The organism is Brevundimonas sp. UBA7838, from assembly GCF_002500885.1.
GTDB lineage: Bacteria > Pseudomonadota > Alphaproteobacteria > Caulobacterales > Caulobacteraceae > Brevundimonas > Brevundimonas vesicularis_C.
Map to the genome: position 1 here is coordinate 445 of NZ_DLTK01000053.1, position 55,680 is coordinate 56,124.

General features: G+C 67.3%; 56 protein-coding genes (1 of these 56 only partly in view). 33 read left to right on the forward strand and 23 right to left on the reverse strand.

Features of this window, described 5'->3' with window-relative positions; translation table 11 throughout:
- The first annotated feature begins 275 nt into the window (after positions 1–275).
- The 8 genes from B3T77_RS03645 to B3T77_RS03680 all read left to right on the forward strand — a co-directional run bounded on the left by B3T77_RS03645 (position 276) and on the right by B3T77_RS03680 (position 9,301).
- Complete coding sequence (locus tag B3T77_RS03645; RefSeq protein WP_292077315.1) at positions 276–1,814, forward strand: Do family serine endopeptidase; 1,539 nt, start codon at positions 276–278, stop codon at positions 1,812–1,814.
- Positions 1,815–1,898: 84 nt separating this feature from the next.
- Entirely contained in the window at positions 1,899–2,570 is a 672-nt protein-coding gene (locus B3T77_RS03650) for a response regulator transcription factor (protein ID WP_017504381.1), read from the forward strand.
- A gap of 128 nt (positions 2,571–2,698) precedes the next feature.
- Positions 2,699–4,126: a sensor histidine kinase gene (locus B3T77_RS03655; protein ID WP_292077317.1), complete on the forward strand. Its 1,428-nt coding sequence runs from the start codon at positions 2,699–2,701 to the stop codon at positions 4,124–4,126.
- Between the two features lie 4 nt (positions 4,127–4,130).
- The gene (locus B3T77_RS03660; protein ID WP_292077319.1) at positions 4,131–7,067 is read left to right on the forward strand and encodes a bifunctional [glutamine synthetase] adenylyltransferase/[glutamine synthetase]-adenylyl-L-tyrosine phosphorylase; all 2,937 of its coding nucleotides are present in this window, start codon (positions 4,131–4,133) and stop codon (positions 7,065–7,067) included.
- Between the two features lie 47 nt (positions 7,068–7,114).
- Complete coding sequence (locus B3T77_RS03665) at positions 7,115–7,756, forward strand: EF-hand domain-containing protein (protein WP_292077320.1); 642 nt, start codon at positions 7,115–7,117, stop codon at positions 7,754–7,756.
- 65 nt (positions 7,757–7,821) lie between these two features.
- A complete protein-coding gene (locus B3T77_RS03670; RefSeq protein WP_292077323.1) occupies positions 7,822–8,394 on the forward strand; it encodes an RNA polymerase sigma factor in 573 nt (190 codons plus the stop codon).
- Positions 8,391–8,792: a hypothetical protein gene (locus B3T77_RS03675; RefSeq protein WP_292077326.1), complete on the forward strand. Its 402-nt coding sequence runs from the start codon at positions 8,391–8,393 to the stop codon at positions 8,790–8,792. Before B3T77_RS03670 ends, B3T77_RS03675 begins: the two co-directional genes overlap by 4 nt.
- Positions 8,789–9,301, forward strand: a complete 513-nt coding sequence (locus B3T77_RS03680) for a periplasmic heavy metal sensor (protein WP_292077329.1) — start codon at positions 8,789–8,791, stop codon at positions 9,299–9,301. Before B3T77_RS03675 ends, B3T77_RS03680 begins: the two co-directional genes overlap by 4 nt.
- A 14-nt stretch (positions 9,302–9,315) precedes the next feature.
- Here the strand turns inward: B3T77_RS03680 and B3T77_RS03685 are convergent, their stop codons facing one another.
- Positions 9,316–9,996: a bifunctional 4-hydroxy-2-oxoglutarate aldolase/2-dehydro-3-deoxy-phosphogluconate aldolase gene (locus B3T77_RS03685; RefSeq protein ID WP_292077333.1), complete on the reverse strand. Its 681-nt coding sequence runs from the start codon at positions 9,994–9,996 to the stop codon at positions 9,316–9,318.
- A gap of 148 nt (positions 9,997–10,144) precedes the next feature.
- On the opposite strand from B3T77_RS03685, the gene B3T77_RS03690 reads away from it, so the two are divergent.
- Positions 10,145–10,501, forward strand: coding sequence for a hypothetical protein (locus B3T77_RS03690; protein ID WP_039244188.1), 357 nt, complete (start codon positions 10,145–10,147; stop codon positions 10,499–10,501).
- Positions 10,502–10,602: 101 nt separating this feature from the next.
- Here B3T77_RS03690 and B3T77_RS03695 read toward each other — a convergent pair whose 3' ends face one another.
- Entirely contained in the window at positions 10,603–11,469 is an 867-nt protein-coding gene (locus B3T77_RS03695; protein WP_292077337.1) for an alpha/beta hydrolase, read from the reverse strand.
- Here B3T77_RS03695 and B3T77_RS03700 point away from each other — a divergent pair.
- Positions 11,456–11,713, forward strand: a complete 258-nt coding sequence (locus B3T77_RS03700) for an Lrp/AsnC ligand binding domain-containing protein (protein ID WP_039244189.1) — start codon at positions 11,456–11,458, stop codon at positions 11,711–11,713. The two genes, B3T77_RS03695 and B3T77_RS03700, sit on opposite strands and share 14 nt — an antisense overlap.
- On the opposite strand, the gene B3T77_RS03705 is transcribed toward B3T77_RS03700, so the two are convergent.
- The gene (locus B3T77_RS03705) at positions 11,710–12,213 is read right to left on the reverse strand and encodes a GNAT family acetyltransferase (protein WP_292077340.1); all 504 of its coding nucleotides are present in this window, start codon (positions 12,211–12,213) and stop codon (positions 11,710–11,712) included. The genes B3T77_RS03700 and B3T77_RS03705 overlap by 4 nt on opposite strands.
- A 114-nt stretch (positions 12,214–12,327) precedes the next feature.
- On the opposite strand from B3T77_RS03705, the gene hmgA reads away from it, so the two are divergent.
- A complete protein-coding gene (gene hmgA, locus B3T77_RS03710; RefSeq protein ID WP_292077342.1) occupies positions 12,328–13,623 on the forward strand; it encodes a homogentisate 1,2-dioxygenase in 1,296 nt (431 codons plus the stop codon).
- The gene (locus B3T77_RS03715; protein WP_292077345.1) at positions 13,620–13,982 is read left to right on the forward strand and encodes a hypothetical protein; all 363 of its coding nucleotides are present in this window, start codon (positions 13,620–13,622) and stop codon (positions 13,980–13,982) included. Before hmgA ends, B3T77_RS03715 begins: the two co-directional genes overlap by 4 nt.
- Before the next feature lie 80 nt (positions 13,983–14,062).
- On the opposite strand, the gene B3T77_RS03720 is transcribed toward B3T77_RS03715, so the two are convergent.
- From B3T77_RS03720 to B3T77_RS03780, 13 genes are all read right to left on the reverse strand, one after another.
- Positions 14,063–14,368: a hypothetical protein gene (locus B3T77_RS03720; protein WP_055752822.1), complete on the reverse strand. Its 306-nt coding sequence runs from the start codon at positions 14,366–14,368 to the stop codon at positions 14,063–14,065.
- Positions 14,369–14,458: 90 nt separating this feature from the next.
- Complete coding sequence (gene glk / locus B3T77_RS03725) at positions 14,459–15,430, reverse strand: glucokinase (protein ID WP_292077347.1); 972 nt, start codon at positions 15,428–15,430, stop codon at positions 14,459–14,461.
- Between the two features lie 30 nt (positions 15,431–15,460).
- Complete coding sequence (gene edd, locus B3T77_RS03730; protein WP_292077349.1) at positions 15,461–17,350, reverse strand: phosphogluconate dehydratase; 1,890 nt, start codon at positions 17,348–17,350, stop codon at positions 15,461–15,463.
- Position 17,351: 1 nt separating this feature from the next.
- Positions 17,352–18,068: a 6-phosphogluconolactonase gene (gene pgl, locus B3T77_RS03735; protein ID WP_292077351.1), complete on the reverse strand. Its 717-nt coding sequence runs from the start codon at positions 18,066–18,068 to the stop codon at positions 17,352–17,354.
- Positions 18,061–19,533 carry a glucose-6-phosphate dehydrogenase gene (zwf, locus tag B3T77_RS03740; protein WP_292077355.1) on the reverse strand — a complete coding sequence of 491 codons (1,473 nt, stop codon included), beginning with the start codon at positions 19,531–19,533 and terminating at the stop codon, positions 18,061–18,063. The genes pgl and zwf overlap by 8 nt, the downstream gene beginning before the upstream one ends.
- Positions 19,534–19,581: 48 nt before the next feature.
- Positions 19,582–20,205 carry a bifunctional phosphoribosyl-AMP cyclohydrolase/phosphoribosyl-ATP diphosphatase HisIE gene (gene hisIE / locus B3T77_RS03745; protein ID WP_292077357.1) on the reverse strand — a complete coding sequence of 208 codons (624 nt, stop codon included), beginning with the start codon at positions 20,203–20,205 and terminating at the stop codon, positions 19,582–19,584.
- The gene (hisF, locus tag B3T77_RS03750; protein WP_292077360.1) at positions 20,202–20,969 is read right to left on the reverse strand and encodes an imidazole glycerol phosphate synthase subunit HisF; all 768 of its coding nucleotides are present in this window, start codon (positions 20,967–20,969) and stop codon (positions 20,202–20,204) included. The genes hisIE and hisF overlap by 4 nt, the downstream gene beginning before the upstream one ends.
- Positions 20,966–21,703, reverse strand: a complete 738-nt coding sequence (gene hisA, locus B3T77_RS03755) for a 1-(5-phosphoribosyl)-5-[(5-phosphoribosylamino)methylideneamino]imidazole-4-carboxamide isomerase (protein WP_292077363.1) — start codon at positions 21,701–21,703, stop codon at positions 20,966–20,968. The genes hisF and hisA overlap by 4 nt, the downstream gene beginning before the upstream one ends.
- Positions 21,697–22,299 (reverse strand): imidazole glycerol phosphate synthase subunit HisH, encoded by a 603-nt coding sequence (gene hisH, locus B3T77_RS03760; protein ID WP_292077366.1) that lies wholly within the window; start codon positions 22,297–22,299, stop codon positions 21,697–21,699. The genes hisA and hisH overlap by 7 nt, the downstream gene beginning before the upstream one ends.
- Positions 22,296–23,732, reverse strand: coding sequence for an imidazoleglycerol-phosphate dehydratase HisB (gene hisB, locus B3T77_RS03765; RefSeq protein ID WP_066552529.1), 1,437 nt, complete (start codon positions 23,730–23,732; stop codon positions 22,296–22,298). Before hisB ends, hisH begins: the two co-directional genes overlap by 4 nt.
- Positions 23,729–25,036, reverse strand: a complete 1,308-nt coding sequence (gene hisD / locus B3T77_RS03770; protein ID WP_292077369.1) for a histidinol dehydrogenase — start codon at positions 25,034–25,036, stop codon at positions 23,729–23,731. Before hisD ends, hisB begins: the two co-directional genes overlap by 4 nt.
- Positions 25,036–25,917 (reverse strand): ATP phosphoribosyltransferase, encoded by an 882-nt coding sequence (gene hisG, locus B3T77_RS03775; RefSeq protein ID WP_055752833.1) that lies wholly within the window; start codon positions 25,915–25,917, stop codon positions 25,036–25,038. The genes hisD and hisG overlap by 1 nt, the downstream gene beginning before the upstream one ends.
- Before the next feature lie 10 nt (positions 25,918–25,927).
- Positions 25,928–26,218: a YerC/YecD family TrpR-related protein gene (locus B3T77_RS03780; RefSeq protein WP_153923732.1), complete on the reverse strand. Its 291-nt coding sequence runs from the start codon at positions 26,216–26,218 to the stop codon at positions 25,928–25,930.
- A 151-nt stretch (positions 26,219–26,369) separates the two neighbouring features.
- Between B3T77_RS03780 and B3T77_RS03785 the strand changes: the two genes are divergently transcribed.
- The 12 genes from B3T77_RS03785 to B3T77_RS03840 all read left to right on the forward strand — a co-directional run bounded on the left by B3T77_RS03785 (position 26,370) and on the right by B3T77_RS03840 (position 39,486).
- Positions 26,370–27,578, forward strand: a complete 1,209-nt coding sequence (locus B3T77_RS03785) for an NAD(P)/FAD-dependent oxidoreductase (protein WP_292077376.1) — start codon at positions 26,370–26,372, stop codon at positions 27,576–27,578.
- 79 nt (positions 27,579–27,657) lie between these two features.
- Positions 27,658–29,079 (forward strand): circularly permuted type 2 ATP-grasp protein, encoded by a 1,422-nt coding sequence (locus tag B3T77_RS03790; protein WP_292077378.1) that lies wholly within the window; start codon positions 27,658–27,660, stop codon positions 29,077–29,079.
- Entirely contained in the window at positions 29,079–30,017 is a 939-nt protein-coding gene (locus B3T77_RS03795; RefSeq protein WP_039244207.1) for an alpha-E domain-containing protein, read from the forward strand. Before B3T77_RS03790 ends, B3T77_RS03795 begins: the two co-directional genes overlap by 1 nt.
- A 2-nt stretch (positions 30,018–30,019) precedes the next feature.
- Entirely contained in the window at positions 30,020–30,862 is an 843-nt protein-coding gene (locus tag B3T77_RS03800; protein WP_292077383.1) for a transglutaminase family protein, read from the forward strand.
- Positions 30,863–30,923: 61 nt separating this feature from the next.
- On the forward strand, positions 30,924–31,709 hold the full coding sequence (locus B3T77_RS03805; protein ID WP_292077386.1) for a peptidase: 786 nt from the start codon (positions 30,924–30,926) through the stop codon (positions 31,707–31,709).
- A gap of 95 nt (positions 31,710–31,804) precedes the next feature.
- Positions 31,805–34,165 (forward strand): TonB-dependent receptor, encoded by a 2,361-nt coding sequence (locus B3T77_RS03810; protein ID WP_292077388.1) that lies wholly within the window; start codon positions 31,805–31,807, stop codon positions 34,163–34,165.
- 75 nt (positions 34,166–34,240) lie between these two features.
- Complete coding sequence (locus B3T77_RS03815; RefSeq protein ID WP_292077392.1) at positions 34,241–34,927, forward strand: Fe2+-dependent dioxygenase; 687 nt, start codon at positions 34,241–34,243, stop codon at positions 34,925–34,927.
- A gap of 67 nt (positions 34,928–34,994) precedes the next feature.
- Complete coding sequence (locus B3T77_RS03820) at positions 34,995–35,672, forward strand: PepSY-associated TM helix domain-containing protein (protein ID WP_292077395.1); 678 nt, start codon at positions 34,995–34,997, stop codon at positions 35,670–35,672.
- An 11-nt stretch (positions 35,673–35,683) separates the two neighbouring features.
- A complete protein-coding gene (locus B3T77_RS03825) occupies positions 35,684–36,196 on the forward strand; it encodes a DUF2271 domain-containing protein (protein ID WP_292077397.1) in 513 nt (170 codons plus the stop codon).
- Between the two features lie 11 nt (positions 36,197–36,207).
- Positions 36,208–37,008, forward strand: a complete 801-nt coding sequence (locus tag B3T77_RS03830; protein ID WP_292077400.1) for a DUF4198 domain-containing protein — start codon at positions 36,208–36,210, stop codon at positions 37,006–37,008.
- A gap of 10 nt (positions 37,009–37,018) precedes the next feature.
- Entirely contained in the window at positions 37,019–38,125 is a 1,107-nt protein-coding gene (locus tag B3T77_RS03835; protein ID WP_292077403.1) for an FAD:protein FMN transferase, read from the forward strand.
- Positions 38,122–39,486 carry a sulfite reductase subunit alpha gene (locus B3T77_RS03840; RefSeq protein WP_292077405.1) on the forward strand — a complete coding sequence of 455 codons (1,365 nt, stop codon included), beginning with the start codon at positions 38,122–38,124 and terminating at the stop codon, positions 39,484–39,486. The genes B3T77_RS03835 and B3T77_RS03840 overlap by 4 nt, the downstream gene beginning before the upstream one ends.
- Before the next feature lie 21 nt (positions 39,487–39,507).
- Here B3T77_RS03840 and B3T77_RS03845 read toward each other — a convergent pair whose 3' ends face one another.
- On the reverse strand, positions 39,508–40,905 hold the full coding sequence (locus tag B3T77_RS03845; RefSeq protein ID WP_292077408.1) for a UDP-N-acetylmuramate--L-alanine ligase: 1,398 nt from the start codon (positions 40,903–40,905) through the stop codon (positions 39,508–39,510).
- A gap of 69 nt (positions 40,906–40,974) precedes the next feature.
- Here B3T77_RS03845 and B3T77_RS03850 point away from each other — a divergent pair, with 69 nt between their 5' ends.
- From B3T77_RS03850 to ligD, 6 genes are all read left to right on the forward strand, one after another.
- Positions 40,975–41,811, forward strand: coding sequence for an LD-carboxypeptidase (locus tag B3T77_RS03850; RefSeq protein WP_292077412.1), 837 nt, complete (start codon positions 40,975–40,977; stop codon positions 41,809–41,811).
- 265 nt (positions 41,812–42,076) lie between these two features.
- A complete protein-coding gene (gene dnaG / locus B3T77_RS03855) occupies positions 42,077–43,936 on the forward strand; it encodes a DNA primase (RefSeq protein WP_292077414.1) in 1,860 nt (619 codons plus the stop codon).
- A gap of 74 nt (positions 43,937–44,010) precedes the next feature.
- The gene (gene rpoD / locus B3T77_RS03860; RefSeq protein WP_055752847.1) at positions 44,011–45,957 is read left to right on the forward strand and encodes an RNA polymerase sigma factor RpoD; all 1,947 of its coding nucleotides are present in this window, start codon (positions 44,011–44,013) and stop codon (positions 45,955–45,957) included.
- Positions 45,958–46,007: 50 nt separating this feature from the next.
- On the forward strand, positions 46,008–46,187 hold the full coding sequence (locus B3T77_RS03865) for a DUF2256 domain-containing protein (protein WP_084375248.1): 180 nt from the start codon (positions 46,008–46,010) through the stop codon (positions 46,185–46,187).
- 56 nt (positions 46,188–46,243) lie between these two features.
- Positions 46,244–46,987: an extensin family protein gene (locus B3T77_RS03870; RefSeq protein WP_292077417.1), complete on the forward strand. Its 744-nt coding sequence runs from the start codon at positions 46,244–46,246 to the stop codon at positions 46,985–46,987.
- A gap of 34 nt (positions 46,988–47,021) precedes the next feature.
- Positions 47,022–49,595, forward strand: a complete 2,574-nt coding sequence (gene ligD / locus B3T77_RS03875; RefSeq protein WP_292077418.1) for a DNA ligase D — start codon at positions 47,022–47,024, stop codon at positions 49,593–49,595.
- Here ligD and B3T77_RS03880 read toward each other — a convergent pair.
- The 5 genes from B3T77_RS03880 to B3T77_RS03900 all read right to left on the reverse strand — a co-directional run bounded on the left by B3T77_RS03880 (position 49,592) and on the right by B3T77_RS03900 (position 52,285).
- The gene (locus tag B3T77_RS03880) at positions 49,592–50,458 is read right to left on the reverse strand and encodes a Ku protein (RefSeq protein WP_292077420.1); all 867 of its coding nucleotides are present in this window, start codon (positions 50,456–50,458) and stop codon (positions 49,592–49,594) included. The two genes, ligD and B3T77_RS03880, sit on opposite strands and share 4 nt — an antisense overlap.
- A gap of 67 nt (positions 50,459–50,525) precedes the next feature.
- Positions 50,526–50,879 carry a DUF1428 domain-containing protein gene (locus B3T77_RS03885; RefSeq protein ID WP_017506381.1) on the reverse strand — a complete coding sequence of 118 codons (354 nt, stop codon included), beginning with the start codon at positions 50,877–50,879 and terminating at the stop codon, positions 50,526–50,528.
- A gap of 22 nt (positions 50,880–50,901) precedes the next feature.
- On the reverse strand, positions 50,902–51,384 hold the full coding sequence (locus B3T77_RS03890) for a VOC family protein (protein WP_292077421.1): 483 nt from the start codon (positions 51,382–51,384) through the stop codon (positions 50,902–50,904).
- Positions 51,381–51,842, reverse strand: a complete 462-nt coding sequence (locus B3T77_RS03895) for an SRPBCC family protein (RefSeq protein ID WP_292077423.1) — start codon at positions 51,840–51,842, stop codon at positions 51,381–51,383. The genes B3T77_RS03890 and B3T77_RS03895 overlap by 4 nt, the downstream gene beginning before the upstream one ends.
- Positions 51,842–52,285: a VOC family protein gene (locus B3T77_RS03900; protein ID WP_066552496.1), complete on the reverse strand. Its 444-nt coding sequence runs from the start codon at positions 52,283–52,285 to the stop codon at positions 51,842–51,844. Before B3T77_RS03900 ends, B3T77_RS03895 begins: the two co-directional genes overlap by 1 nt.
- 58 nt (positions 52,286–52,343) lie before the next feature.
- Between B3T77_RS03900 and B3T77_RS03905 the strand changes: the two genes are divergently transcribed.
- Complete coding sequence (locus B3T77_RS03905) at positions 52,344–53,027, forward strand: winged helix-turn-helix transcriptional regulator (RefSeq protein WP_292077426.1); 684 nt, start codon at positions 52,344–52,346, stop codon at positions 53,025–53,027.
- A 4-nt stretch (positions 53,028–53,031) separates the two neighbouring features.
- On the opposite strand, the gene B3T77_RS03910 is transcribed toward B3T77_RS03905, so the two are convergent.
- Positions 53,032–53,241 (reverse strand): flagellar basal body rod C-terminal domain-containing protein, encoded by a 210-nt coding sequence (locus tag B3T77_RS03910; protein ID WP_045811901.1) that lies wholly within the window; start codon positions 53,239–53,241, stop codon positions 53,032–53,034.
- 206 nt (positions 53,242–53,447) lie between these two features.
- Between B3T77_RS03910 and B3T77_RS03915 the strand changes: the two genes are divergently transcribed.
- Together B3T77_RS03915 and B3T77_RS03920 are read left to right on the forward strand one after the other, a co-directional pair.
- Positions 53,448–55,346 carry a DEAD/DEAH box helicase gene (locus B3T77_RS03915; protein WP_292077430.1) on the forward strand — a complete coding sequence of 633 codons (1,899 nt, stop codon included), beginning with the start codon at positions 53,448–53,450 and terminating at the stop codon, positions 55,344–55,346.
- Between the two features lie 47 nt (positions 55,347–55,393).
- A protein-coding gene (locus tag B3T77_RS03920) for an Mpo1-like protein (RefSeq protein ID WP_026108600.1) crosses the window boundary here: on the forward strand, positions 55,394–55,680 show its 5' portion. Its footprint extends 37 nt past the window's final position; the window shows 287 of its 324 coding nt (coding positions 1–287); the start codon lies at positions 55,394–55,396; the stop codon falls past the right edge of the window.

A 55,680-nucleotide genomic window follows, 5' to 3' on the forward strand; every position in this document is an offset into this window, starting at 1 on the left:
TCGCCCTGTTGCTGCTGGCCGCCGCCGTTCTGGCCCTGCGCGCACGCCGTCGTCCGGTTGAGGCCGTCCCCCTCACGCCAGAAGAAGAACGCCGGCTGGACGAAGTTCTACGAAATGAGAAGCTTCGCCGCGATCCTGACGCAACCTCGCCTCACGACGGGCGCTAGTCGAGATCAACGATCGGCGGTCGGGATTGGCGCAAAGCCGGTTCGGCCTATATCAATCGCGAAACCGGCGCCCGTCTGGCGCTGGACAAGAGGATCGCAAGGACCACGATGCTGAAGCGCAAGGAGTTCATTCTCGGGGCCGCGGCCGGCCTGACCCTGGCGGCGGCGGCGACCGCCGGCGGCGTCATCAACTGGCCCGGCGCGCACGCGGAACCGCAGGCGGTGAACCGGATCACCCCGGTCCCGGCCAACGGCGACGCCTTCACGCCCCCGCCGGGCGCGCCCAGCAGCTTCGCCACCATCTTCGACCAGGTCTCGCCCGCCGTCGTTCAGATCGACGTGACGGTCAAGGTGGACCAGCCCCAGGGCGGCGCCTTCCAGATCCCCGGCCTGCCGTTCCAGTTCGTGCCGCCCCAAGGCCATGGCGGTCAGGGGAATGATGAGCCGCAGACGACCCAGGGCGCCGGTTCGGGCTTCTTCATCTCGCAGGACGGCTTCATCGTCACCAACAACCATGTCGTCGCCGACGCGACCGAGATCAAGGTCAAGATGTCGGACGGTCGCGAGCTGCCGGCCCGCCTGATCGGCCGCGATCCCGGCACCGACCTGGCGGTGATCAAGGTCGAGGGCAACGACTTCAAATACGTCAGCTTCGAAGAGACGGCTGAGCCGCGCGTGGGCGACTGGGTCATCGCCATCGGCAACCCCTTCGGCCTGGGCGGCACCGCCACGGCGGGCATCGTCTCGGCCAAAGCCCGCGACATCGATCCGTCGGGCTACAACGACTACATCCAGATCGACGCCGCCATCAACCGGGGCAACTCGGGCGGCCCGACCTTCGATATTCATGGCCGCGTCATCGGCGTGAACTCGGCCATCTATTCGCCCACGGGCGGCTCGGTCGGTATCGGCTTCGCCATTCCGGCGGACACCGCCAAGACGATCACCGAACGCCTGATGCGCGGTCAGTCGATCGAGCGCGGCTATGTGGGCCTGGGTCTTCGCACCCTCAGCCCCGACGGTTGGGAAGCCTTGGGCCAGCCCAAGGATTTCAAGGGCGCTCTGATCGAAAGCGTGACCGAGGACGGCCCGGCCTCGCGCGCCGGCGTCCAGGTCGGAGACCTTCTGGTCGGCGTGAACGGCCAGGCGGTGGCGAACAGCCAGGAAGCCACCCGTCGGGTCGGCGCGGCCAAGCCGGGCGACACCATTCGCCTGGAAGTGATTCGTGACGGTCGTCGCCAGACCCTGAACGTGCGCTCAGGCACCCGTCCTTCGGAAGAGGAGCTCGCTGCGTCGGAAGAGGGCGGAAGCGCCAATCCGGGGCAGAGCCAGCCTGGTCAGGGCGACACGATCGAAGGACTCGCCGTCACCGCGATCACGCCGGCCGCGCGTTCGCGCTTCAGCCTGCCGGCCAGCGTCAACGGCGTCGTGATCACCAACGTCGAACAGGGTTCGGCTGCGGCGCGCCTCGGCTTCCAGCCGGGCTTCGTCATCACCCGCGCCAATGATCGCAACATCACGTCCGCCGCCGATCTGCGCGCAGCGGTGGCGGCGGCCAAACAGGCGGGTCGTCCCAGCATCCTGCTGTTCGTGCGCACGCCGCAGGGCACCAGCCCGGTGCCGTTGAAGTTCGCCGCCGGCGAATGATCGGCATTCTGACCAAGCCTTAACTCGTCAATCGCCGCCGATGCGCTACCATCGGCGGCGATTTTGATTCCGGGAGGGGTTTCGATGCGGATTCTGGTGGTCGAGGATGACGCCGAGGCGGCGACCGCCATGGTGCGGGGCCTGTCCGAAGCCGGACATGAGGTCACCCACGCCGTGGATGGCGCCTTTGGCCTGCTGGAATCGCAAAAAGGCGGCTACGACGTCTACGTGGTGGACCGGATGATGCCGCGCCTGGACGGCGTCGGCATGGTCGAGACGGTGCGCAAGGGCGGCGATCAGACCCCGGTCCTGTTCCTTTCGGCCCTAGGCGAGGTCGAGGATCGGGTCACGGGGCTGAAGGCCGGCGCCGACGACTATCTGGTCAAGCCCTACGCCTTCGCCGAACTGATCGCGCGGGTCGAGGCGTTGGCGCGTCGTCGCGAGACCGGCGGGGTGCAGACCGTGCTCAAGGTCGGCGATCTGGAAATGAACCTGATCGGCCGCACGGTGCATCGCGGCACGACCGAGATCGATCTTCAGCCACGCGAGTTCCAACTGCTGGAGTTCCTGATGCGCCACGCCGGCCAGTCGGTGACCCGCACCATGCTGCTGGAGAAGGTCTGGGAATACCATTTCGACCCTCAGACCAACGTCATCGACGTCCACATCAGCCGCCTGCGCTCCAAGATCGACAAGGGCTTCGACCGCGCCATGCTGCAGACCGTGCGCGGGGCCGGGTATCGGTTGGAGGCCTAATGTGAATCGTGAGTGGTGAATGGTGACGAGCGAGTGTCTGGCGCGAGGCTTGGGCTCTCATGCCCCTTTTCGTCTGCACCCTCTCTAGCCAGTCACGACTCACCAATCACAAATCACCCCTAAACCCCATGCGTCTTCCCTCCCTCCTTCGCCGCACACCCTTCCGGCTGACGCTGCTGTTCCTGGCGCTGTTCGTGGCGGCGGCGGGGGCGATCCTGGCCTATGTCTATTTCGCCTCGGCGTCGGAGGCTCAAGGCCGGGCCAAGGCGGATGTGGAGATCGAGCTGGGCGCCCTGACGGCGATCCACCGTACGCGCGGCATCGACGCCCTGAACCAGGCCTTGGTCGAACGCTCCATCCGCGGCGGGCCGTATCTGTATCTGCTGACCGACAAGGCCGGAAAGACGATCACCGGCAACATCACCGAATCCCCGATCGACATCGACCTCAGCCTGCCGGCCGGCGCCAGCGACTGGGAGACCTTCCGCCTGACCGACACGGACGCCCAGGGTAAGGTCCAGCGGCGTCGCTCCATCGGGGTGATCACCACCCTGGCCGGCGGCGAACATTTGTTCGTCGGTCAGGACATCGGCGACATCGAGGCCTATCTGGCGCGGCTGACCCAAGCCCTGTGGGGCGCCATGGCTCTGGTCATGCTGCTGGGCCTGGCGGGCGGTCTCTACATCAGCCGGCGGGTCGAAAACGCCATGGCCGGGCTGAACCGCGTGGTGCAGTCGGTGCAGGACGGCGATCTCAAGGTCCGTGCGCCCGTGCGCCACACCGGCGACGAACTGGACGAACTGGGCCAGGGGCTGAACACCATGCTGGATCGGCTGGAGGCGTCCATGGCCTCGATCCGCCACGCCGGTGACGCCATCGCCCACGACCTGCGCTCGCCCCTGACACGGATGCGGGCCAAGCTGGAGGTGGCCCTGATCGACGCCGAAGCCGGCAAGATCGACGGGGTGGACGCCCTGGGCATCGCCCTGGACGAGGCGGACCATCTGCTGAAGACGTTCAACACCGTCCTGGCCATCGCGCGGTTGCAAGCGGGCGGGGCGCCGGATCCAAAGGTGATGGACGCCGCCGATCTGGCCGCCGACATGGCCGAGCTTTACGAGCCGGCGGCCGAGGACAAGGACATCGACTTTTCTTCTGAAGTCGAGCGCGGCCTGATGATCGAAGGCAACCAGCCCTTCCTGGCCCAGGCCCTGGCCAATCTGATCGACAACGCCATCAAATACACCCCCGCCGGCGGGGCGGTTAAGCTGCGCGCGCGCCGGCGCTCGTCGGGAGAGATCGAATATTCCGTCACCGACACCGGGCCGGGCGTGCCGGAAGAGGACCGCGAGCGGGTGGTCCAGCGGTTCGTGCGCCTTGACAACAGCCGCACCGAACCCGGATCGGGCCTGGGGCTTTCGTTGGTCACCGCCGTCGCCGAGGCGCATGGGGGTCGGGTGGTGCTGGACGAGGGTCCAGGCGCCTATGGCGACTTCGGACCTGGGTTGCGGGTGGCGCTGGTGCTGCCGCCGGCCTCGACCGGGATGAGCGGATGATGTGATGGCCCATCCAGAAACCTCGATCCCGCTGGCCTACAGCCTCACGCCCGCCGGTCCGGTCACAAACATCGCCGCCGCCGACCGCCTGCACGAAACCCTGATCCAAGCCGCCGACGCCGACGGCTGGCGCGATGCTCTGGACGCCGCCTGGCCCGCCCTGGCGCCCGTCGCCGGCGCTTCGCCCTATCTCGCCGGTCTGATGCGGCGTCGCCCCGCCCATCTGCGAAGCCTGCTGGAAGCCGACCCGGTCGAGGCGCTGGAGCGGATCATTAGCGACACGGACGCGCTGGACGCCGAGCCGGACGCAGTGCGCGCCCCGCTGCGCGTGCTGAAGGCCGACCTGCACCTGCTGACCGCCTTGGCCGATCTGGGCGGGGTGTGGGATCTGGAGCAGGTCACCGACGCCCTGTCCCGGTTCGCTGATGCCTCATGCCGCGCCGCGCTGCGCGCGGTCGCCGCCGAACAGAGGGCGCGCGGCCGGTTGATCTCGCCGCCCGGCGATCCGCGCGGACCCATTCCCGGCCTGTTCGGCCTGGCCATGGGCAAACATGGCGCCAACGAACTGAACTATTCGTCCGACATCGACATCTCCCTCTTCTTCGAGCCGCGCCTGATGGGCCTGGCCCTGCGCGAGGGCGAGGAGATGCAGGACTTCGCCAATCGCGTCGGCAAGGGGATCGCCACCCTGCTGACCGAGCGGACGGGCGACGGCTATGTTTTCCGCGTCGATCTGCGGCTGCGGCCCGACCCGTCCTCGACCCCGCCGGTCGTCGCAGGGCCGATGGCCTTGGCCTACTATGAAAGTGTCGGCCAGAACTGGGAGCGGGCGGCATTCATCAAGGCGCGGCCGGTCCTGGGCGACATGCGCGCGGCAGGCCGGTTCCTGAAGGCCATGATCCCTTTCATCTGGCGGCGCAGCCTGGACTACGCGGCCGTGCTCGACATCCAGTCGATCAAGAAACAGATCCATGTCCACAAGACGGGCGAGGGACTGCATGCCGCCGGGGCCAATCTGAAGCTGGGTCGCGGCGGAATCCGCGAGATCGAATTCTACGCCCAGACCCAGCAGCTGATCCTGGGCGGCCGCGATCCGGCTTTGCGCAAACAGCGCACGCTGGAGGCGTTGAAGGCCCTGGCCGACGCGCGCCATGTGCCCCAGGCGGTCTGCGAGGAACTGTCGGCCGCCTATGTCGAGCTGCGCGGTCTGGAGCACCGCGTGCAGATGCTCGACGACGAGCAGACCCATCGCCTACCCGAGGACGGCGAGCGCCGCGCCGCCGTCGCCGCGCTGGCTGGGGCGGGGGCCGGTTCGAACGACCTGGCCGCCTTCGACGCCCGGGTCGAGGCCCTCCTGGCGCGGGTCAACGCCCGCTATGGCGAACTGTTCGAGGGCGGCGAAGATCTGGACTCCAGCTACGGCAGCCTGGTCTTCACCGGGGTCGAGAACGATCCCGAGACGCTGGAAACCCTGCGTCGCATGGGCTTTTCCGAGGCGCCGTCGGTCGCCGACACAATCCGCAGCTGGCACCACGGCCGGATCCCGGCGACACGCACGGCGCGGGGCCGCGAACTGTTCACCCGCCTGGCGCCGCGCCTGCTGGAGGCCCTGGCCCGATCCGGTGCGCCGGACGAGGCGTTCCGGCGTTTCGCCGTCTTCTTCTCCGGCCTAGCGGCGGGCGTGCAGGTCCAGGCCCTGTTCCTGAACCAGCCCAAACTGTTCGAGATGGTGCTGGGCGTCATGGCCTTCGCACCGCGTCTCGCCCGGACCCTCGGCCGGCAACCGGCGGCGCTGGACGGCGTGCTGGACGCCCGCTTCCTGGTCGATCTGTCCGAAGAGACCGGCCTAACCGAACAGATGCTGCGCGAGGCTGGCGAGACCGAGGATTTCGAGGGGGCCATGAACGCCGTGCGCCGCCTGCATCGCGAGCAGATGTTCCGCATCGGCATCCACGCCCTGACCGGTCGGGCGGGGGCAGAGGCGGCGGGCCGCGCCTACGCCGCCCCGGCCGACGCCGCCATGCGCACCCTGTCGCCCGCCGCCCTGGCCGAGACCGAACGGCTGGGCGGCGCCTTCCCCGGCGCGGTGGCGGTGGTCGCCTTGGGCAAGGCCGGTTCGCGCGAGATGACGGCCGGATCGGATCTCGATCTGATGACCCTGTACGAGGCACCGCCCGAGGCGACCTCCGAGATCAAGGGCTGGACCGCCGACGTCTTCTACGCCCGCTTCACCCAGCGGCTGATTGCGGCCCTGTCGGCGCATACGGCGGAAGGCGGCCTCTATGAGGTGGACATGCGCCTGCGCCCCACCGGCTCCAAGGGGCCGGTTTCGGTGCGGCTGAAGGCGTTCGACGCCTATTACGCCAAGGAGGCGGAGACCTGGGAGTTCATGGTTCTGACCCGCGCCCGCGTGGTCTGGGCCAGCGATCCCAAGTTCGGCGCCCAGGTTTCGGCCGCCATCGAGGCCGCCCTGCGGCGCCCGCGTCCCGGCGTCGATATCGCCGCCGATGTCCGAAAGATGCGCAGCCTTATGGATCGCGAGCGTCGCCCGCACGGCTTCTGGGATCTGAAGCTGTCGCCGGGGGGGCAGGTGGACGCCGAGTTCGCCGCCCAGTTCCGCCAGCTTCAGGCCGCCGCCATCGGCGAGCCCTTGACCCTCTCGACGCTTGAGGCCCTGCACGACGACCCGGTCCTGGCCGAGGCCTGGCGCGTGCAGCAGCGCCTGGCCCATCTTCTGGCCGCCGCCTTCGAGGGGCGGGTCGATCCGGAGGGCGAACCCGGCGTCTTCCAGCTGCGCCTGGCCGAGGCCGCCGGCGCGCCGGACTTCGACACGCTGAAGACCGAGCTGACGGACCTGCGCGCGCGGGCCCGAAAGGCCTTCGAGCGGGCGGTTCCAGCAGGCCGCGACGGAGAATCCGCGACGCTGCGTTCAATCTCCTGACAGGGCAATGTCAAAGGGCGCCAGACGCGCCCGTGGAGATGATCGAGATGAGAAAGACCTTTCTGACCGGCCTGGGCGTCATCGCTCTGGCCGCCGCCGCCGGCGCCGCGAACGCCCAGGTTCCGCCGGCTCCCGTCGTCGGCGCGCCTGCGCCGCATCATGCGCGTGCGGATCCGAACCGCCAGATCACCCGCGCCGAGTTCGTCGATGCGCGCATCGCGCGTCTCACCGCGCTGGACACCAACCGTGACGGCGTGGTCAGCCCCGAGGAACGCGCCGCCGCCATGCAGGCCCGTCGCGCCGAACGGGCGGGCGACCGCTTCGCCAAGCTGGATGCGAACAGCGACGGCTCCATCAGCCGGACCGAGTTCGACGCCGGCCATGCCGCACGCCCGGATCGCGGTCCGCGCGCTGAACGCGCCGGTCATCGTGAGGGCCGTCGCGGCGGCGCGCATCGCGCCATATGCGGGCAAGGACGCGAACGCGGGCCGGTGGTGATCGCCGAAGCCTCCGCCAAGCTGGGCGAGCGGTTCGACAAGATGGACGCTGACCGCGACGGCGTGATCTCCGCCGACGAGCTCCGGGCGGCCATGTCCGCGCAGCGTGAGCAACGGCAGGAACGCCGCGCGGCCCGCCAGGCGCAGCGTCCGGTACAACAACCCGCTTCCCCCGTCCCGGCTTCGGAGTAAGACGGTGTCGGGGTCGGCCGTCGTGAACGCACCGGTCCCTTTCGTCAGTAGCGGAAGAGGCAGGTTTGGTCGCGATCGTCGACCCCGACGAGGATCTGGTGCGACGCGTTGGGCAGGGCGACCCGGCGGCGGCGCAGACGCTCGTCTCGCGCAAGCTGCCGCGCATCCTGTCGCTGGCCCAGCGCATGTTGGGCGATGCGGTCGAGGCCGAAGACGTGGCCCAGGAGACGATGCTGAAGGCCTGGCGTCAGGCGCCCAAATGGATGCCCGGCAAGGCCCGGTTCGACACCTGGCTGCACCGGGTCGCGCTGAACCTCTGTTACGATCGGCTGAGGCGTCGGCGCGAAATCCCGACCGACACGCCGCCGGATCGTCCCGACGAAGGCCCGGCGCCGGATCGCGGTCTGCTGGCGGCCAAGACGGGCGCACGGGTCACGGCGGCCCTGAAACGGCTGCCGGACCGACAGCGCGAGGCCATCGTCCTGTGCCATTATCAGGAGCTGTCGAATATCGATGCGGCGGCCCTGATGGAGATCAGCGTCGAGGCGCTGGAGAGTTTGTTGTCGCGCGGTCGTCGCGCATTGCGTCTGGCCCTTTCGGACATCGGTCCGGGGGCGATTAAAGGAGACGGACGATGAAGGCGGAACGGTTGCACGAACTGGCGGACGCCTATGGCGCCGACCTGCGTCGGTGGCCCGCGTCCGAGCGCGCCTTCGCCGAAAGCCTGATCGCCGCCGATCCGTCGCTGAAGGCGGTGCTGGACGAGGCGGCCGCGCTGGACGCTCTGCTCGACGCCGCGCCCAGACCTGTCCCGTCCGCCGCCCTGACCGCGCGCATCCTTGCGGCGGCGCCCCGGGCGAAAAGCCGTCTGGGCAAGGCGATCTGGTACCTCGGCGCCGGTTGGGCCGCTGCGGCCTGTGCGGGCGTGGTCGCCGGCGTGGGCCTGACGACGCATCTGACCGCCGACGCGCGCGCCGATGCGGTGCTTTACCAATCCTCGCTGACGGGCGTGGATGACACGGAATTGCTGGGATGACGTCCAAGAGCCTGAAGATCGCCCTGGCCGTCTCGGTGGCCCTGAACTTGTTCGCCGCGGCGGGCGGGGTCACCTATGTCGTCAATCGCGACCGGATCGAACGCCGGATCGAGGATCAACGCCGTCCGGGCCGCGAGGGACCGTTGGCCGAGGTTCTCGCCGATCTGGATCCGGCTGTGCGCCAGCGCGTGCGCACCGCGCTGCGAGAATCGGCCCTGGCGGCGCGTCCTGATTTCGAGGCGGCCCGCGCCGCCCGGCGCGAGGCCATCGACATCGCCGGTCAGCCGACCCTGGACGCGACCCGGGTCGAAAGCCTGCTGGAACAGTCCAGAGCCGCCGAGATGCGGGGCCGCACGCGCCTGGAAAGCGGCGCGGTCGCCGTGCTGGCGACGCTAACGCCCGAGGAGCGCAAGGCTTTGGCCCCGATTCTTCAGCGTAAGGGCAATGCTCGTCGCGCCGCGGCCCACGGGCCGGATCACCGTCAGCCGGACGACCGCGCGCCCCGCTGACGGCGCTTGGGCGCTCAGCCCTTCCTGGACGCGCGGAAAGCGGCGACGGCGTTCACCGCCGAGCGCACCGACGCCTCGATGGCGGCCCAGTTGCCCGACTTCACGGCGTCATCGGTCACCAGCTTGGAGCCCATGCCCGCCGCGACGATGCCCGCGCCGAACCATTTGGCGATCGACGCCTCGTCCGGATCGACGCCGCCGGTGGGCATGATCTTGACCCAGGGCATCGGGCCCTTCACCGCCTTGACGAAGTCCGGGCCGCCGACCGACGAGCCGGGGAACAGTTTGACGATGTCGCAGCCCAGTTCGTGCGCCTCGCCGATGTCGGTGACGGACCCGCAGCCGGGGAAATAGGCGACCATGCGACGGTTGCAGACCTTGGCCACGTCGGGGATCAGGCAGGGGCTGACCACGAACCGCGCGCCCCGGTTCAGATAAAGCGAGGCCGTGCCTGCATCGACGACCGAACCGATGCCCAGGACGACGTTGGGGTCGGTCTTGATCAGTTCGCGATTGATCTCGCCGAACAGGTCGCAGGCGAAGTCGCCGCGATTGGTGAACTCGACCACCGGCGCCCCGCCGCGCGCGCAAGCGCGTATGACGTTCAGGCTGACCTCGGCATCGGGGTGATAGAAGACCGGGCACACGCCCTGGGTCTGAAGCGCCTGAAGCACGCTGACGCGATCATGGGCCATGGACGGGTTCCTCTGCGATAGGTTCGCGTCCGACCTCCGCTGTCGCGGACGCAAGGTCAAGTCAAACCGCGTTAGCGCGGACGTTCTCTTGACGGCATGTGGCGAAAGGCGGACCGTCGTTCGGTCAATCGCCTGTGGGAGAAGCAGGATGTTCGCCGCCCTCGCCGTCGTCGCCCTTCTGACCGTCCAGGATCCGCCGCCCGCCGCCGACATGGACGGGGCCTGGTCCGTCGATTTGGCGACCGATCCGGCCCAGCCCTATCGCCAGCCCATGAACCTGACGCTTCAACCCGATGGCGTCGTGACGGGCGACTTCTACAACAGCCGCATTGAGGCGGGCCGATGGAAGCGCCAGCACGGCCGGCTGTGCGTCTCGTTCCGCACCACCGACGGCGCAGGCCCCTATCATACGGCGGCCTGCCTGGCGGGCGACCATGTCGAAGGTCAAACCTGGGCCGAACACCGCAACTTCGTCTTCATCTGGCGCGCCGATCGCCCCTCTTGAAGCCTCGCCGCTCAAGTCCATCTGTCAGGGAGGGGAGTGGGGGATTTCAGACGAATTGGACGAATTAGACTCTATTTTTCGCCGCCGGGTCTGATTGACGCTCAGCGTCGATGGGCCAAGTCGGCCAGACGCCTGACCAGGGCGCTCTCGGCATCAAAAAGCGGATCCAGAACCGTGAAATGGTTCAGGTCGGCCAGAGCCTCGAAGCGTGTCCTCGCTCCGGCGTCGCCCCAGCGTGAGGCCATAGCGCGGCTTTGATCCACGAAGGCCTCGCTTTCCGAACCGCCGACAACGCAGTCCAGAACCGCGCCGGCGGGCGCCGGCCAGCGGATCGGCGACAGGGCCTCAGCCTCGGCCGTATTCAGCTCGAGGGCGACGTTGAGCGAGGTGGGGATCAGCGGCTCCAGATCGAACACGCCGGAGAGGGCGACCGCCGCCGAGGCCCGTCCGTCCGCCAGCAGGCAGGCTGCCATATGCCCGCCCGCCGAGTGGCCGCTGACGACGGGCGCGGCGCCGGTGCGGTCGCGGATCAGATCGACCGCCGCCCGCGCCTGATCGACGATCCGGCCCAGCCGTACGCTGGGCGCCAGGTCATAGGTCGGGATGGCGACGCTGACGCCGTGGGCCAGCAGGGGTGGAGCCACGAAGCTGAACCAGCCCGCATCCAGCGCCTGCCAGTATCCGCCGTGCAGGAAGACCACGACCGGCGCGCCATCCCCGGCGTCGAACCAGTCGATCCGCTCGCGCTCGCCCGGGCCGTATTTCAGGACCTGGGGCGGATGGGCGGCGCGGGCGGCCTCCGATTCCCCCTTCCAGCGCGCCATCACGGCGGGATGGTCGGGGACCAGGGCGCGGTTGTTGTATTGCGCCTCCAGCACGGCGTCTGTGTCTTGCGGCTTACCCGTCACGTCTTCGTCCGCTAGAAGCGCCCTCGAACCAGAGGACTGATCCGCCATGATGACCGCCATCTTCGTCTTCATCAAATGCGAGCTGGGCTACGCCAACGACGTGGCGGCCGATATCGTGGACAATGTCGAGAACGTCTCGGAGGTGTATTCCACCTCGGGTCAGCACGACCTGCTGGCCAAGTTCAACCTGCCGCGCGACGCCGACATCGGCACCTTCGTGACGAAACAGGTCCAGACGCGGCCGCACGTGCGCGACACCTTCACCGTCATCACCTTCTCGCCCTTCCTGCCGAGCAAAGGCTAGGGCGCGGCCTTTCGCCTGACCTTGTCCTTGCGGTCCTCGGCCTCGTCGTCCTCGCCGACCTTTTCCTCGACCGTGGCCGACAGGCGCTGGAAGACGCCCAAGCCCACCAGCACCAGCACCGAGGCGATCAGCAGGGCGGTGGGATAGAGCAGCTGCGCCACGTCCTCTCGCGCCGTCTTGAACACCACGACTAGCGCTTCCAGGAACAGGGCGATGACGATGGTCGACAGGAACTTGGTCAGGCTGCGCCGGGCCTCGGCGGCGCTGCGCTTTTCGTTGCCGCGCCGGACCTCGTCCTCGAAGATGTATTTGGCCACGTCGAAGACGGCGATGGCGACGATGACATAGCCCAGCACGTCCAGAACCGCGTCGGCGCCGGACTTGTCGGGCGAGCCGATGCCGTGCAGCGCCTCCTTCACCCCGAACCCGATCAGGGCCATGGCCGCCAGCAACAGCAGCAGGCTGGCGAAGGCGAACACCGCCCGGGTCAGATAGGTCATGGAAATCTCTCCGCGAGGCCACAGCAACGCGCCAACCGCCAAGCTGTTGCCTGACGGGCAAAGGGTGACGCTGGCGCCGGGGACGGCTAAACCAGGGGCATAGGGAGACACGACATGACGCGATCCAACGCGCCCGCCTACATGACCGGTTTCGGCAATCATTTCGCGACCGAAGCCGCGCCCGGCGCCCTGCCGGTGGGTCGAAACTCGCCGCAGAAGACGCCGATGGGCCTGTATGCCGAACAGCTGTCCGGCACGGCCTTCACCGCCCCGCGCGCCGAGAACCGGCGCAGCTGGCTCTATCGCCTGAGTCCCTCGGCCCAGCATGGGCCGTACACCCCCTTCGATCAGGGGCGGGTCCGCTCCGGTCCGTTCGACGAGACGCCGCCCAATCCCAACCGGATGCGCTGGGACCCGCTGCCGATGCCGCAGGGTGCGACCGACTGGGTCGAGGGGCTGACGACCTATGGTGGCAATGGCGAACCGGACGGCGGCGCCGGGGCGGGCATTCACCTGTATGTCGCCAACCGATCGATGACCGACCGGGTCTTCTATGACGCCGACGGCGAACTGCTGATCGTGCCTCAGGAAGGCGACCACCGCTTCGTCACCGAGTTTGGCGTCATCGAGGCTCAGCCGGGTCACATCGTCCTGATCCCGCGCGGCGTGCGCTTCCGCGTCGAGGTTGAGGGGCCAGTGCGCGGCTATGTGTGCGAGAACTACGGCAGCCCGTTCCGCCTGCCGGATCTCGGCCCCATCGGCTCAAACGGCCTGGCCAATCCTCGCGACTTCGAGACTCCGATCGCGGCTTATGAGGACGTGGATCGCCCGACCGAGTGCGTCCAGAAATACGGCGGCCGTCTGTGGGCCACGACCTTCGATCACAGCCCGTTGGACGTCGTCGCCTGGCACGGCAATCTGGCGCCCTGCCGCTATGACACGGCGCGGTTCAACACGATCAACACCGTCAGCTACGACCACCCCGATCCGTCGATCTTCACCGTCCTGACCAGTCCGTCCGAGACGCCGGGGACCGCCAATATCGACTTCGTCATCTTCCCGCCGCGCTGGATGGTGGCCGAGGACACCTTCCGCCCGCCGTGGTTCCACCGCAACGTGATGAGCGAGTTCATGGGTCTGGTGACCGGCGCCTATGACGCCAAGGCCGGCGGCTTCGCGCCAGGCGGCGCATCGCTGCACAATCGCATGAGCGGCCACGGCCCCGATCAGGCCAGCTATGACGGCGCGATCAAGGCCGAGCTGAAGCCGCACAAGATCGAAAACACCCTGGCCTTCATGTTCGAGACGCGCATGCCGATCCGCGTCACGAAATGGGCGTCGGAATCACCGCAGATGCAGCTCGACTACGACGACGTCTGGTCAGGCTTCACCAAAGGACAGATCTCATGATCCGTATTTCCCTCATCGCCGCCGTCGCGCTTCTGGCCGCCGCCTGCTCGCCCCAGACCACGGGAACGGCATCGGATGCGCCGATGCAGAGCGCCGACGCCGCGTCCTGCGCCGCGCGCGGCGGCACGATGAAACAGGTCGGGCGGATGCAATCCTGGCAGTGCGTCATCAACTATGCCGACGCCGGCAAGCGCTGCACCGACGGCGATCAGTGCCAGGGCGACTGCCGCATCGAGGGCAACAGCGGCGTGGCGCCGGGGACGGCGGCGACTGGCGTCTGCCAAGCGACCAGCGATCGCTTCGGCTGCAACACGACGGTCGAGGACGGCAAGGCCGGCCCGACCCTGTGCATCGACTGAGGTCGCAGGCACGAAAAAGCCCCCGTCGCGAACGACGGGGGCTGATCCATCCGTAAACGGATTTAGTCGGTCGCCAGACCTTAGTGGGTCGAAGGCGTGTTGGCCGTCGTGGCGCCGCCATCAGCGTTACCAGCTTGCTGCTCGACCATGTCGGCCTTGCGGTCGGCGTTCTTCTCGACCTGGTCAGCCTGGGCGTTCAGGGCGTCGGCCTGAGCGGCGGTCGGAGCGGTCGCGGCTTGCGATTCCAGCTGGTCGGCGCGGGCTTCACCCGTCGCTTCGATGGCGTCGGCTTGCTTTTCAGCGGCCTTGTCGGCGGCGCTTTCACCGCAGGCGGCGACGCCGGCCAGCATGAAGACCGAAGCGGCGGCGATGGCGAACTTTTTCATTTGAGTTTCCTCTCCTAGGTGGAAACTCTCAAACGCTACGGTGACGGTTCGGTTCACGCCGCCGTGAGATTTTCGTGATCGCCCGTCGCGTCAGCCCTCCGACTGGGCGAAGGCGACCCTCGCGGCGCCCAGAAGCGCGGCGTGTTTGTGCATGATCACCTTGGTCGGGATGTCCTGCATATATTCCTTGAACCGGCCCTTGCGTTCGAAGCGCTGGCGGAAGGGACTGGCCTTGATGAAGGGCAGGATGCGCGGAACAATGCCGCCGGCGATATAGACGCCGCCGCGCGCGCCGGTGGTCAGGGCGATGTCGCCGGCGACCGCGCCCAGGATGGCGCAGAAGCGGGCCAGGGTCGCGCCGCACGGGCTGTTCGGATCGGCCAGGGCCGTTGCAGTGATCTGAGCGGGATCGTCGATGTGGGTTTCGCGCCCGTCGATCTCGGCCAGGGCCCGGTGCATGTTCAGCAGGCCAGGCCCACAGATCAGGCGCTCGATCGACACCCGGTCATAGCGGCGACGCAGGATGCGCAGGATTTCATCCTCGACCGGATCGCCGGGGGGGAAGCAGGCGTGCCCGCCCTCGGACGGCATGGCCATTTCTTTGCCGGCCGCATCCCGCACCAGGGCCGAGACCCCAAAGCCGGTGCCAGGGCCGAGCACCGCGACGGTGCAGTGCGGATCGCCGTCGACCGGGCCGCCCAGACTTTCCAGCTGGTCTTCCGGCACGATGGGCGCGCCCCAGGCCAAGGCCTCGAAGTCGTTGATCAGCTTGACGGGCTTCAGGCCCAGGGTTTGAAGCTCGCTCTCCGACACCTGCCAGGGCGAGTTGGTCAGGTCGATGGCGCCGTCCGTGACCGGGCCGGCGACGGCGATCACGCCGCCCGTCGGCTTGACCTCGCAGCCGTCGATGAAAGCGGCGACGCCTTCGAGGAAGGTCGGATAGGTCTCGGCCGGGAAGCTCTCGTGGTGGTCCAGCACGGGCTTGCCGTCCACCATTCGGGCCACGGCGAAGCGGGCGTTCGTGCCGCCGACATCGCCGACGAGAAGGGTCTTGTCATTCATTGGGGCGTTTCCTGCGCTCGGTTCGGTGGATCAGGCGTCCACAGTCCGATCGACGAAGTTGGGATTGGGCGGGGTGTCGTCGTTGCCGCGCGAACCGGTCGGCAGGGCGAAACAGACCGTCGCCCCCTGTTCGGCCGTCGTGACCACATGGCGGAAGGCGCCGAACAATTCACGGCCATAGCCCCAGGACGAACCCTCGGCGTTGGCGGCGGACCGGGCGGCCAGCGGACGGGCGGTCAGGTCGGGAACGCCGACGGTGGTCAGAACGCCAGCTTCGGCGTCCAGGCGGATGATGTCGCCGTCCTGAACATGGGCCAGCGGACCGCCGGCCAGGGCCTCGGGCGAGACGTGGATGGCGGCCGGCGTCTTGCCGCTGGCGCCCGACATGCGGCCGTCGGTGACGAAGGCGACCTTGAACCCCTTGTCCTGAATGACGGACAGGGCCGGCGACAGGCTGTGCAGTTCCGGCATGCCGTTCGCCTTGGGTCCCTGGAAGCGCAGGACAACGACCACGTCGCGGAACAGCTTGCCGTCCCGGAAGGCTTGCAGCGCGTCTTCCTGGGTCTCGAACACGGCGGCGGGCGCCTCGACGATGCGGTTCTCGGGTTTGACCGCCGAGATCTTGATGACCGCGCGACCCAGGTCGCCCTGAACCAGACGCAAGCCACCCTCCTTGTCGAAGGGATTGGACGCCGGGCGCAGGATGTCGAGATCGAGACTTTCCTGAACCCCGTCGCGCCAGACCAGTTCGCCGTCCATCATCGACGGTTCCTGGAAATAGGCCTGGATGCCCTGACCCATGATGGTCGTCACGTCGGTGTGGATATTGCCCGCCATCGCCAGCTCGCGGGCGATGAAGGCGACGCCGCCGGCGGCCTGGAAGGCGTTCACATCCGCCGAACCGTTCGGATAGACCCGCGCCAACAGAGGCGTGACTGACGACAGCTCGTCCATGTCGGTCCAGTCGATCAGCACGCCTGCCGCCCGCGCCATGGCGACCAGATGGATGGCATGGTTGGTCGAGCCGCCGGTGGCCAGCAGGGCCACGATCATGTTGACGATGGACTTCTCGTCGATGACGTCGGCCATGCGGCACTCGCCGCTGCGGGCCAGTTCGACCGCCCGTTTCGCCGCCGCCGCCGTCAGGGCGTCACGCAGGCCGGTGTCGGGATGGACGAAGGCGGTGGACGGCATGTGCAGTCCGCCCAGCTCCATCATCATCTGATTGGAGTTGGCGGTGCCGTAGAAGGTGCAGGTGCCGGGCGAGTGATAACTGCCGATCTCGCTTTCCAGCAGGGTCTGACGATCGACCTTGTTCTGCGCATATTCGGCCCGGACCCGGGCCTTCTCCGCGTTCGGAATGCCCGATGGCATAGGGCCTGCGGGTGCGAAGACGACGGGCAGGTGGCCGAAGGCTAGGGCGCCCATGAACAGGCCCGGAACGATCTTGTCGCACACGCCCAGCATCAGGCCGGCGTCGAAGGCGTCGTGGGTCAGGGCGATGCCCGCCGACATGGCGATCAGGTCGCGGCTGAACAGCGACAACTCCATGCCCGGACGACCCTGCGTGACCCCATCGCACATGGCGGGAGTGCCGCCGGCGACCTGGGCCGTAGCGCCGACCTCGCGCACGGCCTTGCGCACCACGTCGGGGAAGCGCTCGAACGGCTGGTGGGCCGACAGCATGTCGTTATAGGCGGTGACGATGCCCAGGTTGGGCTTGGACCCGTCCATCGCCGTCAGCTTATCGGCGATCGTCTGGCCCGCGAAGGCGTGGGCCCAGTTGGCGCAGCTCAGCTTGGCGCGACCGGCGCCGCTGTCGCGGGCCGCGTCCATGCGACGGATGTAGTCGGCGCGGGTCTCGCGGCTTTTTTCGATGATGCGGGCGGTGACGGCCGCCACGGTGGGATGAAGCGCCATTTCAGCCTTCCTCCGTCCACAAAACTTCAAGGGGAACGCCGGCGGCGATCAGGGCGGCGATGGGCTGAATCTTTGGATCGCCCTGAGCCTGTTCTTCGAAGACGCGACGCTTGGCGGCGCCCTTCAGGCCCAGGATCACCCGGCCCGCCGACATCAGATAGGGCAGATTGATCGACAGCCGTTCGATCGTCGGCGCCATGCCGTCGCGCCCATGCGGCACGCCCAGCACCGTGGGCTTCAGCGTCGGCGTCAGCAAGGTCTTCAGCGTCGGGCTTTCGGGGAACATGGAACAGATATGGCCGTCCTCGCCCATGCCCAGCAGCACCGCATCGAACCGCCCGCCGGCATCGCCCAGGGCCTTTGCCGCCACGATGGCCGCCCGGTCCACGGTGACCTCGGGCGTATAGAGCGGGATGAAGCGCGCCGTCGCCGCCTTGTCCTGAAGAAGCACGTCGCGGATCAGCCGGGCGTTCGATTCCGGCGAAGTCTCAGGCACATAACGCTCGTCCACCAGGGTCACGGCGATTTTGGACCAGTCCAGATCGGTCGCCGCCAGGCGGCGGTAGACGGGCGCAGGAGTCGAACCGCCCGGACCGGCGAACAGGGCCTGCCCATTGTCGCGGACGGCCGCGCCAAGCGTTTCGGCCAGACGCGCGGCGATGGCTTCGGCCCAGGTCTCGACGGAGGCGAAGGCCTCGATGGCGGGGGTCTCAGACATCGGTCGTATTCCAGTCGCGGCCGGTCCGCATCATCAGCATGTCGGCGCTGTCGGGGCCCCAGGTTCCGGCGACGTAGTCATCGGGCTTCAGACCGGATTCGGCCCAGGCCTCGGACACCTCGTCCACCCATTTCCAGGCCTGCTCGGCCTCGTCGCGGCGCACGAACAGGGTCGAGTCTCCGGCCATCGCATCCAGAAGCAGCCGCTCATAGGCGATGCGGCGGCGCGGCGGGGCGGCGGACTTGCCGTCCCCCGAATTCGGCACACCCCACGACAGGCTCATCTTGATCGGCTGCAACTGCATGCGCTGATCCAGGCCCGGACGCTTGTTCATCACCGTCAGAGAGATGTCTTCCTCGGGCTGAAGCTCGATGATCATCCGGTTGGCCTGAACCTCGCCCCGGTCGTCGCGATCGAAGATCGAGTGGGGCACCGGCTTGAACTGGATAACGATCTCGGTGCGCTTCTCGGGCAGGCGCTTTCCGGTCCGCATGAAGAAGGGCACGCCCGCCCAGCGCCAGTTGTCGATGTCGGCGCGAACGGCGACGAAGGTTTCGGTGTCCGACGGCTGGCCGCGCTCCTCGTCATAGCCCTTGGCCGGCTTGCCCTCCGAGACGCCCGCCACATACTGGCCCCGCACGGTCACGCGCTCGACCTCGTCCACCGTGACGGGCCGCAGCGACCGCAGCACCTTGACCTTCTCGTTGCGCACCGAGTCGGGGTCCAGGTCGCTCGGCGGCTCCATTGCCACCAGACACAGCAGCTGCAGCATATGGTTCTGCAGCATGTCGCGCAGGGCGCCGTATTCATCATAGTAGGGCCAGCGATCGCCGACCCCCACCGTCTCGCCGATCGTGATCTGCACGTGGTCGATGGACAAGTTGTTCCATAACGGTTCGAAGATCGTGTTGCCGAACCGCAGGGCGATCAGGTTCTGCACCGTCTCCTTGCCCAGATAGTGGTCGATGCGGAACACCTGGTTCTCGCTGAAGGCGTGGGCCACGGCGTCGTCGATTTCGAGGAAGGACTTCAGATCGCGCCCGACAGGCTTTTCCAGCACGATGCGGCAGTTCTTTTCGGCCAGACCCGCCGCCTTCATCGCCGTGACAATGCGGGCATAGAGCGAGGGGGAAACGGCCAGGAAGGAGGTGACCTCGCCGTCGCCGACCTTGTCCTTCAGAGGCTTCAGGCTTTCGGGCGATGTGGCGTCGACCGCCAGATAGTCCAGGCGGGCCTTCATCCGCGACCAGCTGGCTTCGTCCCAGACCTTGTCCGCCTCGGCGCGCGCCTTCACCGCCTCGTGCACCTTGGCGATATAGTCGTCGGCGCTCTCTTCGGAACGCGCGGCGCCGATGATCTTCAGCCCTTCAGGCAGCAGGCCGTCGTGTTCGAGGAAATAGAGCGACGGCAGAAGCATGCGCATCGCCAGATCGCCGCCGCCACCAAACAGAATGAGAGCCGCCATGTCTTGTCCCTCGATGATCCCATTTGTCGGGACGCACGCCTTTACGGTCTAGCCGCTGTCTTTGGCCGCTTCCGCTCGCGAGGCCAACACGTCCAGCACGTCCTGAAACACCATGTTACGGGCATGGAGAAGAACGAGCAGGTGATAGATCAAATCCGCAGCCTCGCTGGCGAGTTCCTCATCCGGGCCGGCGACGCCGGCCAAGGCGGTCTCCACGCCCTCCTCGCCGACCTTCTGGGCGATGCGTTTGGGCCCCTGTGCGATCAGTCGGGCGGTCCAGCTTTCGGTCGGATCGGCGGCGGCCCGTGCGGCGATGGTTCGCTCCAGCCGGGCGATCCGACCCAAGCCCGGCGCGTCGGCCTCGCCGAAACAGCTCGTCCGGTTCAGGTGGCAGGCGTTTCCGACCGGCCTGACGCCCAGCACAATGGCGTCGGAGTCGCAGTCGGCCGTGATGGAGACGACGTGAAGCCGGTCGCCCGAGGTCTCGCCCTTCCTCCACCGCCCTCCGCGCGAGCGCGAGAAGAAGGTGGCTTCGCCGGATGCGATCGTCTCGTCCAGCGCAGCGCGATCCATATAGGCCAGGGTCAGGACCTGCAGCGTGGCGGCGTCCTGCACCACGACGGGAACCAGGCCGTCGCTCTTGGCGAAGTCGATAGTGTTCGGGTCGATCACAGTCTCATCTCCAGGCCTTCGTCGGCCAGGTATTCTTTCAGGTCCGGAATGGCGATGGCGCCGGTGTGGAAAACGCTGGCGGCCAGGGCGCCGGAGACGTCGGCCTGCTCGAACACAGCCTTGAAATGCTCGGGCGCGCCAGCGCCGCCCGAGGCGATCAGGGGAATGGTCAGACGTGCCCGCGCGGCGGATAGTTGCTCGATGTCATAGCCGCGCCGAACCCCGTCCTGATCGATGCAGTTCAGCACGATCTCTCCGGCGCCCAGGCTCTGCGCCTGGTCCAGCCAGTCCAGCGTGCGTTTGCCGGCATGACGGCGTGCATCGGGGTCGCCGGTATATTTGTGGACCACCCAGTCGCCGTCCTCAAACCGGCTGTCGACGCCGACGACGACGCATTGGCTGCCCAGCCGCGCAGCCATGTCGGCGATCAGTTCGGGCCGTTCCAAGGCCGGGGAGTTGATCGAGACCTTGTCCGCCCCGTGGTCCAGGCAGCGCGCCGCCTGATCCACGGTGCGAATGCCGCCGGCGACGCAGAACGGAATGTCCAGCAGTCGGGCGATGTCCTTGATCCAGCCGTAGTCCAGCGTCCGCCCCTCTGGACTGGCGGTGATGTCGTAGAAAACCAGTTCGTCGGCGCCTGCGTCGCGATAGCGGGCGGCCAGCACCGCCGCGTCGCCCATGTCCGTATGGCCGACGAATTTCACGCCCTTGACCACCCGGCCGTCCTTCACGTCCAGGCAGGGAATGATCCGCCGCGCCGTCACGAGCGTTTGGCCGCCGCGATCGCCTCGGGCAGGGTGAAGCAGTTCTCGTAGAGCGCGCGTCCGACGATGGCGCCGTGACAGCCCAGCGCCTTGACCGCAGCGATGTCGTCCAGCGAGGAAACGCCGCCCGAGGCCTGCAACACCAGATCCGGCCGACGGCTGCGGATCTCGGCCAGCAGCTCTAGGTTCGACCCGGTCAGAGCGCCGTCACGACCGACATCGGTGACCAGCAGGTGTTTGGCCGTCCCCTTGGGATACCGGTCCAGCGCCTCCCAAAGCGTCATGCCCGAAGACTGGGTCCAGCCCTTCAGCGCGGGGACCGGCACGCCGTCCTCGATCTTGACGTCCAGGGCCAGGGTGATGCGCTCGACGCCGAAGGTCTCCAACCAGGTCGCCACCGCCTCGGGTTGGGTCACCGCCAGCGATCCGACCACGACGCGCGACACGCCGGCGTCCAGCAGTTTTTTCACATCGTCGGCGCTGCGCACGCCGCCCCCCGACTGGACCTTGACGTCGATGGCCTGGGTCAGTTCACCGATCAAAGCATGCTGACGCGCCTCGCCCGCCTCGGCTCCGTCCAGATCGACGATGTGAATCCACTCCGCGCCCTCGGCCGCGAAGGTCGTCAGGCGGGCGGCCGGCTGCTGGTCGTAATGCGTCACCTGGGCGAAGTCGCCATGCATCAGGCGCACGCAGACGCCGTCCTTCAGGTCGATGGCGGGATAGATCAGCATGACAAACTCAGGAAGTTCTTGAGGATGGTCGCCCCGGCCTCGGCCGAGCGTTCGGGGTGGAACTGGCAGCCCCAGCGGTTGGCGGATCGCACCACAGCCGGAACGACGCCGCCATAGTCGGCGCGCGCCAGGGTCGCTGGTCCGTCGGGACAGACGAAGCCGTGGACGAAATAGGCGTAGGCGCCGTCGGCGACGCCCTCCAGCAAGGGGTCGTCGCGGTCGCGCGTCAACCGGCTCCAGCCCATGTGCGGCACCGGCAGATCGCTCGCAGGCCTCAGCCGGGTCACCGCCCCGGGAATAAGGCCCAGCAGATCGACGCCGTCACCTTCGTCGCTCGATCCGAACAGCAGTTGCTGACCCAGGCAGACACCCAGCAGGGGGCGCGGGAAGGCGCGGATCGGCGCGATCAGACCCAGGTCCGACAGGCGCTTCATGGCGTATCCGGCCGCGCCTACGCCGGGCAGGATGACCCGTTCAGCCTCGGCGATCACCGTCGGATCATCGGTCAGGCGCACGGTCGCGCCCAGCCGCTCCAGCGCGAACTGGACCGAGGCGACATTGCCGGCGCCGTAGGCGATGACGGCGACCTCGGTCACAACACGCCCTTGGTCGACGGCACGGCGTCGCCCTCGACGCGGATGGCCTGGCGCAGGGCGCGGCCGAACGCCTTGTAGACGGCTTCGGTCTTGTGGTGGTCGTCCTGGCCGGTGACCGAGATGTGGACGGCAGCGCCCATAGCCTCGGCCAATGAACGGAAGACGTGCGCCGTCAGGTCGGTGCGGTAGTCGCCGATGAATGGCGTCTCGAACGAGCCCTCGAACAGCGGATAGGGGCGCCCGGAAAGATCGATCGAGACCGTCGCATTCGCCTCGTCCATCGGCAGGACGAAGCCGTAGCGGGCGATGCCCTTGCGCTCCCCCAGCGCCTGTTTCAGCGCCTGGCCCAGGGCGATTGCGCTGTCCTCGATCGTGTGGTGCGGGTCGGTGTGCAGGTCACCCTCGCACTGAAGCCGCAGGGAGAAGCCGCCGTGGGCCGCGATCTGCTCCAGCATGTGGTCGAAGAAGCCGACGCCGGTTTCGATTTTGATGGGGCTTGGGGCGTCCAGATCGACGGCGCAGACGATGCGGGTCTCTTTGGTGTCACGCACGGCCTGGCCGACGCGGGCCGGGCGGCGCTTGGCGGGCGTCAGGCCGAAGGCGGCCAGCAGCCGGTCGTTGACCTCGGGTTTGATGGAGACGGGCAGACGCAGGCGGTCGCCGGACAGGTCGGCCTCGACGCCATAGGCCTTCAGACCGGCCAAGGCGGCGGCGGGGTCTTCCGGCCGGGCCATGATGATGGGGCCGACGCCGGGCTCGACCGGCATCTGGCGGCCCAGTTCGCGGGCGATCCGCTCGCGTTCGCGCCGGACCGAGGCGATGCGCTCGGCGGTCTCGATCATCCGCGACGGGTCCAGCGCCTGCATCGCCAGCCGCACCAGCGGTTCGGGCAGGGCGTAGGGTTCCAGCACCGACGCCAGACGCGCCAGGGTCTGGGCTTGGGCGATCGCCGCGCCGACGCGGGCGCCGGCTAAGCCATAGGCCAGGGACAGGCTGCGCAGCACGATCAGGTTCGGCTGATCGGCGACGACGGTCACGGCCGAGGCGCTGTCGGAGAACTCGATCAGTCCCTCGTCCACCACCAGCAGGGCGGGGGCGACGCGGGCGGCCATCTCGCCGACGGCTTCGGGCGAGCCCAGGGCGCGGATGACGACGATACTTTTCTCTGGGGCCGTTTCGCCCTTGGCCGGATAGATGGCGCCGAGACTGTCATAGGGTTCGGCCTTCGGGGCCTCGACCGATCCCCCGTCGCGAGCGGCGAGGCGCCAGGCCAGTTCCAACCCGTGGGTTAGGCCGCGCACCGGCAGCACCTGTTCGGCAGGTACGCCATAGACGCCGGCCATGCGAGCGGCGAGGGCTGAGGCGTCGTCGGGATAGCGATCCAGACCTTCGCCGCCGGAAACCAGCGGGGGATACGGAGCGGGCAGGGTCATCCTTCGGCCCTCAGATCGGCGGCGCGGGCGTGGGCTTCCAGGCCCTCCATCCGGGCCAGACGGGCGGCGATGGGCGCCAGTTGACGGGCGCCGGCCTCGGACACCAGCTGGACCGACATGGTGGTCATGAAGCTGGCGGTGGTGACGCCGCCCAGGGTGCGGGCGCCGCCGTCGGTGGGCAGGACGTGGCTGGGACCGGCGGCATAATCCCCCAGCGTCTCGGCGGCGAACCGGCCGACGAACACGGCCCCGGCGGCCTTGATCGAATCGACCAGCGGCTCGGGATCGTCGATCTGGATCGCCAGGTGTTCGGGGCCATAGAGGTTGGCGACTTCTGCGGCCGCGTCGAGGTCGCGCACCAGGATGGCGCGGGCTTCGTTCAGAGAGGCGCGGGCGATGGCTTCGCGAGGCAGGGTTGCGACCTGCACCTCGACCTCGCTCAGGATGTAGTCGATGGTGGCGCGGCTGGTGGAGACCAGCAGAACCTGCGCATCCGCATCGTGCTCGGCCTGGCTGAGCAGGTCGGCGGCGGCGATCTCGGGCGCGGCGTCGCGATCGACGATGACCATCAACTCCGACGGGCCGGCCGGCATGTCGACGGCGGGACCGCCTGGCAGGGCGCTCGCCTGCTTCTTGGCCTCGGCCACATAGGCGTTGCCGGGTCCGAACAGCTTGTCACAGGCCGGAATGACCCCGTCCTCCATCTCGACGCCGAAGGTCAGGGCGGCGATGGCTTGGGCCCCGCCCATCAACCAGATGGCGTCCAGCTCCGCCTCTGCGGCGGCCAGGATCATGGCGGGGTGGATGCCGCCGTCCTTGTTCGGCGGCGTGACAGCGACGCGCTGGCCCACGCCCGCGACGCCGGCCGGAATGGCAAGCATCAGCAGCGACGAAAACAGCGGCGCGGTGCCGCCGGGAATATAGAGGCCGGCCGAGGCGATGGGACGCCAGGCCAGTTTGGACCGCACGCCGGGCGTCGTCTCGATAAAGGGCGTGTCCTCGGGCCGGGTCGCCTGGTGGAACACGCGCACATTGTCGGCCGCCATGCGCAGAGCGCGCACGTCGCCGGGCGGCAGGGCGTTGCGCGCCTCGGCGACGGCCTCGGGCGTGATGGCGATGCGACGGGGCGGCGCCTTGTCCAGCTTCAGGCACCAGTCGGTTACGGCCGCGCCGCCGCGCTGGCGCACGTCGTCCAGGATGGTGCGCACGACCTCGGTCACGTCGCCGGCGGTACGTTGTGCCGGGCGGGCGAGGGCGGCCGTCTTGCCGGCGGCGTCGAGGGAAGACCAGTCGATGCGTTTCATCACATCATCTTCTCGATCGGCAGGACCAGAATGGCCGAGGCGCCGGCGGCCTTCAGCTTCTCAAGCGTCTCCCAGAAGACGGCCTCCTGGCAGACGGCGTGGACGGCGACCGCGTCGTCGCGACCCATCAAGGGCATGACGGTCGGCGAGCCGGCGCCGGGCAGGATGGCGGTGATCTCGTCCAGCGCCGAGCGCGGCGCGTTCAGCATGACGTATTTGGCGCCTTGCGAGGACACCACGCCCGCCATCCGCTCGATGACGCTGTCCAACAACTGCTGCAGCGCGGGCTCGGGCGCGACGGGCGACTGAATCAGCACCGCCTGGCTTTCCAGAACCGTATCCTTTGCGCCCAGGCCGTTGGCCTCCAGCGTCGCGCCGGTCGAGACCAGGTCGCAGATGGCGGCGGCCAGTTTCAGCCGGGGCGCGACCTCGACGGCCCCGCGCATCACCACGATGTCGGCCTTGACCCCGCGTTCGTCGAGGAAGCGGCGCAGGATTTTAGGATAGGAGGTGGCGATGCGCAGCCCGTCCAGCGAGGCTGGACCGTCATAGGCAAGCGTCGGAGGCGTGGCGATCTTGAGCGTGCAGCGACCGAAGCCCAGCGGCATGACGATCGAGGCGTTGGGCCCGCCGTTGCGGCCCTCCTCCAGCACGTTCTCGCCGACGATGCCCAGGTCGCAGACGCCGTCCGCCACGAAGGTGGGAATGTCGTCGTCGCGGACGCGCAGCAGGTCGATCGGATAGTTCTCGACCCGGTACAGCAGGTCGTTGTGACCCTTGACCCATTTCAGGCCCGCGTCGCGGATCAGGTCGAGGCTGCGGTCGGCCAGACGGCCAGATTTCTGGACGGCGATGCGAAGCCGGCCCTGCACGGTGCTCATGTTCGGATACTCAGTTCTTGTTCTTCAGGCGGTCCAGGGCGAGGCGATAGCCCTGATGCGGCATGTCTTTCAGATAGCGGGCGACGCGGACGACGGTGGTGGGGCTGGCATGGGCCTCGGCGGCGATCTCGCGATAGGATTTGCCGCCGGCGTCGAGCAGGCGCGCGACCTGCCAGCGCTCGGAGAAGGCGCGCAGTTCCGCAGGCGTGCAAAGATCGGCCAGAAAGGCGTCGATCTCGGCGCGCGTCTGCATCGACAGCAAGGCGTCATGCAGGTCGTCACGGGCGGGCTGGGTCGTCATGTGCGTTCCACTATGCTGTAACGGTGGAACGGTCAAGAGGTGCGGCGTGAGTTGTGACTGGTGACTCGTGATTGGGTCGAGGTTCAGTCACGGCTCACGATTCACCAATCACGACTTACACCCGCCCGCGCACCGCTTTATCTGTCCGACCATGACCAAAGTTCTCATTATCGGCGCCGGGCACGCTGGCGGCTCCGTCGCGGCCTTCCTGCGGCAGTATGGGCATGAAGGCCCCATTGTGCTGGCGGGCGAGGAGGATGCGCCGCCGTATCAGCGGCCTCCATTGTCCAAGGCCTGGCTGAAGGGAGAGGCGGATCTGGAGGCGCTGCTGCTGCGGCCTCTGAGTTTCTACGCCGAGCAGAACATCGACTTCCGACCCTCGATGGTCGCCGTGGCGGTGGACCCCGCAGCGAAGACGGTAGCCTTCCACGACGGGTCGTCGGAAACCTACGACATTCTTGTGCTGGCGACCGGATCGACGGCGCGCAAGCTGCCGGTTCCGGGCGGGGATCATCCGGATTTGCTGGAACTCCGCACGATGAAGGACGCCGAGCGACTGAAGGCGGTCCTCGGGCCCGGCAAGCGTCTGGCGGTGGTCGGCGGCGGCTATGTGGGGCTGGAGGCGGCGGCGTCGGCGCGGGCCTTGGGCGCCGAGGCTGTGGTGATCGAGCGCGCGCCGCGCGTGCTGGCGCGGGTGGCGTCCGAGACCCTGTCGGCCTTCTTCACGGCGCAGCACCGGGCGCACGGCGTCGAAATCCTGACCGACGCTGAGGTGGTCGCCGTGGCCCGCGACGGCGTGACCCTGGCTGACGGATCGGTGGTGCGGGCGGATGCGGTGTTGGTGGGGGTCGGAGCCCTGGCGTGCGACGCCCTGGCGCGATCGGCCGGCCTGACCTGCGACGACGGGGTGGTGGTGGACGGCGAGGCGCGGACCAGCGACCCCGCGGTCTTCGCCATCGGCGACATGACGCGACGACCCATTCCGGTCCACGGCGGCGTGCACCACCGGCTGGAAAGCGTGCCCAACGCCCTGGAGCAGGCCAAACAGGCGGCCGCCGCCATCGTCGGACGGGCCAGACCGACGCCGGAAGTGCCGTGGTTCTGGTCGGACCAGTATGACGTCAAGCTTCAGATCGCCGGCCTGCCATTTGACGCCGACCGGCAGGTGGTGCGCGGCGACCCGACGGCGTCGGGCTTTGCGGTCTTCCACCTGAACGGCGCCCGCATCGTCTGCGTCGAGGCCGTCAACGCTCCGCCCGAGTTCATGGCCGGCAAGCAGTTGATCGCCAAGGCGACGCCTGTGGACACGGACAAGCTGGCTGATCCGGCGGTGTCGATGAAGGCGGTGGCTGTCGGATAGGCGTCGCCGCAGTGCAACAAAACTGTTGCGCTTTACGTTCGTGACCGTTCAAGCTGCGACTTCAACGCGGCGGGGGCGGATGACGAGAGCTTTCGACGAAATGAACGGCGGCGGATCGGGTGCGATCCGCGACAGCTACAAGACGCTGGCGGCCTGGCTGGAAAACGCGCCGGCCGATCTGCTGCAGGCGCGCTCGCGTCAGGCGGAGCTGTTTTTCCGCCGCATGGGCGTGACCTTCGCCGTCTATGGCGACGAGGAATCCAACGAGCGGTTGATCCCCTTCGATGTCGTGCCGCGCATCATCGGCGCGGACGAATGGGGCGGTCTGGAAAAGGGCCTGAAGCAGCGGGTCACCGCCATCAACGCCTTCCTGAAAGACATCTATGGGCCGCAGGAATGCATCAAGGCAGGCATCGTCCCGGCCGATCTGATCCTGACCAATCCGCACTATCGGCCGGAGATGCAGGGGCGCCGCCCGCCGGGCGATGTCTGGTGCCATATTTCGGGCGTGGATCTGGTGCGCACGGGCGAGGACGGCTTCTATGTTCTCGAAGACAACTGCCGCACGCCGTCGGGCGTCTCCTATATGCTGGAGAACCGCGAGATGATGATGCGGCTGTTCCCCGACCTGTTCGCGGAACACGCCGTGCGTCCCGTCGAGATCTACACCGACATGCTGCTGCGCTCGCTGCAGGCCTCCGCGCCGGCAGGGGCGGGGGCGGACCCGACCATCGTCGTGCTGACGCCCGGCCCCTTCAACTCGGCCTACTATGAGCACAGCTTCCTGGCCGACAAGCTGGGCGTCGAGCTGGTTCAGGGCACGGACCTGTTCGTCAATGACGACACGGTCTTCATGCGCACGACCGAGGGGCCCAAGCGCGTCGATGTTATCTATCGCCGTATCGATGACGACTTTCTCGATCCCCTGACCTTCATGCCCAACTCCACCATCGGGGTGCCGGGGCTGATGTCGGCCTATTTCGCCGGGCGGGTGACCCTGGCCAATGCGGTGGGGACGGGCGTAGCCGACGACAAGGCCGTCTATACCTACATGCCCGAGATCATCCGCTTCTTCACGGGCGAGGACGCGATCCTGCAGAACGTGCCGACCTGGCGCTGTCGCGAGCCGGACGCCCTGAAGGAAGTGCTGGATAAGCTGCCGGAACTGGTGGTCAAGGAAGTCGGCGGATCGGGCGGTTACGGCATGCTGGTCGGGCCGACCTCGACCAAGGCCGAGATCGAGGATTTCCGCGCCAAGCTGATTGCCGATCCCGACGACTTCATCGCCCAGCCGACGCTGAGCCTGTCGACGGCTCCGACGCTGAACGGCGGCGCCCTGTCGCCCCGCCACGTCGACCTCAGGCCCTTCGTCCTGTCCAGCCCGGCCGGCGTGCGCGTCGCGCCCGGCGGTTTGACGCGGGTGGCGTTGAAGGAAGGGTCGCTGGTGGTGAACTCCAGCCAGGGCGGCGGAACCAAGGACACCTGGGTGCTGGACAACTGATGCTTTCACGCACCGCAGACAGCCTCTATTGGACCGGCCGCTATATGGAGCGGGCGGACTTTCTCGCCCGCATTCTGGAGGCGGCGATCCGTCTCGCCGCCCTGCCGGCGAAAGATCAGGCCGCCGTCACCGCCTGGGCCGGGGCCATCGCCTCGTCGGGGGTGAAGGCCGGCTTCGACGCGACCGGACGCACCGTGTCGGAAAAGTCCGTGCGGGAATATCTGGCCTTCGGCTTCGACAATCCGACCTCGATCAAGGCCTGCATCACCAAGGCGCGGACCAATGCGCGCTCGGTGCGCACCGCCCTGACCATCGAACTGTGGGAGGCGATCAACGGCGCCTGGAACGGTCTGAACGAGCTGGGCGAACCGACCAAGCGCGACGACTTCACCAACTTCCTCGACTTCGTAAAATCGACGTCCCTGGCGGTCGAAGGCGCGTCGTCGCGGACCATGCTGCGCAACGACGCCTACTGGTTCCTGCGACTGGGCATGGCGATCGAGCGGGCCGACAACACCGCGCGCCTGCTGGACGTGAAATATCACCTGCTGCTGCCGCCTGGCGAACGGGTGGGGGGGCAACTGGACTACTTCCAGTGGACGACCCTGCTGCGCGAGGTTTCGGCATTGACCGCCTATCGCTGGGTTTACCGCGAAAGCGTTCGGCCTTGGCTGGTGGCGGACCTCTTGGTGCTGAACCGCCAGATGCCGCGCTCGCTGGCCTCATGTCAGGGCATGATCGTCAGCTATCTGGAGAAGTTGGCGACCGATTACGGAAGACGCGGACCGGCGCAGCGACTGGCCTCCAACCGCCTCAGCCAGTTCAACGAGGCCAAGATCGAGGACATCTTCCAGTCCGGCCTGCACGAATACATTCAGGGCTTCCTGAACGAGAACAACGCCTTGGCTGCGGCCGTCCACGAACAGTATCTGGTCTGACCATGCGGATCCGGATCGATCATTCCACCCGCTACGCCTACGCCCGGCCCGCGCGGTTCATCGTCCAGATGCTGCGCTTGACGCCCAAGTCGTGTGATAGCCAGCAGGTCCGCGACTGGCGGATCGAAACCGATGTGGACGCCCGGCTGCGGCGGAGCGAGGACGCGTTCGGCAACATCGTTCACAGCCTCTACACCGAGCGGCCGACCGACGCCCTGACCATCCGCGTCACCGGCGAGGTCTCGACCGTAGAGACGGGCGGCGTCGTGAAAGGGCAGGCCGAACGCCTGTCGCCCATCGTCTATCTGCGCGACACCCCGATGACCAAGGCCGACGCCGGCATCGTCGATTTCGCCCGCTCCATTCCAGAAGGCGCGACGCTGGGCCGGATGCATCAGTTGATGGGCGCCCTGAAGGATACCGTGGCGTTCGAGGTCGGCTCGACCTCCGCCTCCCACACCGCCGCCGAAGCGTTTGCCCAGAAGCGCGGCGTCTGTCAGGACCATTCGCAGATCTTCATCTCGGCCGCGCGCCTGCTGGGCGTGCCGGCCCGCTATGTTTCGGGCCACCTCAGCCGTCAGGACGGACGCCACGATCAGGACGCCGCCCATGCCTGGGCCGAGGCCTGGGTCGAGAATCTGGGCTGGGTGGGGTTCGATCCGGCAAACGGCATCTGTCCCACCGAACACTATGTCCGGGTCGCGGTCGGCCTGGACGCGCGCGGCGCCACCCCGATCCGGGGCACAAGCTATGGCGGCGGCCAGGAGCAACTGACCGTCGCCCTGAATGTGCGGCCGGTGCAACAGGGCCAGCAACAACTGCAATCCAGCGGATGGCCCCGATAGGCATGACGCGCGAATCTGTTAGCGTCTGGGGATTCGCAACGCGGGGAGCGAATAGAGCGAAGTGACCTATTGCGTAGGCATGCTGGTGGACGACGGGTTGGCGATGATCGCCGACACGCGCACCAATGCGGGCGTGGACAACATCTCGTCCTATCGCAAACTGCACATCTACCAGTCGCCGGGCGAGCGGATCCTGGCGGTCGCGACGGCGGGCAATCTGTCGGTCACCCAGACGGCGCTGGCCATGGTCGCAGCCGGGGTCAAGCTGCCGGACTCCACCGAACTTGAAACGCTCCAGACCGCCCCGACCCTGTTCCGCGCCGCCCAGCTTCTGGGTCACGCGATGGCCAGCGTGCGCGCCAGCATCAATACGCCGCCGACGCCGACCGCAGACGGGTTGAACGTCACCGCCTCCATGCTGCTCGGCGGTCAGATCGCCGGCGGCAAGATGGGGCTGTATCTGATCTACGGGCAGGGCAACTTCATCGAATGCGGGCCCGATACGCCCTATCTGCAGATCGGCGAGCTGAAGTACGGCAAACCCATTCTGGATCGCGCCCTGCACAGCTCCACCTCCCTGTCCGAGGCGGTGAAGCTGGGGCTGATCTCGTTCGATTCGACCATCCGCTCGAACATCGCCGTCGGCCCGCCGCTGGACCTGATCGTCATGCCGCGCCACCAGCTGACGGGCACGGCGCGTCGTATCGAAGCGGATGATCCCTATTTCCGCGACCTGGGCCGGCGTTGGTCCGAAGCCCTGGCCGCCGCCCACCGCGCCATGCCTGATCCGACCTGGCTGGATATCGACACGTCGGCGCCTCAGAGGAACATCAGCGCCGTCGGCTAATTAAGATTGCGATTTGTTCGCAATTGTCTTGTGCCTTCTTGTGGAGCTGGTTATTGCGAGCGCATCGCAAAATCAGACCAAAAGGTCGCAAGACTATGTCCGAATCCCGCGCCGCCGCGCTCCGCTCGCTTCTGTTCGCCTCCAGCGCCGCAGGCATGCTGGTCGCCGCCCCCGCCTTCGCCGCTGACGTGACCGCAGAGGACGGCGTGATCATTACGGCCGACCAGTCCCAACCCGCCAATCTGGGCCTGATTGACGTCAACGGCCAGTTCAAGAAGCCGGCCCCCGTCAGCCCCGAGTTCGTCGCGCCTCTGGTGGACACGCCGCGCGCCGTGACGGTCATCCCCCAGGCCATCATCGAACAGACCTCGGCCTCGTCCTTGCAGGACCTGCTGTCCAACTCCCCGGGCATCACCTTCGGGGCAGGTGAGGGCGGTCAGCCCCTGGCCGATCGTCCCTTCATCCGGGGGCAATCGTCGGGCAACAACATCTTCGTGGACGGCATCCGCGATACGGGCGGCCAGCAGCGCGAGGTCTTCAACCTGGAGCAGGTCGAGGTCATCAAGGGGCCGGACGCTGTCTATTCGGGACGCGGTTCGGGCGGCGGCAGCATCAACCTGGCCTCCAAATCGCCCAAGCTGAACGCCTTCACCAATGTCAGCGCGGGCGCGGGCACGGACGGCTATCTGCGCGGCACGGTCGATGCGAACTTGCCGCTGGGCGAGACCGCCGCCTTGCGCATCAATCTTATAGGCGCCCAGGGCGACGTCCCCGGTCGCGACGCCGTGGACTACGATAAATGGGGTGCGGCCATCAGCCTGGGCGCCGGTCTGGGCACGCCGTCGTCGATGGTCTTCAGCTACTATCATCTGACCAGCGACCAGATGCCAGACTACGGCATTCCGCTGTTCACCAAGATCCAGTCGCGCACGACCGACAGCGGCGTTCTGGATGTGCCCTATGACAGCTTCTATGGGCTGAAGGCGCGCGACTACCTGACCAATGAGGTGGATGCGTTCACCTTCAAGGCCGAGCATCGCCTCAACGATTTCGCCACGATCCGCAACGTCAGCCGCTATTCGCAGACGCTGAACGACTACATCGTCACCAACCCCGGCGACGGCGGCTATGTCGGACGCGCGGCGGACGGGACCTACTGGATGAAGCGGGGCACCAAGACCCGCTGGAACCCGGTCACCACACTGGCCAATGTGACGGATGTCTTCGGCCAGTTCGCCACCGGTTCGATCAAGCACAGCTATGACGTCGGCGTGGAGCTGTCGCGCGAGCACAACAGGAACGCCTCCTATTCCACCTACACCACCTCGGGCTCGGCCTGTCCGACCGGTCTGACGACCGTCAGCGGGTCGTATCCGACCGCCGCCGGGTCGCTGGGCGCGGGAGACTGCACCTCGGTCTACAACCCCAATCCCGACGACGCCTGGACCGGCGTGATCAATCGCGGCCCGACCAGTTCGAACACGACCGAGGCCATCGGCGTCTATGCCAACGACAGCATCACCCTGACCGAGCGACTGATCCTGAACCTGGGCGTTCGCTGGGACCAGTATTCGGTCAAGGGCGTGAACGCGGCGGCGACCCAGTCAGCCGGGGTCTGGACGACGACGGGCTATACGGCCGTTCCGGAACAGACCTGGGAGTTCACCAACTATCAGGTCGGTCTGGTGTTCAAGCCGACCCAGAACAGCAGCGTCTATGCGTCCTGGTCCACCTCCTCGACGCCGCCGACCATTTCGGCGGGCGACCAGAACGCCTCTGGCGGCACGGGCACGGTTGATGGCGTCGCCAACACCGTTCTGGATCCGGAAGACACCGAAAGCTTCGAGATCGGCGCCAAGGCCAATGTCTTGAACGACCGTCTCGCCCTGTCGGCGGCCGCCTTCCACCTGACCCGCAAGAACGCCCTGATCCTGGTTGAGCCCAACATCTTCCGTCAGGAAGGCGAGGTCGAGGTCGACGGCTTTGAACTGGGCGTGTCGGGCAGCATCACGCCGAAGTGGACCGTGTTCGGCGGCTATACCTACATGGACTCCGAACTGACCAAGGCGGCCGTGGTCGTGTCGGGCACGCCGCCGGTCGCAACCGTCAATCCGCTGCAAGGTCTGCCGCTGGCCAATACGCCCAAGCACAGCGCCAGCCTCTTCACCACCTATCGCGTCCTGCCCCGGCTTACGGTCGGCGGCGGCGTCTACTACACGTCCAAATCTCTGGGCGGGAACCAGGGCGGCGCGGGCGGCGGGAACAACCGCATCTATGCGCCCGAATGGACCCGCGTGGACGCCTTCGCCGCCTATGATCTGACGGATCGCGCGACGCTTCAGCTGAACGTCAAGAATGCGACGGACGAGGAATACATCATGCGCACCAACGGCGTTCACCACGCCGACGTGGCCGCAGGTCGCCAGGCCATCCTGGCCCTGAACCTGCGCTTCTAAAGGCCGTTTCCCCGGCCTAGTCTGACGGCCCCGCGATCCCCCGCGGGGCCGTTTCGTCTTTCAGCGAGAACGCCCGTGCTGCTGCAGATTCCGGAAGTCTTCTCCAAGGCCGAGGTCAAGGCTTTGCGCGCGCGGCTGAACGCCGGGCCGTGGGCGGACGGCAACGCCACTTCGGGCCATCAATCGGCGACGGCGAAGAAGAACCTTCAACTGCCCGAAGAGTCGGACGTGGCGAAGGAGGTCTCCGCCCTTGTCGTCCAGGCGCTGAACGCCAATCCGATGTTTGTGGCGGCGGCCCTGCCGCACACGATCTTTCCGCCCTTGTTCAACCGCTACGAAGGCGGGGGTGAGTTCGGCCTGCACGTCGACAACGCCATCCGCCAGTCCCGCACCGGCGGGGCGATTCGCATTCGCAGCGACCTGTCGGCGACCCTTTTTCTGTCCGAGCCCGAGGACTACGATGGTGGCGAACTGATCATCGAGGAGATGTACGGGTCGCAGGCGATCAAGCTGCCGGCTGGCGATCTGGTCCTCTATCCGTCCAAGAGCCTGCACCGCGTCACGCCGGTGACGCGCGGGGCGCGGGTGTCGTCCTTCATGTGGATGCAGAGCCTGGTCCGCGACGACGCCGATCGTGAAACCCTGTTCCGTCTGGACATCGCCACCCAGCGCGTGGCGACCGAGAGGGGACCGAAGGATCAGGCGGTGATCGAACTGACCGGCGTCTATCACAATCTTCTGCGGCGCTGGACCGAAGTCTGACGGACAAGGCTCCGCGACGTCGCTAAATGCTATTGCAACCCGTTCGCAACAATGGCACAGCGAGCCCGTGACCGAACTCGCGACACAGCGTCAGGCCGAAACCGCAGCCAAGGGCCCCAAACCCAAGGCGGCGCTAAACAGCGCGCGGTCGTTCTGGCTGAAACAGCTGCATAGCTGGCACTGGATTTCGGCGGCGGTCAGCCTGGTCGGCATGATCCTGTTCGCGGTCACCGGCATCACCCTGAACCATGCGGCCTCGATCCCCGGCGATCCGGTGACGGTCGAACAGACCGCGACTTTGCCGACGCCCCTGTTGCAGCGGCTGGCGAGCTTCCCGCAGGAGACGACCGATCCTGTCCCCGACGCTGTCGCGCGGTGGGCGTCCGAGGCCCTGAAGGTCGAGATCGCTGACAAACCGACCGAAACCACGCCGGAAGAGGTTTATGTCGCCCTGGCCATGCCTGGCGGCGACGGATGGGTCACCATCGACCGCTCGACCGGCGAGACCCTGCACGAGAAGACCACGCGTGGCTGGATCGCCTACCTCAACGACCTGCACAAGGGCCGCAACGCCGGCGTGGTCTGGTTCTGGTTCATCGACGTCTTCGCGGCGGCCTGCGTCATCTTCGCCCTGACGGGGCTGGGTCTGATGTTCCTGCACGCCAAGGGTCGACCCTCGACCTGGCCGCTGGTGGCGCTGGGCCTGCTGATCCCCGTCGTCATCGCCCTGATCTTCATTCACTGACGAGTTTTCCGATGCGCCTTCTCCCCGTCGTCATAACCACCGTCGGCCTGGCCGCCGCCGCTGCGCCCGCCATGGCCGCCGACCTGACGGTGTCGGTCGAGATTCCGCGCCTGAACACCGCCTCCTATCACCGCCCCTATGTCGCGGTGTGGATCGAAAAGCCGGACCAGTCCGCCGAACGCACCCTGGCCGTCTGGTATCAGCAGACCCGCAATAACGAGGGCGACGGCAAGGACTGGCTGAAGGATCTGCGCACCTGGTGGCGCAAGGGCGGTCGGGCCATGAGCCTGCCGGCCGACGGCGTATCCGGCGCCACGCGCGCGCCGGGCCGCCAGACCGTCACCATACCCGCCGCCCGTCTGCGCAACCTTCAGCCCGGCCAGTACAACATTGTCGTCGAGGCGGCCCGCGAACTGGGCGGGCGCGAGGTCGTGAAGGTGCCCTTCCGCTGGGGCGCGGCCAACACCGGCGCCGGAACCGGCTCCACCGAACTGGGCGCCGTGCGCGTCGCCGTCTCTCGCTAAGGATCATGACCATGAAGAAGACGATCGCCCTGCTGACGCTGGCCGCAGCGCTGGCCGCCCCCATGGCCGCCCAGGCCCACCGCGCCTGGCTGGCGCCCACCGCCACGACCCTGTCGGGCACGGACGCCTGGGTCGGGTTCGACGCGGGCATGTCGAACCAGGTGTTCAACCCCGATCACGCCGCCATGCGCCTGACCGGCCTGACCATCACCGCGCCGGACGGCTCGGCGGTCCAGCCCGAGAACGCCATGCAGGGCCGCTATCGCTCGACCTTCGACGCCCATCTGACCCAGAACGGCACCTACAAGATCGCCAACGTCATGAACGGCGTGATGGCCAGCTACACCCTGAACGGCGAACAGAAGCGCTGGCGCGGCGCGGCCTCGGACTATCCGGCGGGCCTGCCCGAGGGCGCGACCAATGTTCAGGCGACCCGCACCGCCAGCCGCATCGAGACCTTCGTTACCCTGAACAACCCCACCGACACCGTCTTCAAGACGACCGGCGAAGGGCTTGAGCTGGTTCCCGTCACCCACCCGAACGATCTGGTGGTGGGCGAGCCCGCAACCTTCAAGCTGCTGAACAACGGTCAGCCGGCGGCGGACACCGACGTCACTGTGGCGCGCGGCGGTCTGCGTTACCGCGACAACCCCGAAGAATCGACGGTCAAGACCAACGCCGAGGGCGCCTTCACCATCACCTGGCCGGAAGCCGGCATGTATTGGCTGAACGCCTCGGTCCGCACCGAAGGCCAGGGTGAAACGCTCGGTTCCAACGCCAGCTATGTGGCGGCGATGGAAGTCCTGCCCTAAGCGAAGGGCCATGTCCGACATTCCCCCTTCGCGCGGTTCGCGCGCCGCCCCGCCCACGGTCAATATCGGCGACGCCGCCCCTCTGGGCGACCGCGTCGACAACCGCGTCCTCGTGCCCGCAATCGAAGGCGCGCCGCCTCGTCCGCCCAGCGATCTGATCCGTTCGCTGGGCGGCCAGACCATGGGCACGACCTGGAGCGCGCGGGTCATCGCGCCGCCGGGCGTGGGCGAAGAGGCCGTTCGCACCGCCATCGAAGAGGAACTGGCGACCGTCGTCGGCCTGTTCAGCCCGTGGGAGCCGTCCAGCGAAATCAGCCGCTTCAACACCGCGCCGGCCGGCGTCTGGGCGGTGTCCCAGCCGTTCTGGGATCTGCTGGATGCGGCGATGACTCTGGGCGACGAGACCGACGGCGCCGTCGATCCGACCCTTGGCGCCTTGGTCGATCTGTGGGGGTTCGGCCCGCCCGGACCGCGCTCGGCTCTGCTGCCCGTCCCGTCCGAAGACGAGATTGCGGCGGCTGCGGCCGTGTCGGGCTGGCAGAAGCTGCGGCTGAACGGCGAGGCGCGCGCGGTGATGCAGATGGGCGGGATGAGGCTGGACTTCTCCGGCATCGCCAAGGGTCATGCGGTGGACCGCGTGTCCGACCGCCTGATGGCCATGGGCGCGACCTCGCACCTGATCGAGATCGGCGGCGAGCTGAAAGGGCGCGGCGTCAAGCCGGACGCCCAGCCGTGGTGGGTTGAGATCGAGCGGGTCGAGGGTTCGCCCGCGCCCCACACCGTGGCGGCCCTGTTCGACCTCGCCGTCGCGACCAGCGGCGACTATCGCCGCGCGTTCCGCCATGAGGGGCGCCTTTATCCCCACACCATCGACGGATCGACCGGTCGGCCGGTCAGCAATAACCTGAGTTCGGTCACTGTCCTGCACCCCTCGGCCATGATGGCCGACGCCTACGCCACGGCCCTGACCGTCATGGGGCCGTTTGACGGACCGGACTACGCCGAGGCCGTCGGCCTGATGGCCCATTTCGTCGAACGCACCGAGCGCGGGCCGGTCGAGCGGATGTCGCCAGCCTTCGCCGCCCTGCTCGACGACGACGGAGATCGTCCGGGGTGACAGCCGATCCGCAGCGCTGGCTGTGGGCGGTCGGGGCCTTGGCGCTTTGGCTGGCCCTGATCGCCGTCATTGTCTGGCGCGAACGCAAGGCCAGGGCGGCGGCCCGCGCGCGGTCTGACGCTCTGGCGGGCGCGGGCGAGGGACGGCCGGTGCTGATCGCCTTCGCCAGCCAGACGGGCTTCGCCGAGGAGCTTGCGTGGATGACGGCGCGGTCTCTGGGCGATGGCGGCGTGGGCGCGCGGGTGCTGTCCTTCGCCGATCTAAATGTGCAGACGCTGAAATCGACGGACCGCGCATTGCTGATCGTCTCGACGACCGGCGAGGGGGATCCGCCCGACAGCGCGGCTCGGTTCGTGCGCCAAGTCATGGGCGAGGCGACGGACCTGTCGAAGTTGCGCTTCGGTCTGCTGGCGCTGGGCGACCGCAGCTATGATCGTTTCTGCCGCTTCGGCCATGCGGTCGACGGCTGGCTGCGACGCGCGGGCGCCGAACCCCTCTTCGACATGGTCGAGGTCAATAACGGCGAGGCCGGCGCCATCCGCCACTGGCAGCACCAACTGAACCAGATCACCGGCAGTATGACGGCCCCGGACTGGACCCCGCCCGCCTACGACCCCTGGCGGCTGGTCGAACGCACCTTGGTCAATCCGGGCAGTCCCGGCGGCGAGGCGTATCATCTGGCGTTTGAGGCCGTGGGCGCGACGCCCTACTGGTCTGCGGGCGACATCGCCGAGGTCGGCCTGCCCGAGCGTGATGGCGTCACGCCGGGTTCGCGCGAATATTCCATCGCCTCCCTGCCGTCTGACGGCCGGGTCGAGTTCCTGATCCGCTTGATGCGCCATCCCGACGGCACGCCGGGCCTAGCGTCAGGCTGGCTGACGCAGGCTCTGGCGCTCGGCGATCAGATCGGGATGCGCCTGCGCACCAACCGCAGCTTCCACGGCCCGGCGGACGAAACGCCGATGATCCTGATCGGCAACGGCACGGGCATCGCAGGTCTGCGCGCACATTTGAAGGCGCGCACCGACGCGGGCGGGGTCTGGCTGCTGTTCGGAGAACGGACCCAGGCGCATGACGCCTTCTTCGATGCGGAGTTGCAGGCCTGGCGGGCGTCGGGCGTGCTGCGGCGGCTTGATCGGAGCTTCTCGCGCGACGCCGGCGACGGCCGATATGTGCAGGACATGGTCGCGGCGGCGGCGGATGACTTGCGCGATTGGGTCGCGCGCGGCGCGGCGATCTACGTCTGCGGCAGTCTGGACGGCATGTCGCAAGGCGTGCATGCCGCGCTGGAAAGCGCGCTGGGCGCGGACGTGGTGCTGACCCTGCTGGAAGACGGCCGCTACCGCCGCGACGTATACTGAACCCCGTCCTTGCCGATGGGGCTACTGGCCTAGTCGCCCCAACAGTTCCGCCGCGAAGGTCGATAGCGTGTCGTCGCGCGCGCCCATGACGATGATCCGGTCGCCCGGCTTGGCGATCTCGACGATCCGGTCGCCGCAGTCGGCGCGCATCGCCAGCGCCTCGGCCTGACGGCCGGCGGCGCGGACGCCGGAGGCGATGTCTTCCGATCCCACGCTGCGGTCAGTGGTGCCGCCGTAATAGACCGGCTCGGGCATCAGCAGCACGTCGTCCTCGCGCATCAGGCCTGCGAAACCGTCGATGAACTCGGACTTCATCAGCTTCAGCGGCCCGAACCCATGCGGCTGAAACAGGATCAGCAGCCGGCCGTCGAAGGCGTGCAGGGTCTTCAGCGTGGCGGCGATCTTGTCCGGGTTGTGGGCGAAGTCGTCGATGACGGTGATGTCGCCGGCCGTCCCGACGACCTCCATCCGGCGACGGATGCCGGCAAAGGTCTCCAGCGCCTTGACTGCCTCGGCTGTCGGCACGCCCAGTGCCCGGGTCGCGCCCAGCGCGGCCAGGGCGTTGGCGACATTGTGCGCGCCGGGCACGTTCAGGACGACGTCGTGTTCGCTCCAGCCCTCGATCAGTCGGAGCCGCATGCCCGTCGGCAGGGGCTGAAGATCATGGGCGGACAGGTCGGCCTTTTCTTCGCCCAGGCCGAAGGTGATCGCTTTCCCAGCCGGCAAGGACTGGGCCAGGGCCGCCGTCTCGGGATTGTCCAGGTTCAAGACGGCCGTCGTCGCCCGCGCGGTGAAGCCGCCGAACAGGTCGCGCAACTCCTCCATCGACTTGTGGTCCAGCGAGATGTTGGACACCACCGCCACCGTCGGATCGTAGCGGGCGATCGAGCCGTCGCTTTCGTCCACCTCGGACACGAACACGTCGGGGCCGCCGATCAGGGCGCTGGCGAACGGATGGTCGGCGTCGGCGAAGTTCTTCATCACCGCCCCGTTCATGACGGTCGGCTGGCGACCCGTCTGATGCAGAATCCAGGCGATCATGCCGGTGATGGTGGACTTGCCGCTTGTGCCCGCGACCCCGACCGAGGTCGGGGCGTCGTTGAAGAGTTCACTGAGCAGCTCGGGCCGGGTCTTGATGGTTGCGCCGGCGCGCCTGGCCGCGCCGATGTCGGGCACCGTCTCCTCGATGGCGCCGGTGGCGATGACGGTCTGATCCGCGCGGGTCACGCCCGATCCGTCCTGGGGATACAGGGTCACGCCGTGGGCGCGCAGCCAGTCGAACTTCTCGGGCGTACGGCCCTGGTCCAGCGCCCGGTCCGACCCTTCGATCACGGCGCCGCGCGCCTGGACGATCATGGCCAGGGGCAGCATGCCCGACCCGCCGATGCCGCAGAAGAAATAGGAGGCGTCTTGGTTCATGCCCCCTTAGAACAGGGGATCGGGCCGGTCCGCCAGTAGGGGATCGCAAAAACGACGAAGAAGACGGACGTGACCACCAATAGCTTCAAGATCGGCGTCGTCTGCGCCAGTTCGCGCTTCGCTAAAGAGCGCGCCGAGGCGGTCGAGGCCTGGATGGCGCAGAACCACCCCGACCGCGATGTGGCGGTCGTCTTCCACCCCGCCTGTTTCCTGAAACACGGACATTTCGCTGGCGACGACCGGGCGCGCGCCGACGCCTTCGTGGAGTTCGCCAACGATCCCCGCATCGACGCCATCTGGTTCGCGCGCGGCGGATACGGTTCGTGTCGCATCGCTGATGCGGTGATCCCGCGCCTGGACGCCGTCGCCCGCAAGAAGCGCTACATGGGCTATTCCGATGCTGGCAGCTTGCTTGCCGGAATGTACAAGGCCGGATTCCAGCATCTGGCGCACGGACCGATGGCCTCGGATTCGGTGCGCGACGACGCGACCGCGCGCGGCGCCCTGTCCTGGCTGACCACGGGACGCACCGACTGGATCGAGCCGTCGTTGGCGACCGATCCGCGCCCGGCCGTCGCCTTCAACCTGACCATCCTGAACGAACTGACCGGCACGCCGCTTGAGCCCGATCTGTCCGACCACGTCCTGATGTTGGAGGAGGTGTCCGAGGCCGCCTACCGGATCGACCGGATGATGTTTCACTTGACCAGCCAGGCCAGCATCCGTCGCGTGGCCGGGATTCGCCTGGGACGAGTCTCGGACGTTACGCCAAACGATCCCGATTTTGGTCAGACTCCGGAGGAAATCGTTCGATACTGGTGCCTGCGTTCGGGCATACCCTTTCTGGGAAGCGCCGATATCGGGCATGACGCCGCCAATAAGGTCGTCCCCTTCGGTCGCCCTTAAGGCGAACGACGCGCGACGAAAAGGACATAGTCTCGCCTCTATTCGCTAGGGCAAGCTCGCCCGCCTCTCGACAGAACGCCGGTCCTGACCTCAGATGCCGGTCCGCGAGGCGTTAGGACTTCGTTAGCCAAGGCGTTGGGGGACGCTACGGTTTGCGCCTTCTGCGATGCGGCGGTTCGTTCGGATATCGGGGGATGCCCGGACGAGCCGCCTGATCGTCTTTCCATCCATCGACGTTGAGGGCCGCAGGGCTTAGGGATCGCGGGTGCGTTTCGACGAGAGATTCATCGATGAACTGAAGGCCCGCCTTCGGCCGTCCGACGTGATCGGGCGGACGGTGAAGCTGAAACGTCAGGGGCGCGAATACGTCGGGTTGTCGCCCTTCTCGAAGGAGAAGTCGCCGTCCTTCTTCGTCAACGACGACAAGGGCTTCTTTCACGACTTCTCGTCCGGCAAGCATGGCGACATCATCTCCTTCCTGCAGGAAACCGAGCGGCTCAGCTTCGTCGAGGCGGTGCAGCGTCTGGCGGGCGAGGCGGGGATGCAGCTTCCGGCCGAAGACCCCAGGGAGGCTGAGCGCGAGCAGAAGCGGGCCGGTCTGTCGGACTGGATGGACCTGGCCCAGAAATGGTTCGCCGCCAATCTGCGCCGCACGCCGGGCAAGGCGGCGCGAGAATATCTGGACAAGCGCGGCCTGCCCGAGGATCAGTGGGAGCGGTTCGGGCTGGGCTATGCGCCCAACGACCGCGAAGGGCTGAAACAGGCCTTGGTACAGCGCGGCGCCAAGCCCGCTGAACTGGTCGAGGCCGGGCTGCTGATCTCGCCCGAAAGCGGCGGCCAGCCCTATGATCGCTTCCGCGACCGGCTGATGTTCCCGATTCTGGATGCGCGCGGCCGGATCGTCAGCTTCGGCGGCCGGGCCATGAACCCCGACGATCGGGCGAAATATCTGAACGGCCCGGAAAGCCCGCTCTTCCACAAGGGCGCGACCCTCTACGGCCTGCCCGAGGCGCGGCGCATCCTGGGGGCGGAATCCAAGAACGACCAGGCCATCATCGTGGTCGAAGGCTATATGGACGTCATCGCCTGCCAGCGCGCGGGCCTGCCGGCCGTGGCGCCGATGGGCACGGCCCTGACCGAAGAGCAGATGGAACGACTGTGGCGCGTGTCGCACGAGCCGATCCTGTGCTTCGACGGCGATGCGGCCGGACTGCGCGCCGCCTATCGCGCCATTGAACGCTCGCTGCCGCTGCTGAAGCCAGGGCGCTCGTTCCGGTTCGCGCTGCTGGGGGCCGGTCAGGATCCCGACGACATTCTGCGCGACAAGGGCGCGCCCGCGCTACGTCAGGCCCTGGCCGAAACCCATGGGTTCGCCGAGGTGCTGTTCCGCCGCGAACAGGATCTGGAGCCTCTGGACACGCCGGAGCGCAAGGCCGGCTTCAAGGCGCGGCTGAGGAACACCGCCTCGGCCATCCAGGACAAGGATTTGGCGGAGCAATACCGCCGCGACCTGTTCGACCGCTTCGACGCCCTGTTCCCGCGCAGCCCTCAACGCGCGCCCTGGACGCCGGGGCAGGGCAAGCGCGGTTTCGGCCCGCCGCCCAAACTGGGTCAGACGGCGGAGGGCGCCCAGGCGATGCAGTCGTTGTTTCGCGCCATCGAGCCCGTTCCGGCCGCCCTGGCCCACGGCGCCATCGACGACCCCGAACGGATGGACGACCATCTGGAGGAAATCGCCGCCCACGGATTCGGCGACAAGGGGCTGGATGGGCTGGCGCAGGAGCTGGTTCGCCTGCGTCTGTCGGGACATAGCCTTGACTCCGCCGCCCTGCGACGCCATCTGGCGCAATCGGGTCATGATGCCTTAGTGCGCGAGGTCGAGAAGGCGGCGGCAAAGTCCGGCGCGCCATTCCTGGCCGCAAATGCGCCCCTCGCCGAGGCAAGGGTCCGATGGTCGCAGGCGTTCGACGCTTCGACGCGGGTCGCCGCGTTGGAGGACGCCTTGGCCCATGCACGTGATGTGCCTGGGCAGGATGAGGCGTTCCGCCGGCTGAAGGCCGAGCGGGATGCGCTTCGCCGTGCGATCAAAGCCGGGACGATTTGGGAAGACAGCGCGGGCACGTAACCTTACGGCACGCCAAGCATTGTATTTTTCGCCGGGGCGGACTGATCACCCTCTCGGCTGGAGACAGACTGACTATGAACGCACAGACCGAGACGCAGGACACCGAGGTTTCGACCGATGGGCCCCTGCTCGATCTGACGGACGCCGGCGTCAAGAAGTTCATCAAGCAAGCCAAGGCGCGCGGCTATGTGACGATGGAGGAGCTGAACAAGGTCCTGCCGTCCGAAGAAGTCACGCCCGACGCCATTGAAGACACCCTGGCGATGCTGTCCGAAATGGGCGTCAACGTCGTGGAGGCCGAGGAGGACGCGCAGGAGCAGCAGTCCACCGACGTTGCCGCCGCCGCCGGCACCGCCGTGGCCGAAACGCCTGCCAAATCCGCCTATGACCGCACCGACGACCCGGTGCGCATGTATCTGCGCGAGATGGGTTCGGTCGAACTGCTGAGCCGCGAAGGCGAAATCGCCATCGCCAAGCGGATCGAGGCCGGCCGCGACGCCATGATCTCGGGTCTGTGCGAAAGCGCCCTGACCTTCGAGGCCATCATGGTCTGGCGCGACGAGCTGGAAAACAACCGCATCCTGCTGCGCGAGGTCATCGACCTGGACGCCACCTATGGCGTTTTGAACCCCTCCTCCCTGCCGGGCGCCGCCCAGCCTGAAGGCGAAGAGGAAGAAGAGGCCGAGGAAAAGCCAGCCGCCGAAGACAAGCCTGAGTCCGACGACGACGATGACGACGACTTCGACGACGGCGGCGGCATGTCGATCTCCGCGTTGGAAGCCGAGCTGCGCGACGGGGTTATGGACGTCCTAAACGCCATCGCTGCGGACTTCGGCGCCTTCCGCGCCCTGCAGGACAAGCTGGTTCAGACCCGCCTGAAGGGCGAGGTGCTGAGCGCCAAGGATGAAAAGGCCTATCAGGCGCTTACGACGTCCATCTCGGATCGTCTGAAGACGATGAAGCTGAACAACAACCGCATCGAGGCGCTGGTCGAGCAGCTCTATGCGATCAACAAGCGCCTGATCGGTCTGGAAGGCCGGCTGCTGCGCCTGGCCGACAGCTACGGCATTTCGCGGCCCGAGTTCCTTAAGGCCTATTTCGGCTCGGAACTCGACCCCACCTGGACGGACCGGATCAAGGATCAGGGCGTGCGCTGGACCAAGTTCAGCGAGAACGAAGCCAGCCAGATCGCGACCATCCGTTCCGACGTCGCCGCCGTGGCGCTGGAAGCCGGCCTGCCGATCGACGACTATCGCCGCATCGTCCAGACGGTGCAGAAGGGCGAGCGCGAAGCGCGGCAAGCCAAGAAGGAAATGGTCGAGGCCAACCTGCGCCTCGTGATCTCGATCGCCAAGAAATACACCAACCGCGGCCTGCAGTTCCTGGACCTGATCCAGGAGGGCAACATCGGCCTGATGAAGGCGGTCGACAAGTTCGAGTACCGCCGCGGCTACAAGTTCTCGACCTACGCCACCTGGTGGATCCGTCAAGCGATCACCCGCTCGATCGCCGACCAGGCGCGCACCATCCGCATCCCGGTGCACATGATCGAGACGATCAACAAGATCGTCCGCACCAGCCGCCAGATGCTGCACGAGATCGGTCGCGAGCCGACGCCGGAAGAGCTGGCCGAAAAGCTGGCCATGCCGCTGGAGAAGGTGCGCAAGGTTCTGAAGATCGCCAAGGAGCCGATCTCGCTTGAAACGCCCATCGGGGATGAGGAAGACAGCCACCTGGGCGACTTCATCGAGGACAAGAACGCCGTCCTGCCAATCGATGCCGCCATCCAGTCGAACTTGCGCGAGACCACCACCCGCGTTCTGGCGTCGCTGACGCCGCGCGAGGAGCGGGTTCTACGGATGCGCTTTGGCATCGGCATGAACACCGATCACACGCTGGAAGAAGTCGGCCAGCAGTTCTCGGTGACCCGCGAGCGCATCCGTCAGATCGAGGCCAAGGCGCTGCGCAAGCTGAAGCACCCGTCGCGGTCGCGCAAACTGCGGTCCTTCCTGGACAGCTGATACGATCAAGGGCGGCTCTGACGGGCCGCCCTTTTTTCTTGGCAGGCGACATGGCCCGAAAGCACGTCAATCTCGGCACGGCGCCGGCCAAGTCCGACCTGCCGCAAAAGCGCTGCGCCGCCTGCGGTCTGCCGTTCGCCTGGCGCAAGAAGTGGGCGCGGGACTGGGATCAGGTGCGGTTCTGTTCGGATCGGTGCCGGGCCAAGGGCGCGTCCGAAGAGCGTCGATAGGCGGCTCTCCGCCTCGTGACCACGGCGGCCGCGGGAATCAGCTAAGCGTCGCGACCATGCTCTCCGTGTCGCGCGTCTCTCCTATTCTCATCGGCCTCGGCGTCCTGCTGATCCTCAGCGGCTGCGTGCGGCGGCCGCCCGAGCCATTGCGGCCGCCATCGCCCTATCCGTCACGCACCGAGGCGCCGCTGGTCGGGGGGCTGGTGGATCGGATGATCGACGTCGGGACCCAAGCCCTGGTCGTGCGCGAAGGTAGCGACCTGGGCCGTTGTCTGGCCGAGTTGAACGCTGCGCGCGTGCGCTTCAGTCCCGTGCCGGATCGCCAGAATACCGCGACCTGCGGCCTGAGCAAGGGCGGGGTGCTGGGCGCCGACCTGGGGACGGTGGCGCGCATGGCGCCGGGCGATGTGGAGATGACATGTCAGACAGCGCTGGCGCTGAGCATCTGGCGTCGCCAGTCGCTGGAGCCGGCGGCGCGCGAGATCTTGGGCTCGGACGTCGTGCAGATCGACCACATGGGGGCCTACGCCTGTCGCAATGTGAACAACGGCGTGGGCTCGAACCGCATCAGCGCCCATTCCCAGGCGGCGGCGCTGGACTTCGCCGGGGTGCGGCTGAGGGACGGGCGGCGCATCACCGTGACCAAGGACTGGAACGGGGACACGCCCGAAGCGCGCTTCCTGAAGCGTATCCGCGACGACGCCTGCCGCACCTTTGGCACAACGCTCAGCCCCGACTACAACGCCGTCCACTACGACCACCTGCACCTCGAGGCGACCGACACGCGCTTCTGTCGCTGAGGCAACGCTTTGGCGCGGGGCGGATTACGCCCCTATGCGCGGTGAACTGAAGACCTATCAGGCCAAGCGCCGGTTCGGCGAGACGCCCGAGCCAAAGGGCGCCAAGGCCAGGAGCGCCAAGGGCGGCTTTCGCTATCTGATCCAGCGTCATGCCGCCACGCGGTTGCACTATGATTTCCGCATCGAGGCGGACGGGGTGCTGAAATCCTGGGCCGTGACCAAGGCGCCGTCGCGCGACACGGCGGTCAAGCGGCTGGCGGTCGAGGTCGAGGATCATCCGCTGGATTACGGCTCGTTCGAGGGCACGATTCCCGACGGTAACTACGGCGCCGGCACGGTGCAGATGTGGGACGTCGGGACCTGGGAGCCGCAGGAACCGGATCTGGAGGCGGCCTGGGAAAAGGGTCAGATCAAGATGATCCTTCACGGCGAACGGCTGAAGGGCAAATGGGCGCTGATCCGGCTGAAGAGCGATCGGGGCAAACCCTCCAAACGCAACAATTGGCTGCTGCTGAAGGAGAAGGACGACTTCGCCGTGGCGGGCGAGGGCGATGCGCTCGCCGAAATCGACGCCTCTGTGACGACCGGCCGGTCACTGGCCGAGATCGCGGATGGGACCAAGGAATGGACGGCGTCCAAGCCCACGGGGCGTAAAGGTCCGGCCAAGCCCAAGCCCTCGAAAGCGACGGCAAAGGCCAAGAAGCCGCCAACCTTCGTGCCGATCCAGCTGTGCAAGGTGACCGACCATCCGCCGGGCGGAACGGGCTGGGCGCACGAGATCAAGTTCGACGGCTATCGCATCCAGATCGGCGTGGGCGGCGGTCGGGCGGTCTTGCGAACGCGCAAGGGTCTGGACTGGAGCGACAAGTTCGCGGATCTGGCGGCGGATGCGGCGACCTGGCCCGACGCGGTGATCGACGGCGAGCTGTGCGCGCTGGACGACGATCACATGCCGGACTTCGGGGCGTTGCAGGCGGCCATCTCGGACGAGAAGACGGAAGGCTTGGTCTATTTCGCCTTCGATCTGTTGTTCGAGGGGGCGGAGGATCTGCGTAAACTGCCGCTGTCGCATCGCAAGGCGCGACTGCAGGCCTATGTGGACCGGATCGGCGCTCCAGGGTCGGGGGCGGCCGCTGGGCGGCTGCGTTACGTCGAGCATTTCGCCTCCACCGGCCAGGCGGTGCTGGAAAGCGCCTGCCGCATGGATCTGGAAGGCGTGATCTCCAAGAAGCTGGACGCGCCCTATCACGCCGGGCGGTCATCGACCTGGCTGAAGTCCAAATGCCGGGGGCGCGACGAAGTGGTGATCGGCGGCTGGTCGTCCGAGGGCGGCACGCGGTTCCGCTCTCTGCTGGTCGGGGTCAGGGAAAAGGGCGGCCTTCGCTATCTGGGCCGGGTGGGGACCGGCTATGGCGAGGCGGTGACGAAGACGCTTGTTCCGGCGCTGAAGGGCGTGGCGGCGCAGAAGTCTCCCTTCGCCGGGGCGGGCGCGCCAAAGGCGGCCAAGGACATCCATTGGGTCAAGCCGGTGCTGGTCGCCGAGGTCGAGCACGGCGGCTATACCGAATCCGGATCGCTGCGGCAGGCGGCGTTCAAAGGGTTGCGCGAAGACAAGACGGCCGCAGAGGTCACCGAGCCGCCGCAGCCGCCCACGGACATGGGCGACGCGAAGAGGACCACGACGACGGTGCGACCAGCCGGAAAGCCCGGCAAGGTGGTCGTGGCGGGCGTGACCCTCTCCAGCCCCGATAAGGTGTTGTGGCCCGCCGTCGGCGACCGGCCGGCGATCACCAAGGCCGATCTGGCGCGCTACTACGAGGCGGCGGCTGAGCGGATCCTGCCCCATGTGGCGGACCGGCCGACCTCGATCATCCGGGCGCCCGAGGGAATCGGCGGCGAGACCTTCTTCCAACGCCACGCCATGGCGGGGTCGAACCCGCGGCTGAAGCTGATCGACGTCAAGGCGCGCACGCCCTATGTGGCCGCCGTCGATGCGGGCGGCCTGGTCGCCATCGCCCAGTCAGGCGGGCTGGAACTGCACCCCTGGGGCTGTGCGCCCGGCCAGCCGGAAATCCCTGACCAGATCACCTTCGACCTGGATCCGGACGAGGGGCTGGACTTCGCCGACGTCATCGCCGCGTCCAAGGTCGTGAAAGCGAAGATCGAGGCGCTGGGTCTGGCCGCCTTCGTCAAGACGACCGGGGGCAAGGGGCTGCACGTCGTTGTGCCGATCAAGGCCGACGCCCGCTCGCGCGTGACCTGGGATCAGAACAAGGCCTTCGCAAAGGCGGTGGCCGAGGCCATCCGCGCCGAGGCGCCGGACCGGTTCACCACGACCCTGGCCAAGAAGGCGCGGGGCGGAAAGATCTTCATCGACTATCTGCGCAACGGGCGAATGGCGACGGCGGTCGCGCCCTGGTCGCCGCGCGCACGGCCGGGGGCGGGGATCGCCTTCCCGCTGTCATGGGGGCAGGTGAAGGCCGGGCTGGACCCCGCCGCATTCAACCTTTGGACCTATGCGGCCTTGCTGAAGAAGCCCGATCCCTGGGCCGATTTCCGCGCTTCGGCGGTCAGTCTGAAATCGGCGCTGAAAAAGATGGGCGTCTAGGCCGCTGTCTTCTTCTTTGCCGCAGCTTTCTTAGGCGCCGCCTTCTTTACCGAAGCCTTCTTTGCGGCCGGTTTCTTCGTCCCCGTCGCCGACCCCTTGAGGCTGTTCCGCAGTGCGGCCATCAGGTCGATGACATTGGTGTCGTCGGGTTCGGCGACATCGACCACGCCCTTGCCGCCCTTTGACTTGGCCTTGATCATCGCGCGCAAGGCGTCGTCGTAGCCGTCTTTGAAGTCGGTCGGGTCGAAGTCCGCCTCCTTCTGCCCGATGATGCGCGCGGCGATCTCGACCATGTCGGGATCGGCCTTCACCGTCGGAATGTCGTCGAAGTATTCGTCGGAATCGCGCACCTCGTCATGAGCGCGCAGGGTGTAGGCGATCAGTCCCTTGCCCCGAACCTCCAGCGCCAGCTGACGCTCCTTGCCGCGCAGGACGAGCTGACCCAGCGCCACCTTTCCCTGTTTCTTCATGGCGTCGCGGATGACGGCGAAGGCCTCGACGCCCGCGCCTTTTTCGGGGACCACGAAGAAGGGATCGTCCCAATACAGCCGGTCGATGTCGTCCTCATCGACGAACTTGTCGATCGAGATGGTCTTGGTGCTTTCCAGCTTCACCTTGTCGAAGTCGGCGTCGTCGAACAGGACGTATTCGTCCTTGGACACCTCATAGCCGCGCACCAGATCGCTGCGCTCGACCGGCCCAGCGTCCGGGTCGGTCGGCACCATGCGGATGCGATTGTTGGTGTCAGGATTGATCAGGTGAAACCGCACGTCGTTCGTGCTGGTCGTCGCCGTGTAGAGGGCCACCGGACAGGTGACCAGCGACAGCTTTAGATGTCCTTGCCAAGTGGGGCGGGCGGCCATGTCGGTTCTCCTCGATCCCTGACAATGCGTCAGGGCGATTTGCGTTCGAACAGGGCCGCCGCCGGGCTCAGGCCTTGCCTTCGAAGGCGACGCTGAAGCCGCCCCACATCATCCGCTTGCCGTCGAAGGGCATGTCCATGTTCGCAAAGTCGGGGTCGTCCTGCATCTTGCCGAAACAGGCGTCGGCGGTGGCGCGGTCGGGCCAGGTGACCCAGGAGAAGACGACGACCTCGCCCTCCTGCAGTTTCACCGCCATGGGAAAGCTGGTCAGTTTGCCGTCCGGCACGTCCTCGCCCCAAGTCTCGACCTGGGACAGGGCGCCGTATTTCTGAAACAGGGGCCAGGAGGCCTCGGCGGACTTGACGTAGCGCGCCTTGTCCTCGGTTTTCACGGGGGTCAGGAAGCCGGTCACATAGGTCATCGGTCGTCTCCTCTTTCTGGATTCAAACGTCAGCGACGGCGCGGTCCAGCGCCGCGATGTCGATCTTGATCATGCCCATCATGGCCTGCATGGCGGCCTTGGCGCGCGCGGGGTTCGGATCGGTGGTCAGTTCCATCAGGCGACGAGGCGTGATCTGCCACGACAGACCCCAGCGGTCCTTCAACCAGCCGCAGGCGTTTTCGCTGCCGCCGTCGGCGAGCAGGGCGTCCCACAGCCGGTCCGTCTCGGTCTGATCCTCGGTCATCACCATGAAGGAGACGGCTTCGGTGAAGCGAAAGTTCGGTCCGCCGTTCAACGCCAGATACTCGCGACCCGCCAGCACGAACTGCACCGTCAGGACCGTGCCTTCAGCGCCGGAGGGCGTATCGACCGGCGAGCGGTTGACGGCGGTTATGCGGCTGTCGGGCAGGAGGCTGACATAAAAGGCGGTCGCAGCCTCGGCGTCGCCGTCGAACCACAGGCAGGGAATGATCTTGTCGCTCATGCCGCATCTCCCTGCGCCAACGCCGCCAGTTGATCGGCGACGGCGCCCCACCCCTGTTCGAAGCCCATGGCCTTGTGGGTTTCGGCGGCTTTTTCGTCCCAATGCCGAGCGGTGGCGGTGTAGCGGGTTCCGCCGGCCTCGGGCTCGAAGGTGTCGATGCGCACGAAGTTCATGTCGCCGGCCTGCGGAACCCAGCCCTCTGTAAAGGCGCCGGTCGAGACCAGTTTGCGGCCCTGCACCACCTCCAAAAACACGCCGGAATAGGGATGCCGCTCGCCCTCGGGCGAGGCCATTTCCACATTGGCCCGCCCGCCGACGCGCAGGTCCCAATCCACGACCGGCGTGGTCCACGGGCGAGGGCAGAACCACTCGCCGGTACGCTCGGTGTAGATCTTCCACACCGTCTCCGGCGAGGCCTTGATCAGACGGCTGATGCTCAGTTCGCGACCGTCACCCATCACGACACCATGGCGTTGGCGGCGAAGGCTTCGGGACCGGCGGCGACGGCGGCCGGGTCCATCCACATCGGTTCCCAGATGTGGCCGTCCGGGTCGGCATAGCCGCGCCCATACATGAAGCCGTGATCCTGAATCGGGTTTGGATCCATAAGGCCGCCCGCTGCACCCGCGCGTTCGACCACCGAGTCCACAGCCTCTCGGCTGTCGAAAGAAATGCACAGCGACATCTGCGCCGAGACATGGGCGTTGGGGATCGCCCGGTCGGTGAAGGTGCGCCACTTGTCGTGGGTCAGCAGCATGACGTGGATCACGTCCGACACCACCATACAGGCGGCCGTGTCGTCGCTAAACATGGGGTTTTTGGTCGCGCCGACGGCTTCGTAGAAGGCGATCGATCGGGGCAGGTCGGCGACCGGCAGGTTGATGAAAATCAGCTGGGCCACGGCGTTTCCTCTCCTTGTTATTTGCGAAACCTGACTCCAATGATTACCATAGTCAACTATGAAGTTAGAAAAGATAACCGATAAGGCGGGCCGAAAATACCATGACGCCTGTGGCGCTGCGCACGGACTGGACCTGATCGGCGAGCGCTGGGCTCTGCTGGTGATCCGCGAACTGATGATGGGCCCGCGCCGGTTCGGTGATCTGAGAAAGGATCTGCACGGCATTTCCGCGAACGTGCTGACCCAGCGGCTGGAGGGGCTGGAGGCTTCGGGCATCGTGACCCGCCGCAAGCTCCCGCCGCCCGCCTCGGTTCAGGTCTATGAGCTGACGCCGTGGGGATATGAGATCAAGCCGGTCTTCATGGTGCTGGGCGGCTGGGCGGCGCGCTCGCCTCGCCACGATCCGACCCTGCCGATCAGCGCGGTATCGATCATGCAGTCGTTCGAGACGATGTTCGACCCGGCCCTGGCCGGGGACGCGGCGATGACGGTCGGCTTCGTCTTCGGCGACGAACTTTTCGTCGTTCAGATCGAGAAGGGCACGATCACGACCCGCCGCGGCGCCACGGACGCCGCCGACGTCGTCCTGACGACCCAACCGCCGCTGGTCGCGGCCTGCGTCTACGGCAAGGTCCCGCCCGGCGCCTTCGAGGCCGACGGCTTGATGACGCTGGCCGGCGACCGGGCCGTGTTTGACCGCTTTGCGGGCTTCTTCAACCTGCCGGAGAAGGCGCCGGTCTGAAGCTTCAGGCCAGCATGTCCAGCAGCGTGCCGGTCATGTCGTCGGCGGTGCGCAGAACGGCGGCGTTGGCGCTGAAGGCCGTCTTGGCCTGGATCCGCTCCACGGTTTCCTCGGCGAGATTGTCCAGCGGCGCGTTGGCGGTACGGCGCGCGCTGTTGTCGAACCGGTTCTGCGCGGTCGTCATTCCGGCGGCGGCGATAGAAAGCGCTTGCATGGCGAAGCTCCGGACGCGGTGGGTTCGATCGCCAGACTGCGTCTTTCAGGTCAACGTCGCCTGAAGGAATAGGGTGAACGGCGTTTTCCGCCCCGCTTGCGCCCTTATTGATGTATAGAGCGCCATCATTCGCCCGGCCTGAGGTCTGACCTCGGCCGGGCGCGGTCGTTTCGGCGACCGCCCTTGTCCGTTGTCCCAGGTTTCCTATGCCCTTTCCCGCCGTCCATCCCGCGCTCGACCGCGCCCTGATCAACAAGGGCTATGCCGAACCCACTCCGGTTCAGGCCGCCGTGCTGGAGGCGGAGCATGCGGATCGCGACCTGCTGGTCTCGGCCCAGACGGGTTCGGGCAAGACCGTGGCCTTTGGTCTGGCCGCTGCGCCGACCCTGCTGGGCGACAAGCCGATCTTCGGCCCCGGCGGCGCGCCGCTGTGCCTGGCCATCGCCCCCACGCGCGAACTGGCCATGCAGGTCGCGGCCGAGTTGCAATGGCTGTACGCCGACTCCGGCGCCAAGATCGCCACCTGCGTCGGCGGCATGGATGCGCGGCGTGAAGCTCGCGCGCTCGGCTTTGGCGTCCATATCGTCGTCGGCACGCCGGGCCGCCTGAAGGATCACATCGACCGGGGCAACCTGGACCTGTCGGAGCTGAAGGTCGCCGTCCTCGATGAGGCCGACGAGATGCTGGACATGGGCTTCCGCGAGGATCTGGAGCACATCCTGGACCAGGCGCCGGCCGAACGCCGCACCCTGCTGTTCTCGGCGACCATCGCGCGCGACATCGCCACCCTGGCCAAACGCTATCAGAAGGACGCGGTCCGCATCGATGCGACCGACAAGACGCGCCAGCACGCCGACATCGAATACCGCGCCTATCGCATCGCGCCCAACGAGATCGAGCACGCGGTGGTCAACACCCTGCGCTGGTTCGAGGCGCCGCGCGCCATGGTCTTCTGCTCGACCCGCGACAGCGTGCGTCACCTGCAATCCTCTCTGCTGGAGCGCGGCTTCTCGACCGTCAGCCTGTCGGGCGAGATGGGTCAGCGCGAGCGCACCGACGCGCTGCAGTCGCTGCGTGACGGCCGCGCCCGCGTCTGCGTCGCCACCGACGTCGCCGCGCGCGGTCTGGATCTGCCGGACCTGGGTCTGGTCATCCACGCCGAACTGCCAATGAACCGTGCCGGCCTGCTGCACCGTTCGGGCCGGACGGGCCGGGCGGGCAAGAAGGGCATCTCGGTCATGCTGGTCCCGCACTCGCGCCGTCGCAAGGCTGAGCGGCTGATGGACGAGGCCGGCGTCGACGCCGTCTGGACCGGCGCCCCGACCTTCGATGAAATCCGCAAGGCCGACGAAGGCCGCCTGCTGTCGCCCGAGTTCTTCGAGGCCGACGTCTCCGACGAGGACATGGTCGTCGCAAAGCGGATGATCGCCGAGCGCACGCCCGACGAGATCGCCGCCGCCCTGGTGCGTCTGCTGCGCAAGGAACAGCCGGCGCCGGAAGAACTGTCCGATCCGGGTTCGGATCGCGGTCCGGCCAAGCGCGAGCGCACCGTTCGCAACGACGACGGCACGGCGGCTCAACCCTGGCCGGGCGACCGCCTGGGCGCTGATGATGTGGTCTGGTTCCGTCTGGACGTGGGCCGCAACAAGAACGCCGACCCCAAATGGCTGATCCCGCTGATCTGCCGCATCGGCGGCATTTCCAAGCCTCAGATCGGCGCCATCCGCACCTTCCCCGAAGAGACGCGGTTCGAGGTCGCCAAAACCCACGAGAAGGCTTTCCGCGAAGCCGTCGCCGCCTCCAAGGACGAGGTGAAGATCACGCCGTCGGAAGCCCCGACGCCCGGCTCGATGAAGGCTAGCCGCTTCGCCGGCAAGCCGCGCGAGGATGGCGACCGCCCCTTCAAGAAGACCCCCTACAAGCGCGCCGATGGCGGAGAGGGCGACGGCCGCCCGCCGTTCAAGAAGAAGCCCTGGGCGCCGAAGGCTGACGGCGGCGCCAATCCGCGCTCGAACGCCGCGGGCGACAAGCCCTATGCCAAGAAGCCCTTCAAGGCCAAGCCGGGCTTCAAGAAGGACGGCTTCAAAGGCAAGCCCAAGGGCTGATCATGCCGGCACTTGCCTGATCGTGGGCGGAGGCGCACCCTCCGCCCATGAGCACGCCGTCCGCACCTGAGGGCCGTTACGCCTCGTTCGAGGCCTTCTATCCCTATTACATCCACGAGCATTCCAACCGGACGTGTCGGCGCATCCACGTCGTCGGCACCTTTCTGGTGATCTCGGCCTTCGTCGCCTTCGTGGCGACGCGGAACGCCTGGTGGCTGCTGGCCATGCCGCTGCTGGGCTACGGCTTCGCCTGGGTCGGGCATTTCTTCTTCGAAAAGAACCGGCCCGCGACGTTCAAATATCCGCTGTGGAGCCTGATGGGCGACTTTCGCCT

Excerpts from the sequence above, each read along its gene's own strand:
- B3T77_RS03780 (WP_153923732.1), bottom strand. The coding sequence starts at position 26,218 with ATGACGACCCAGCCCGCCCGTGACGACCTGCATGACGCCTTGCTGTCG.
- B3T77_RS03910 (WP_045811901.1), bottom strand. The coding sequence starts at position 53,241 with ATGCAAGCGCTTTCTATCGCCGCCGCCGGAATGACGACCGCGCAGAAC.
- B3T77_RS03845 (WP_292077408.1), bottom strand. The coding sequence starts at position 40,905 with ATGAACCAAGACGCCTCCTATTTCTTCTGCGGCATCGGCGGGTCGGGC.
- B3T77_RS03715 (WP_292077345.1), top strand. The coding sequence starts at position 13,620 with ATGATCCGTATTTCCCTCATCGCCGCCGTCGCGCTTCTGGCCGCCGCC.
- hisA (WP_292077363.1), bottom strand. The coding sequence starts at position 21,703 with ATGCTGATCTATCCCGCCATCGACCTGAAGGACGGCGTCTGCGTGCGC.
- B3T77_RS03895 (WP_292077423.1), bottom strand. The coding sequence starts at position 51,842 with ATGGGTGACGGTCGCGAACTGAGCATCAGCCGTCTGATCAAGGCCTCG.
- zwf (WP_292077355.1), bottom strand. The coding sequence starts at position 19,533 with ATGGCGGCTCTCATTCTGTTTGGTGGCGGCGGCGATCTGGCGATGCGC.
- rpoD (WP_055752847.1), top strand. The coding sequence starts at position 44,011 with ATGAACGCACAGACCGAGACGCAGGACACCGAGGTTTCGACCGATGGG.
- B3T77_RS03705 (WP_292077340.1), bottom strand. The coding sequence starts at position 12,213 with ATGACCTATCTGACCCGGGCGGTGTTCGCCTTCGCCAGCCTGCTGCTG.
- B3T77_RS03645 (WP_292077315.1), top strand. The coding sequence starts at position 276 with ATGCTGAAGCGCAAGGAGTTCATTCTCGGGGCCGCGGCCGGCCTGACC.
- B3T77_RS03655 (WP_292077317.1), top strand. The coding sequence starts at position 2,699 with ATGCGTCTTCCCTCCCTCCTTCGCCGCACACCCTTCCGGCTGACGCTG.
- B3T77_RS03695 (WP_292077337.1), bottom strand. The coding sequence starts at position 11,469 with ATGGCGGTCATCATGGCGGATCAGTCCTCTGGTTCGAGGGCGCTTCTA.
- hisD (WP_292077369.1), bottom strand. The coding sequence starts at position 25,036 with ATGAAACGCATCGACTGGTCTTCCCTCGACGCCGCCGGCAAGACGGCC.
- hisB (WP_066552529.1), bottom strand. The coding sequence starts at position 23,732 with ATGACCCTGCCCGCTCCGTATCCCCCGCTGGTTTCCGGCGGCGAAGGT.
- B3T77_RS03675 (WP_292077326.1), top strand. The coding sequence starts at position 8,391 with ATGAAGGCGGAACGGTTGCACGAACTGGCGGACGCCTATGGCGCCGAC.
- B3T77_RS03720 (WP_055752822.1), bottom strand. The coding sequence starts at position 14,368 with ATGAAAAAGTTCGCCATCGCCGCCGCTTCGGTCTTCATGCTGGCCGGC.
- B3T77_RS03915 (WP_292077430.1), top strand. The coding sequence starts at position 53,448 with ATGCCCTTTCCCGCCGTCCATCCCGCGCTCGACCGCGCCCTGATCAAC.
- B3T77_RS03890 (WP_292077421.1), bottom strand. The coding sequence starts at position 51,384 with ATGAGCGACAAGATCATTCCCTGCCTGTGGTTCGACGGCGACGCCGAG.
- B3T77_RS03650 (WP_017504381.1), top strand. The coding sequence starts at position 1,899 with ATGCGGATTCTGGTGGTCGAGGATGACGCCGAGGCGGCGACCGCCATG.
- edd (WP_292077349.1), bottom strand. The coding sequence starts at position 17,350 with ATGGCGCTTCATCCCACCGTGGCGGCCGTCACCGCCCGCATCATCGAA.
- hisG (WP_055752833.1), bottom strand. The coding sequence starts at position 25,917 with ATGAGCACCGTGCAGGGCCGGCTTCGCATCGCCGTCCAGAAATCTGGC.
- B3T77_RS03790 (WP_292077378.1), top strand. The coding sequence starts at position 27,658 with ATGACGAGAGCTTTCGACGAAATGAACGGCGGCGGATCGGGTGCGATC.
- B3T77_RS03660 (WP_292077319.1), top strand. The coding sequence starts at position 4,131 with ATGGCCCATCCAGAAACCTCGATCCCGCTGGCCTACAGCCTCACGCCC.
- B3T77_RS03690 (WP_039244188.1), top strand. The coding sequence starts at position 10,145 with ATGTTCGCCGCCCTCGCCGTCGTCGCCCTTCTGACCGTCCAGGATCCG.
- B3T77_RS03795 (WP_039244207.1), top strand. The coding sequence starts at position 29,079 with ATGCTTTCACGCACCGCAGACAGCCTCTATTGGACCGGCCGCTATATG.
- glk (WP_292077347.1), bottom strand. The coding sequence starts at position 15,430 with ATGAATGACAAGACCCTTCTCGTCGGCGATGTCGGCGGCACGAACGCC.
- B3T77_RS03905 (WP_292077426.1), top strand. The coding sequence starts at position 52,344 with ATGAAGTTAGAAAAGATAACCGATAAGGCGGGCCGAAAATACCATGAC.
- B3T77_RS03825 (WP_292077397.1), top strand. The coding sequence starts at position 35,684 with ATGCGCCTTCTCCCCGTCGTCATAACCACCGTCGGCCTGGCCGCCGCC.
- B3T77_RS03870 (WP_292077417.1), top strand. The coding sequence starts at position 46,244 with ATGCTCTCCGTGTCGCGCGTCTCTCCTATTCTCATCGGCCTCGGCGTC.
- B3T77_RS03880 (WP_292077420.1), bottom strand. The coding sequence starts at position 50,458 with ATGGCCGCCCGCCCCACTTGGCAAGGACATCTAAAGCTGTCGCTGGTC.
- B3T77_RS03810 (WP_292077388.1), top strand. The coding sequence starts at position 31,805 with ATGTCCGAATCCCGCGCCGCCGCGCTCCGCTCGCTTCTGTTCGCCTCC.
- B3T77_RS03835 (WP_292077403.1), top strand. The coding sequence starts at position 37,019 with ATGTCCGACATTCCCCCTTCGCGCGGTTCGCGCGCCGCCCCGCCCACG.
- B3T77_RS03700 (WP_039244189.1), top strand. The coding sequence starts at position 11,456 with ATGATGACCGCCATCTTCGTCTTCATCAAATGCGAGCTGGGCTACGCC.
- ligD (WP_292077418.1), top strand. The coding sequence starts at position 47,022 with ATGCGCGGTGAACTGAAGACCTATCAGGCCAAGCGCCGGTTCGGCGAG.
- pgl (WP_292077351.1), bottom strand. The coding sequence starts at position 18,068 with ATGTCTGAGACCCCCGCCATCGAGGCCTTCGCCTCCGTCGAGACCTGG.
- B3T77_RS03785 (WP_292077376.1), top strand. The coding sequence starts at position 26,370 with ATGACCAAAGTTCTCATTATCGGCGCCGGGCACGCTGGCGGCTCCGTC.
- B3T77_RS03685 (WP_292077333.1), bottom strand. The coding sequence starts at position 9,996 with ATGGCCCATGATCGCGTCAGCGTGCTTCAGGCGCTTCAGACCCAGGGC.
- B3T77_RS03885 (WP_017506381.1), bottom strand. The coding sequence starts at position 50,879 with ATGACCTATGTGACCGGCTTCCTGACCCCCGTGAAAACCGAGGACAAG.
- B3T77_RS03865 (WP_084375248.1), top strand. The coding sequence starts at position 46,008 with ATGGCCCGAAAGCACGTCAATCTCGGCACGGCGCCGGCCAAGTCCGAC.
- B3T77_RS03665 (WP_292077320.1), top strand. The coding sequence starts at position 7,115 with ATGAGAAAGACCTTTCTGACCGGCCTGGGCGTCATCGCTCTGGCCGCC.
- B3T77_RS03680 (WP_292077329.1), top strand. The coding sequence starts at position 8,789 with ATGACGTCCAAGAGCCTGAAGATCGCCCTGGCCGTCTCGGTGGCCCTG.
- B3T77_RS03830 (WP_292077400.1), top strand. The coding sequence starts at position 36,208 with ATGAAGAAGACGATCGCCCTGCTGACGCTGGCCGCAGCGCTGGCCGCC.
- B3T77_RS03800 (WP_292077383.1), top strand. The coding sequence starts at position 30,020 with ATGCGGATCCGGATCGATCATTCCACCCGCTACGCCTACGCCCGGCCC.
- hmgA (WP_292077342.1), top strand. The coding sequence starts at position 12,328 with ATGACGCGATCCAACGCGCCCGCCTACATGACCGGTTTCGGCAATCAT.